This window comes from Siphonobacter sp. BAB-5385, assembly GCF_002261125.1.
Classification (GTDB): Bacteria; Bacteroidota; Bacteroidia; order Cytophagales; family Spirosomataceae; genus Siphonobacter.
On record NZ_NMPS01000041.1, the window covers coordinates 1 to 47676 of the forward strand.

Here is a 47676-nt window from a genome sequence, read left to right on the forward strand (position 1 = left end):
GTTCCCGACCAGATGCCAGAGGTGATTGAATTTATTGCGTACGCCGGGCTCTAAGGTAGCTGATGTAAGGTCCGTATGCATGAGATAAATAGATTTCAATAGAGTGTTGATGAAGTGTACTACGAAGCTATTGAAATGGGATAACTACTTTTCATTTTCGGAAGGGCTTGATAAGCCCTTCCGGATTTTACTCTTTATTTAATCAACTCCGCAAGCTTTTTGCTCAACTCTTCACCCCGAATATTTTTGGCAATGATTTTACCCTGGGGATCAAGAAGGAAGTTCTGGGGAATGGCCCGTATAGCATAGGCCTGAGCTGCCGTATTCTTCCATCCGGTCAAATCCGAAACCTGCGTCCAGGTCAGTCCGTCTTTTTCAATTGCTTTCAGCCAGGCATTTTTACCGCTGGGCTGATCAAGGGATACACCCAAAACGGTAAAGTTTTTGTCTTTATAAGCCTGGTAGTTCTTCACTACGTTTGGGTTTTCGGCCCGGCAGGGGCCGCACCAGCTAGCCCAGAAATCCACGAGCACGTACTTACCCCGAAAATCTTTTAGTGATACCGGCTTACCGTTTACATTCGGTTGGGTAACTCGGGAGCCATGGCACCAATGGCTGTTGCCTTGATGGCTTCCAGTTGATTACTAAACGTCTTTCCCAAGGCAGAATTTCGAATTTCCGGGGATAAACCCTGCATTAACTCATAATTGGATGCATAATCCGGAAAAGCTCCTGAACTTCGAATGATGGCATTTAGGCTTACAAAGCTGTTCGGGTGCTGTCTAGCAAAAGCCAGAGATATTTTCTTTTGCTTCTCAGCAAGTGTATTGTATCGCTTGATGAACGGTTTGCTATATACGCTATCTTTTTGTTGTTCAGGTGTACCTTCCTGATACTCCTGCAGCACTATAGCAATTTCTTTATTCGTTGATTCCAGTAAGTGCTGTAACGCCTGATTTTCCAGATTCGTTTTCGTGCCGGTAACCTTGATGTGCTCCAGGGAATCAGGACTTTCTATCTTGATTTTACCCGGTTCCACGTAAAATTGCTGGATTCCTGCCCGCTGAGCCTGACGTAGCGAAAGCCCTTTTTTATCAATCATCAGCATGGCATTCAAAGGTTCACTGTTTTCGAGTGTCCCTTTAAATGAAAAAGACCCTTTATGAATTTGTACCGAATCAACATTTTTTCCTGCCTCACCGTACATTAAATAAGCTTTAGCCGGAGCGTCGTAACTTTGGGCTTTACCCTCAATGGTAAACGGTTTGGATTGAGCCAGAGCCAGTACGGGGCAACAGGCCAAAATCGTCCATAAATACTTCATGACGTCAATAGTAAGTTTGAAAAAGAATAATCAATCGTTGGCGAATACCGAATTAAGGCATGAGTTCAGCCAGTTTTTTATCTAACTCGCTGTGATCACTACTGTAGCGGGCAATGATGGTACCTTCTTTATCGAGCAGAATGTAAGTCGGCAGGGAATGAATGGCAAAATGTTTCGTGAGATCTGAATCCGTCCGATAGCCTCTGAGCACGTGGTGCCAGGGCAACTGATCTTTTTCGACGGCTTTTTTCCAGGCTTCGGGTTTACTATCATCATCGGAAATGCCGACCACATCAAATCCTTTGGCCTGATACTGCTCGTAGAGTTTGCGTAAATGAGGATTGTTTTTCCGGCAGGGCACGCACCAGCTAGCCCAGAAATCCATTAACACATACTTGCCTTTCAGATCAGCTAACTTAAAGGGTTTACCCTGGATGTCTACGGCTTCAAAGGCAAAAGCCTTATCACCGGGTTGGCCCATTTTATCCAGACGGATCTTCTCGGCAGCTTCCTTGCCGTAAGCAGAGGCCTGTACCTCTGAATCTAAGCCCCTAAGCAGGTTTTCCCGTTCTTCTAGAGGTAGTGACATGGCCATTCCACTAGATAGCAGGAAGGCACTGATTACCGTGCTGGGATGATCTTTAACGAAGGCTTGTTCAATCTTGAGGTATTCTTTGTATAGGGGCTCTCTCGATTTTTGGAGTAAAGCTTCCTGAACGGTATCCTTCGCTTCGTGGGCTTTCATGTAAATCTTATTCAAAGAGTCTAAGCGGGTACGCACGGAACTTAGACTCTTCTCGTAGTTCACGTAAAGATCATGCGTAGCAGAACCCGTTACTTTCACTGTAGGTAGACTGGCAAAATCTCCCTTGACCGTGATGGGTTTATTTTCTACGAAGACCCCAAAATACTTTGTCTTACGGTAGTCTTTATCCGTAATAACGCTCATCATAAAGGGGTGCGGGGCTTTTCCCTGAATGGTGAAATGGCCCTTCTTGACCGCTACAGAATCAAGCTTTGCGTTTAAAGCTTCCGCTCCAAAAACCGGAGTTTTTCGAAAGTATACGTACGGTACATTTAGGCCTTTAATGTCCGCGGAAAGCGTGTAGCCTGTCTGGGCTTCTCCCAGCGTGGGTAGAGTCAAAAGACCCAGGGCTAAAAAGCCAAGCAAGGAATTTTTCATGCGTTTACTTATTGAGGGTTTTGTACGAGGTTAGGATTAACGGACATCTCCGTTTGCGGTAATAAAAACACAACTGTAGCATCCGTTGGCTGAACGGTAATTTTATCACCGGGCAGGTTGGTGGTGTAGCTGCGTACGAGGGGCCGATTATTGCGAAGAAGATCATCCCGGCGGTAGCCAAATTCAAAGGCTAATTCCATCCGACGTTCATCGAGTACCGCATCGAGTACGGTGGCCCGGCCCCGTAGATTACTTTCGCTGTAAAGGTCCGTCAAACCGGCCCGCTGACGGATGGCATTTACATCGCTCAGGGCTTCCGTATTCCGGCCCAGCTTAGCTAACGCTTCCGCCCGATCCAGCAGCAGGCCGGCGTAGCGGGAAAATACGGGTGAACTCAGCCGAATATTCCCGTCTTGCGTGTATTTATTAACAAAGTAACGCGTGCCCTGGGTGTTGGTCATCAGGGAAACATAATGCTGGAGACGAGCATCCGTCTTCCCTTCATTGAGCAAAGCAATCAAGGGTTCTGAAGCAGCGGCATACCGGGAATCGGTGTAATCGTAGTTGATTCCAAACGTGGCGGCAGTCTGAGCAGACGTCATCCGCATGCAGAAAATGGTCTCCTGATCCGTACTGTGATCAGTCGTAAAATAGTTGGTAAACTCCGTTCCGGTGACCAGTTTGTATTTGTTCTGACGCATAACCAGGTTTACAATTTCAACCACTTTCTCATTTTCCCCCCGTTGCAGATAAACGTTGGCCAGTAAGGCATAAGCGGCATTTTTACTGGCATAGGCATTGCCTTTGTCGAGGGTCATCAGGCTGGCGGCCTGCATCAGATCGGTTACCAGCTGATCATAGCATTCTTTGACCGTATTACGAGCAGTAAAGCGTTTACATCCGGCTTCGTCAGGAGGGTACGCCCAGGTTCTGAGCCGGATTCTGAGCATACGGAAGCCCGAAAATGCGTACCAGAGAAAAATGCATCAGAGCTCTCAGATAGAGGTTTTCGCCTTTGAGCTGGAGGTCCGCCGCTGGAGCATTGTCCGGAATGGCCTGAATTACCTGATTACTGGCATAAATTAATTTATAGGCTCCGTCCCACATCACATTCAGCCCTAGCAGGGTACTGGTATGTTGGTACGTGTAAATCCCTATGGAGGTAGTAGTGGCATTATCTCCGGCCAGTAGTACCTGTACATTGTCACTGGACAGTTCCGTAAACCGATGAAAACGGGCGACGAGAGAATTATTCAGCAGCATCGAATAATTACCGTAGGTAGCCGTTTGCAGATTAGCCGAATTCGTAAGAAAGGTAGAGGATTCGACTTGCGTTTCTGGTTTAACGTCCAGAATTTCCTGGCAACCTCCCAACAGGAGCCCTGACGTAGCGAGCAGTACAGAAAAAGAATATCGCATAGTAGAGATGTTCAAAATCATTAAAAGGACAATTGCAGACCCGCCAGGTATTTGCGGGCAAAGGGATATTTGCCGGCGTTCTCTTCGCCGAAGGAGCCATTCTCTTCCGGATCAATACCCGTAAATCGAGTGAGTGTGAGCAGGTTATCACCCGATACAAAAACAGTCAGGTTTTGCATCTTCATGCGAGACAGCACTGGGCGGGGTAGGGAATATCCCAGACGAACGTTGCGAAGCCGGGCAAAATCCCCCCTTTCTACGTAGCGACTGTTGGGAAAGTATAAATCCTGATTACCGCCAATGATGGCAATGGGAGCATCGGCAATATCGCCGGGTTTTTGCCAGCGAACTTGGCCCTTAGGTAAGGCAATATTATTTTGCGTAGCCGAAGATCCGTCAAATTCCAGGTTATTTCGGGTTCGGTTCAGGATTTTATATCCCGCACTGAAGTTGATGAGAACGCTTAGACTAAAATTTCCATAGGTAAGGGTATTGGTCAGGCCTCCCGTCCATTTGGGTTGGGCACTACCGAGCACCTGAAGCGTGGCCAGTCCGATAGTAGGCGTAGTCGTTACCCCAGTTACGCTACCATTTCCGTCCTTTTGAAGGATCTCCCAAAGCGGGTTACCCGTCTGCGGATCCACTCCTGCGTACTTGGGCATATAGTACGAACCTACCGCTTCTCCAACCCGAAGGATGGTTCCTACGTAACTATTGCGGTAGATGTCGGCGTTGTTATTGGTTAACGCCAGTATCTGATTTCGGTTGAAGGCGATATTAAAGTCCGTTTCCCAACGCAATTTGCCAGTCGTGTTCCTGCTGTTAAGGGATAACTCGATACCCTTATTGCTAATGCTTCCTATGTTTCGGGCGATGCTTGAAAATCCGCTGGTCGTCGGAAGGGGTACTGATTGCAACAAATTGAAATTTCGCTTATCGTAGAGTTCCAGGGTTACGTTAAGCCGCTTCCATAAGCTTAGATCAACGCCCAGGTTGGTCGTCTGCTGACGCTCCCATTGTAAATCTGCATTAGGAATCTGTGAAGGGATCGCTCCCAACTGGCCCAGGTATTGCGAGGCTGGAGTACTGACAAAACTGTAAAGCCCGTAGGTGGCATAGTCAGCCACGGGATTGGAGTTGCCGGTAATGCCGTGACTTAAGCGAAGTTTTAGATTCGTAAGAACGTTGCTTCCTTTAAGAAAGGCTTCGTCTGAAACCTGCCATGCTCCACTGAAAGCATAGAAATTTCCGTAGCGAGCGTTGATGCCAAACCGGGAAGAACCATCCCGGCGGAACGAACCTGTTAAAAAGTATCGGTTATGTAGACTATAACTCAGTTCAGAAAATAAGGAAGCATACCGGGTTTCGACAATACTTTCAAAAGCAGAAACCGTTTTAGCACCCAGCACGGTTAGTAAGTCGGATTGTAGCCCCAAACCCGTTGAGCTAATACTCTCCGTTCGAATGCGGTTGTATTCGGCCCCCAGAATTAATTTAAAGTCGTGTGTCCCATAGGCTTTTTCCAGAAATAAACGATTGGACGTAAGCGTATTAAGCGTCAGGGATTGCGATTTTGAAATGTAGCCCGGGTAGGTGATGGCAAAAGAGGCAGAGTCTTTGGGCGAAACGTACAAAGTACTCCCACTTTGCCCGAGTGTTAAACGGTTAGCCGTTTCAAACCTCATCCAGTCCGTAATCCGGTACCGATAGGTAAGATCGGCATTTACCTGAAAGGTTTTGGCTTTATTCCAGTTTTTTCCTACGCTGTAGAGCGGGTTAAACGAACCTCCCGAACGCCAGCCTGGGTCAGCACTGCCTCCGACTCGGTACGATCCATCGGCCCGAGTCGGGGAATCAAACGGAAGCAGGTAATAACCCGCACTGGCAATGTTGAGTACGCCGTCCGATTGCACCGTGTTGTATAAACCGTTGAGAGCCGTCGATAACACCATCCGTTTGTTGAGCGTAAACTCGGTATTGGTGCGAAAATTAAGTCGTCGGTATAAGTCCGTAATTTTTACCGGGTCTTCCGAGTAAAGGTTAAATCCGGTGTAGTTTTTGATTTTATCATTCCCGCCGGAAATACCAATTTCGTAGTTACGGGTTACACCCGTGTTATAAATAAGGTTCGTCCAGTTGGTGTTATGGGTCAGCAGGCTGGCAGGAGCCTGCTGATTAACGTAAGCCGCTACACTCTCATCGCTGGCCGTAGGATTGCTTCTACGGAAAGAGTTACCGAAAGACTGACGCATGAGATCGTACCGTTCCGCCGAATTCATCATGCGTACCTTTCCTAAGGTGGGCTCATTGATACCCATCGTTACATTGGCCGTAATGCGGGTAGGTCCGTTTTTTCCTTGCTTGGTCGTAATAACAATCACGCCATTGGCGGCTCTTGATCCGTACAGGGCGGTAGAAGCCGCATCTTTCAGAACAGTGACCGAAGCAATGTCCTGCGGAGCTAGATAAGCCAGGGCATTCTGCGTTTCAGAAGAGGCCTGAATGATGCCATCCACTACGATTAAAGGTTGATAGGCACTCCCAAAAGCACCGCCCAGCGAGCCTGCTCCGCGAATCATGATGCTCATGAAACCCGCAGGACCTCCGCCCGCATTAGCAATATTGACTCCTGCTAATTTGCCCTGTAGATTTTGCAGAAGCGTCGAACTGGTCACGTTTTGTAAATCTTCGGCCTGTATCTGTACGGCGGCTCCCGTTAATTCACGAATGCTTTTATTGCCATATCCGGTAACCACTACTTCGTCCAGCCGGGCGGCTTCAATTTGGAGCCGAATGTCAAGAATCCGCTGGCTTCTAACGATCACTTCCTGGGTTTTATAGCCCACGAAAGAAAAGACTAGCGTAGAACCATTTTCGGGCAAATCCAGGCGGAATTCGCCTTTATCGTTGGTCATCGTACCCAGGAGCGTGCCCTTAATTAAGATGCTAACTCCAGCCAGCGGTTCTCCCGTCTCGTCCGTTAAAACTTTTCCTGAAATGTTTTGAATGACTCTGCTCTCTGCCGTTGGTACTGCATTACTTGATGAAGCATTCACCGGACGGGAACTGTCTTTTTGTTTTTGCGATAAGACATAGGTCTTTGCCCGCACTTCTTTTATTTCAATTGGAAAGGGACTCAGTAAATTGCGAAGCTGTTCATCGGCCGTACGTCCTTTGGGAGCGGGTGCCCATTGATTCAATTCGGGTATTTCTTCCATGAGAATGCTTACCCCAAATCGCTGCCGAATCGCATTCAGCCGCTGGCGGAGCGTTTGCTGATTCTGAGCAGTTTGCTGACTAAAGATAGCCTCTGTGACAGGAATCCGACTACGAGCTTCCAAAGTAGGTTGGGCCAATAGGAAGCATAGCCCCGCCGTGAAGGCGAAACGTGGTACATCTACGCTCATAAATAACGTTTAGTTAAGGTACGATGAATGAAGGGGAATTAGCGGGGGGTAAGTACCAGGGAATCTGATTTTGCTACGAGTTCGGCATTAAGCATGTAGGTTAAGGTATGGATAATATCCTGAGAATGAGGAGCAACAAAATCGCCGGAAAGCTGGCGATCTTTCAAGCTGGGTTCAATACCAATCTTGGTATTGAAACGATCATTAATTTGTTCAATCACGACTGATACAGGGGTGTGATCGAATAAGAAACGCTGTTGCTGCCAGGCGGTTAAATGAGCGGGCCGTGAAACGGCTTCGATGGGGGCCAGATTACCGGGTTTTGAGGCTTTGGCTAACTGACCGGGTTTAAGGAGCACCCGGCGACTGCCCGATTCTAGTTCAACACTTCCTTCCTTTAAATAGACTTGGCTATCTTTTTTACGACTGAGTACTACAAATCGGGTCCCCAGCACGCGAATGTTCAGGTTGGTGGTGTGGACCCAGAAAGGAGCGTGGTTTTTTTGATGTTTGCGTTAAATTCTGCCTCGCCCGTCAATTGAATATTCCGCTGGTTTTTAAAACTAAAGCGGTTATAAGAAAGGGTAGAATTGCTATTGAGTATGACCTGACTGCCATCCGGAAGCTCAAGGGTACGAACTTCGCCAGGCTGGGTTTTTAAGGTTTTTATTTGCCATTGGTCTTTAAACAAATACCCAGCTATTAATACACAAGCCAACAGGCTAACAGCCAGACCATAGAGATTTAACGGAAAACGCTGACGAGGCAGAACTTGCAGGGGTGCATGAGAGGTATTCTCTAATTGATTGGTAATCGTTTCCCAGGCCTTATCTTGATTCGTTTGCATTTGAAGGCTTTGCCGCTCCCATTCATCCAGCCAGGTAAAATATTGCTCCTGATTGATCGGGTTCATTAACCATTGCCCGATCTGCTGCTTCTGATGAACCGTAGCCTGGCCGTTGAGATACGTAAAAAAAACGGATTTAGTAATGATAGTTTCCATGGTATGCAATTGAGTCGGATCGAAGGTTAAAATGCGTTAAAAAGTATCGTTAAAACCAGTAGTCCTGCTTTTTTCATGTGCTGACGAACCTGTTGTAAAGCTCTAGCTACGTATACTTCAACCGTTTTAACGGATAATCCTAGTTCAGAAGCGACAAGAGCCTGCTTTTTGCCTTCGATTCGGCAGGCAATAAAAACCCGTTGTAAGGGTAGGCTTAATTCTTCAATGGCCATTTGCAGGTGCCAACGGATTTCATCGGCCTCTAACAAAACTTGAGCGGAAGGCTGATCTTCGGGGGTATTTTGAGCCGATAGGCTGGTATCTGAAACCATGGTAACTTCATCGCGTAAATAGCGTAAAGCCAGATTTCTAACGGCCTTGTATAAATAAGATCGGTACGAGTTTTCAATCGTCTCATAAGCTTTACGGCTTTGAAACTGAATGAATACTTCTGCTACGATGTCTTCTGCGATAGCTTTGGAGGAAACATACCGAACGGCGTGGCTGCATAAGGGCGTGTAATACCTTACAAAAAGCATAGATAAGCCCTCCTGCACATCTCTTTGAAAAGCTCTTTGAATAAAAACTTCATCCGAAGTTTGATGAGTCGTCAAAGCAGGTTCTTCCGTAGAGGAGTACTCAGTGGAGAGTACTGGTTTTGCTTGACTGCTGTCTTCCGGTACGCTGCCTGCTTGCATAGGCGAATGATTGGTGTTTTAGAGTAAGTTCCTAAAAACAACATTATCCCTACAAGAATATGTGAAATTTTATTTCGCTAAATGCATATTATGCCTAATTTTATATTATAGTGAGTAAAAATCATATAATGATTGGGTAAGATTCCTCTATAACTCGTCAACATACCTTTTAAGGATTAACTGGCTTTTTTAGGATATGTGTGGTTATGAATTTATGTTATATAATCAAACCTTATATTAAACCCACTACATTTTTAATTAAATAATTATATAAAATATTACAAATAGTATAACAAAATAAAAGGAACGTCTGAGAAAGTTAACCTTAATAATGAGGTAAGGAACCGATGTCTTCAGATAAGCAGGACATATAAAGAAGGGACCTGTTTTGAAAAGTATGATAAAGTATCTTTTTAAGATACTGCTTTATTTTTGAGTTTATTGGTGCAGGTAGAATTAATACAAGGTTTGATTAGGTAAGGGAAAATGTGGGTTACTAATCACGTGGAGCTAGGAACCACAGAAAGTAAATCCACAATGATTATCCCTCCCTATTCCAAGTGGTAATCCTGACAAGCATCCCATGCATGCCGTGCGTCACTAGGAACAGTTGGAGGAAGAAGATAATTGCGGATTCTGATATTAATTATCAAAAATGGGAACAAGTAAATGCTTTAGCTGAAATTCATGTATGTACGTATAGGTACCCTGCTTTTGCGAGTAAGACACAGAGCCTAGCCGTGGATCAATAGATGGATCGTTTATATGAGTGGCTTAGCTCCGTAGAAAAGCAAGTCAATGCTAAATAAAATATGCCATTCTTTAAAGACAAGTAGCTGATTAACAGGTCTATTTTAGAGCGTACTGTCGTCTGATAACGTATTAAGCTTTTGAAGGCGATGACTTTGCGATTGCTTTTGAAACTGCTCTGGTGTTTGCCCCGTTTGTTTTTTAAAAAAGCGACTGAAGTAAGGACGGTCTGAAAACCCAAGCTGAAAGGATATTTCCTTGATCGTATAATCACTATGGATAATGAGTCGCTTGGCTTCCAGAATAATCCGATCATGAATGAGTTGCATGCCGGTCTTGTCTAACTTATCCTTGAGTATCTGATTGAGTCGTTTGGAGCTCAATCCCAATTTCCCGGCATAAAAATCGGTATTTCTAATTTGTATGTAGTTACTCTCCAGAAGCGTAAAAAAGTCAAAAACTCTTTTCTGATGAATATCGTGGTTAGTGAATTCCTGTTCTTTGACTTTGATCAGTTTTAGCAGAAAAACCCGCAAGATGGCCTTGAGGATCACCAGGTCCGCTTCTGGTTTTTGATATTCATCACGCATGAGCTGAAAAACGGCGATAAGTTCTTCGGCTACATTCTTTTCCAGCTTCAAACAAGAGAACTCGCCCTGTACATTGAAGATTTTGAAAATATCCAGTAAGAACTCTTTGTCTTCCTCTCCAATCACTTCTCTTTTAAAAGAGAGTAACTCACCATTTTTTCCAGCCTTGTTGAGTTGATGTACCCGGTACGGAGGTATTAAATACACCCAGTCACCCTTCACCTGTATATCCGTGGAGCGGGTATCATGGAGAGCATCTTCATTTCTCAACCATACAATTTCAAAAAAGTCTTTTCTATGGGGATCATCCAGGTAGCTGGGGGGGCAATGGTGCAGGTTCCTCAAATAGATCAGGGTATTCGAGAGTCGGGAATCAGGTACGTTTTTCAAGGTAGACGCTATCGTTTTTGAATAGAACATTTTGCCCATTAGGGAGGACTATTCGGAAATGTACAACTTTGTAAATCAAAAGTAGGCGGTTTTGTGACTAAATGTTCCTAATTGTCCACCAATTATGGAATAATGTATAATTCTGTGCGGATTATCTAGCTCTACCTTTGCCCTCGATAAACACCTACTACTGTATGAATATCGAGTTAGAATCTCCCAATGATTTAGGAGTACATATTCGAAATAACTACGAGCAAATTATACGGGAAAATAGCAAGCTGGCCGATCAGATTAATTTTGATGAGTTTACCCCACTCGTTGGTGAAATCAGTAAGGCCAAGGCCATCTTTTTAGTAGCTGCCGGTCGTTCCGGCTACGCCATGCGATCCATTGCCATGCGTTTGATGCACCTGGGTTTAGCGGTACATGTCGTGGGAGATACGACAACCCCGGCTATCCAGTCTGGTGATCTGCTGTGGGCTGCTTCAGGTTCTGGTACGACTGAGTCAATCGTTCGGACAGCCGAGAAAGCAAAAGCAGCAGGAGCCCGGGTCGTTGCTATAACAACGAATAATGCGTCAAAACTAGACTCAGCTGGCCCATGTTCACGTTCAGCTTCCCGCCGCTGAGAAACAGGATCACCAGGGCAATCGATCCCATCAATACGCTGGAAGTCTGTTTGAGCAAGCCCTGCTCTTATGCGGCGATGCTCTCTTTATGGGCTTGTGGAAACTTGAAGGTTCCGCCGCCGAAACCCTCTGGAAGCGTCATGCTAACCTGGAGTAATGAAATGAACATGTAATCTAATAATAAGCAGAATGGCAAAATTACAAGTAGCAATAGATTTATTAACCATTCAGGATGCTCTGGCATTAGCCGCTAAAGTAGCTCCTTATGTGGACATCATCGAGTTAGGCACACCTCTGATCAAAGCAGAAGGGTTAAAGGTGGTTACCGCTATGAAAGAGGCTCATCCTGACAAATGGGTATTTGCGGATATGAAAACGGCTGATACCGGATTTTTGGAGGCAGAAATCGCATTTCAGGCCGGAGCAGATCTCATTACCGTGATGGGAACGGTGGATGATGCCACGGTAAAAGGGGCCGTAGAAGCCGCTGAAAAGCATGGAAAAAAAGTGGTAGTAGACACCATTGGAGTAAAAAACAGAGTGGAGCGAGCGAAAGAAGTGACCGCATTGGGTGTAGCTTTCGTTGAACTTCACGCTGGACTGGATGAGCAAGCTCTGCCTGGGTACTCGATTCAGAAATTGATCAGTGAAGGTAAAGAGGCGAACGTTCCTTTCTCTGTAGCCGGGGGCGTAAACATCCATACGATTAAGGACGTAGTGGCAGCAGGGGCAGAAGTTATTGTGGCCGGTGGAGCTATCTATGGAGCTGACGATCCAGCAGCGGCAGCTAAAGCACTTAAAGAGGCAATAAACGCAGTCTAACGCTACTAAAGTAATTTAAAAAGAGTCCAGCCCTGTTTTGGGTTAGGCTCTTTTTATGTATTTAAAAATTAATAGGAGTTTGTTCAATAAGAATAGCTAAATAAGAAGTCCAGTAAAATAATAGTAACCAGTAAAATACACAGAGAGGATTGAACTCTGAACATTAAATTAAGTAGCATTACTATCAATCATTACCTTAAACCAATTACTCTCAAAAAATGGACTACAGAAAAACGATGGGATTCTTGGAATAGTAAAACGTTTACATTTTTCTCAATACCCAATGGATGAAATCATTATACATTGTCTCTTACGTAATCAAATTATAGGTAACCAAACTTGGATTGAGCTTCGTGTAAAATCTAAAGGTTTTGTCGCCAATTGGTATGCGTTAATCGAAAACTTGGGGTAGTTTTATATCACTTATTTTATATCGTAATAACCGCAACAGAACGAGCTTTTAATAAATGTAGAACTCCATTAAGATATAACTTATTTTATATCTTAAGTCTTGTGATAAACTATTATAACAGTTGAATTTATAACGTTTTACAAACGAATTTCAGGGAAAGCTTATCTAGTCCTTCTATCGCTTCTGACACAAGGATCTACTGTCAAGATAGAAACGTGCCTATCTTTTGGAGAGATCAAGGCTTGATGTAGACGTGTACGAATGCGGTGAAAATTACTGAATCTCTTTCAGGCGATCAATTAATTCACGACGGTAAGTAAGTCCAACCGGGATAACTGCCGTACCCACGAAAACCTCATTGCCGCTCATCCGGTCTATCTTGTTTAAGGGAATCAGATACGACTTATGAATTCGCATGAACTGAGTGGAAGGTAACCGACGCTCCACTTCCGTCATGGTCATGGCAACTAGATACATTTGCTGAGCTGTAAACACCTTGATGTAATTTCCCCAGCTCTGGATGTACGTCAGCTCGCTATAAGGAATACGCATCCAGTCCGTATCTACTTTTATGACTAGCGATTGAGGGGATACAACCTCGGGCGTTTCCTGCTTTGTCTCTTTTTCAGCGGACGCTACGACTTTATCGATAGCTTTCAGGAAACGGGGAAGTTCAATGGGTTTAAGTAGATAATCGACCACCCCATAGTCATAGCTTTCCAGAGCAAATTCCGAATAGGCAGTCGTCAGAATAACGCGAGGGGGATGAGCTAGCGATTGCAGCAGTTGCAAGCCCGTAATCTGGGGCATGTTAATATCCAGAAACAGCAGATCAACGGGTTGCCGGTGCAGGAAATTAATGGCTTCCAGGGCATCGTAGCAATTGCCTACGAGTTCCAACTGAGCGACCTGTGCTATGTAATGCTGGAGTACATAATGGGCGGCCGTTTCATCATCAACAATCAGACATCGCAATCGATTAAGCATGGGCTGGAGGGGCTAGTTGAATTTCTAAATGCGTGGTAAATCGATCTTTCTCCTGGCTTAAGATAAGCTGGTGTTTTTCAGGGTATAATATTTCAAGCCGTTGGCGGGTATTTTGTAAGCCTACTCCCGTCGATTCTCCCTTGGGTTTATGGGAAGAGAGCGAGTTTTCAATCAGTAAGATCAATTGATTCTGTCTTAACTGTAAGGTGATCTGGACAAAGCAGCCTTTAATGTCGCCCGTACCATGCTTGAAGGCATTTTCGACGAGTGGCATTAACAAGAGGGGAGCCAGCTGGTAACGCTGTAGCTGATGTTCTTCGGCCGGGTAATGATAGCTAATCTGACATCGTTTCCCCAGTCGTTCCTGTTCCAGGGTCACGTAGCTGGTAATGAATTCTATTTCCTGCTGCAATGAAACGAGCGAACGGCGACTGCTCTCGACCTGATACCGCATCAACTTCGATAACTGCATAATCAGATTGGGCATTCGGTCTGGCTCATGCAGGCTGATTCCGTAGAGGTTATTGAGCGTATTAAAAAAGAAATGGGGGTTCAATTGATCGTGTAAGAAGCGAATTTGTTCATCCTGCTGAAGCAATTGGTCCGTACTGCGTTGTTGCTGTTGTTGATAAAACCGCTGTAGCAGAAAGATAGCTACGAGCACCAGTAAACTGACGAAATGGGCGGCCAATAAAAAAGGGCCCGCTTCCCACCATCCTTCCTCTGGACAGAATTCCGGATAAATCCAGAAGTTAGCTCCGTAGATAATAAAGCTACCCACCACTAAACCAGAGAGGGTATAGACGATGTAGGGCTTAATTCGCTGTTTGAATAATAAAGGGAATAAAAAGAAGCGATGAAGCTGGGCCTGTCCGTATAGCAGTATGAAAAACAGCAAGGCTCGCCCCAGATCGTTCCAGGACGTAAGCTGATTCCAGGCATTCAGCGACATGAGAATGAAAAGAAACGCAAATATCAGGATTTCCTGTAGCCAGATTTTCGGTGTATTTCTATCCTGGGTTTCTGTCATCGGTAGAGTTATTTTCGAACAAAGCAACCAAAAGCATTTAGCTTTCGCAATTGAAAAGGACCAACGCAATTGATCCTTAATACAGAGGAGTTGATCATTTTTAGTCGACGTTTTCCAACGCAGCAAACCTACTTTGTGGCCAGATGACCGCTACTTTCCAGCGGAATTATAGCCATGAATAAGCATAACTTTTGGAGTATACTACCCTTCCTACTAGTGTCACTGCTCACGCAAGGACAGCAATTACCCAGCTCTTCGCTCAACCCAGGCCAGCTAACGGGGATGCTGGTGGATTCCCTGACGAGTCAACCCGTACCTTTTGCGAGTGTAGCCCTTCTGTCCGAATCCGGAACCCTGATTACGGGTCAGACCACCTCTGAATCCGGTCAATTTTCCTTTACTAAACTCATTACTGGAAGTTATGGATTGAAAATCACCTACGTCGGCTACCAGTCCCGTAGCCTGAGCGGCATACGAATCACCGATAGCCAACCCCTCCAGAATTTGGGTACTATTCGGCTAAAGGCCCTGAGCCGTCAGTTAAACGAAGTACGGATTAGCACCCGGAAGGCATTGATTGAGGAGAAAGCGGATCGGCTGGTTTATAATGCGGCCAGTGATCTGACCAATAAGGGAGGTACCGCCGTGGACGTGTTGCGGAAGGCTCCCATGCTCACTGTGGATGTCTCCGGGAAAGTTCAGATTCGGGGTAGTTCAAGTATCAAAGTATTGTTAAACGGACGCCCTTCGGGCTTGCTGGCTCGCAACCTGAGTGAGGCACTGAAGATGATTCCCGCCAATACGATTCTGGCCGTTGAAGTAATGACAAGTCCGGCCGCTCGCTACGATGCCGAAGGGGCCGGCGGCGTCATCAACATCATTACCAAGAAGCAGCTCAAAGGGTCCAACGGGAATTTAGATGTAACGGCGGGTAACTACGTGCAGTCGCTGGGCGGGAGCTACGGGTTCAAGCGGGAAAAATTTGGATTGACGTTTTCGGGAAATACCAATGCCGAGCGGGAAAAAACCATTGCGGAAATGACGCGTACCTCGCTAGCCGATGGCCAATCCACTGGGGAATTGTACCAGCGGAGTTATGCCAATAATGTGAGCCGGGGCTGGTTCGGAGATCTGAGTATGGAGTATGCCTTCGATACGCTCAATCGGGTTAACTTCTCGATGAGCAGCTGGGGCGGCACCTGGCCGGGTTCGAGTACCCTTTACAATCGTTTTCAATCCATCAATCCTCCCCTTACGCAGGAATATAATCAGGTAGTCGATCAAAAGAATCCTTTTGGCAATCTGGAATGGAATCTGGGCTATACCCGATTGTTTCGCAAGCCTAAGCAGGAACTGAGCCTGCTGGGGCAATATAGTTACACGTTCGACAACACGCGGTATGTGAGTAATCAATTTAATCTGACGAATCAGCCCCTGTACCGCGAGACGAGTACCAACCTCAGCCGTAACCCTCAATGGACCTGGCAAGTCGACTATACCCATCCCTTCTCCAGTAATGGGCGGCACGTATTCGAAGTAGGGGCGAAACTGGTGCGGCGAGAAGTAAGCAGCGTCTATGAGGTATACCATAGCCAGTCCGAAAACGTGACCCAGCTCATTCTCAGCAATGATCGCTCGAATACGTTCAAGTATAGTCAGCAAGTCATGGCTGGGTATGCTTCTGTAAAACTGACGAACCGAAAATTATGGACCCTTCAACTAGGTACGCGGCTGGAAAACACGAAAATGTACGGGCAGTTTAAAACCACAATTCCTCCTTTTCAGGTAGATTTTCAAAACCTGATTCCTAGTGTCGTACTGTCGAAAGAACTAACCCCCCAGCAATCGATCAAGGTATCCTATACCCAACGGATTTCGCGACCGATGATCTGGGATTTGAATCCCTTTATTAACGCCAGCGATCCTAAAAACTTGGTAGCTGGGAATCCCAAATTACGGCCTGAACTGGCCCATCTGGCTGAGCTAGCGTACTCGGTGACTACCGAAAACGGAACGTACGTCAATCTGAATCTGTACCGAAGACAAACGGCTAATTCGATTGAAGATGTACGAACCGTTGACAACGCCGGGGTTTCGACCACGATGCGTCAAAACGTGGCCCGCAATGAGCGTACGGGTCTAAACCTCAATGCCGCCGGAGAATTCGGACGCAACCTGAAAGTAAACGGGGGCGGGGAGTTGTACTACGCCCACTTCAATAGTCCATCGCTGGGCATTAAAAATTCGGGCTGGCTTTGGCAGGTAAACCTGAATATGGCCTATGAGTTGCCCCGGAACTATTCAATCCAGGCGAATGGCATGTACAGTACGGGCTGGATACTGCTGCAAGGCAGAAACTCCGCCTGGTATGACTATAGCCTGGCGGTCCGTAAAGAGTTCTGGGATAAAAAGGGTAGTCTGATTTTAGGCGTCAATAATCCATTTACGTACCCCTTCCGTCAAAAAGAAAACACCCAGTCAGATACGTTCCGGGCCCATACTGCCAACCAGTATTTCACTCGTTCCGTCAAATTAACCTTTAGCTGGCAGTTTGGACAGCTTCGGAACAGTTCAGAAGAGGAAGTCAGAAAAATTACCCACGACGATGCCCGCTCCAAGTAACGAGTCTGGATTCGCATCCACGATTGCCTGAAAGCTTATTTCATCCTAATACATTTTACCATGCAATTGTTCAGAACGGGGTATTCGCTCGGACTAGTCAACAGTGCCAGTCTTTGTTTACGCCTAGGTTTAGCAGTGGCCATGATCCCCCATGGCTACGAAAAATTAAGTCATTTTGCCGAGCAACAGCATTCCTTTCTGGATTTTTTGGGCCTGGGAAGCACGGTGTCGCTGGTGCTGGCAATCGGAGCGGAGCTCTTTTGCTCGATTGGTTTGATGCTGGGGTTTCTCACCCGTCTGGTGTTGATTCCGCTAGTGATTACCGCCTTGGTTATTGTCTTCGTGGCTCATCAGGGAGACATCGCAGGCGAAGGTTCCGCTGGCTTTTTACTACTCATTGGTTACGTAACCAGCCTGTTGCTGGGCCCTGGCCAATACAGTCTGGATCATCTTATCTCCAGGTACTAAAATACCAATTTAGATAGTCCTCATTACCCGTACCCCATATGCTTGAGTCGATGATAGTCAATAAGAAATGCGTTCTCTTATTCTTTGGATTTTTCTTTCTTCTTGAGACTTCCTGGGGGCAGGCTCAGGGGCCCTATGTACTCACGGGTAAGGTTACGGATGCCAAAACGGGCGAAGGGATTCCTTTTGCCACGATTGGTCTTCAAGGGAAACCTCAGGGAACACAGGCTGATTTTGAAGGGAACTACCGACTCGTAACCAAAGAGTTAGCGGATTCACTTCTCATCACGTCGATTGGCTATCGGACGAAAAGTATGCCCATAACGCGAAACCTTCAACAAACCATCCACGTGCAGCTATCGGCTACCTCCCAGCAGCTTCGGGAGGTAGTCGTTCGGGTCCGGGGTCAGGATCCCGCTTATCGAGTGATGCGGTTGGTGGATGAACATCGCAAGCAGAATGATTTTGCCCAATGGAAAGCCTATCAATGGCAGGCGTACAATCGAATCCAGATTTCGGTAAAGAATCTTTCCGAAACGTTTAAAAAGAGAAAATCATCCGGGACATCTACGAGAAGATAGCCCAGGTTGAATCGTCGCGAACGAACAAGGCGGACGTTGTCATTCCTATTTATTCTTCCGAGTCGGTTTCTACCGTTTTTTCCCGGAAAGATCCCGTTCGGATGAAAGAAGTGATTCATAAAAAATACGCCAAAGGGCTCGGAGTGGCCGACGATGATTTTATCGCCCGGTTAACGGCTTCCGGTTACAATACGATCAACTTCTATCAAAACTGGGTGGGGCTGTTTCGGAAAGAATTTATTTCGCCTGTAGCCAAAACCGGAACTGGCTTTTACACCTATTTCCTGAGTGATACCGTACGGGTAGGTTCACAAGCCTGCTATAAAATTGATTTTGACCCCAAAAACGAGCATGATCTGGCGTTTCGGGGAACGATGTGGATCGACACCACTTCCTACGCTCTGGTCCAAATTGACGCAGCCATTGGGAAGACAGCCAATATTAATTTCATCGACAACATTCTGATTCAGCAGGAATATGAATCAGTAACCCCAAACGAACACACCTGGATACCCCAGCAAACGCAGGTATCCATTGAGGCTTCGGGGCTTTTTGATCAAACCACCGGAATCGTGGTGGGGCTCACGGTCAGTACGAGCGACGCCGTAGTGAATCAGCCCAGGCCCGCTGATTTTTTGATACCCCCGTTGAGATTGCAGCTGATAGCCCTGTCGAGGATCAGGCATTCTGGCAGACCCAGCATCAGCAGCATATGACCAGGGAAGAGCAGCATTCCGTGGCCCTGATCGATACGGTAAGTCAGGTGCCCTCCTTTAAACGGCTGGCCCGCTGGGTTGATTTTGGAATGAATGGGGCTATCTGCCGCTTTCCAAAAGCCTGGAGTTCGGCTCTCTATTTTCCAGCTATGCCTATAACGCCATCGAGCACAACCGGTTCTGGGTAGGGATGCGTACCAGTCCGGGATTTAGTAAAAAGTGGCTAGCGAAAGGTTACCTGGCGTATGGAACGCGTGACCAAATCCTGAAACACGGCTTGGAGGTGACGTTCGTGCCCTCGACCGCTCCATTTACCCGTTTTGGCTTTAAAACGGATTTTGACATCGATCAAATCGGTATTCGTCAGGTAGATATTGGGGACAACCCTTTATTTCGGTTGGCTTCACGGTTCGGAAAGCTGAACGGGGCTTTCTACCAGCGAGACATCCAGTTGTTTTGGCAACGGAACTTTTTGCAGGATTTTACGGGCACGCTCACCCTTCGGCATCGGCGGTTTAATCCCATTTTTGAGTTTCGCCCGCAGGAGTTTATGAATGATCGTATTTCCATTGTAGGACCCTACGATGCCCCCGAAGCAAGCATTGCCCTTCGGTACGTACCCAACCGCCTGCCTACTCGAAACCCCAACCGGATTCGGATCCGTAAGGGAAGTACTTCGCCCAGTATTGGTCTGAACTATACGATAGGACATATCACCGACGCTGAATTAGCTCCTTTAGAGAAGAAACTCGGCGATTATCACATCTTTAAAGCGGACATATCTCATACCCTTCGCCTGGGGGTAATGGGTAAAACGGATTACACGATTGAAGCCCTGTATACGCCTTCGTTACTACCGGTTAATTTACTGAATGTGCATTTGGGCAATGAGACGTTTTTATACGCTAAAAATGCTTTCAACTTAATGAAGTATGCCGAGTTTGCCAGTGATCGGTACGTATCGCTTGCCTTTCATCATTCGTTTGAAGGATTGTTCACCAACCGGGTTCCCTTACTGAATCGATGGAATCTGCGGACGTTTGCGGTGGGTAAAGTACTGGTTGGTGGATTACGCAGGGAAAATGAAACCCTGGTATCGAAATACTTTACCAATGACGAGATTCCGTTATCGCAATTTTACTTACCTAAATCGCTGGGGAATGTGCCCTACGTTGAAGTGGGTTATGGCGTCGATAATATTTTCCGGTTCCTGCGTATCGTAGCCGTTCATCGCCTGACTCACCTGGAGGCCCCGGGAACCAGATCGTTCGGAATTCGGGCAGCGGTGCATGTATCGTTTTAAGCGTTTGATAACCGCTAAAGCAAGGGCATTTTGGGGTGAGACGATGTAATTGCCGGAGCTACTGATGAAATTGAGCTTCGACTTGTGGGAAAAATCGTTTTCAACATTCCGCATTCTATGGAGAATACAGAATGCGAAACTCCTGTTATTTTAAAATTTATCACTGCTTTTATTCCTTCATCTCCTCATGAAGTACTATGTAGAATTTTACGATTCCGTAGAAACCATTCGGCATGCAACTATACAACCTGGTTTAGGAATGATGGAAGTAGAGATAACGCACCCAGTAACAATCGGCCAAACGATAGCTATTGAGTGGACCTTAGACGCCATGCAGAAGTATAAGTGGATTAGCAAACTACCTTCAGGCCCCTATAAGGTTTATAATGTCTTATGTATTCCTGGGGTTAAAGAAATAAAAGTTGAAGTATACCCAGCTGAAAACCAGACCAACAATCACTGATTAAAAGCTACGAATCTGAGCCGCTTGCCTGGTACAATTACTTTTTTGCCATGCATGTACAGGCACTACTATCACAGTAGGAGGAATGCCAGTATTAGATAAAAATTAAGCTATCAAACCTTGCAAGAGGGGTATCAATTTTGACTCCGGATAATCCGTAAGTCTCTCACCTTTTTTCGGGATGAAACTTCAGGTGAAAAGCTCAGCGGTCGCGATTGTTGATCGCTAATAAAAATCCAGTCAGTGCGGGCCTCGTACCAGAAACTGACTAAATTCCCGCCCCTTCACTAAATCGGCCAGATCTGCTTCAAAGTAAATGTTGAAAAACGGGACGATTGTACCCGCATCCGTCCTGGACGCCTTGAGTTCGTTTTTGATCGGTGATTTTGTGTTGACAGCACAAATGTCACCGGGTATTACCGACTCGTGTACAAACCGGAACAAAACGTACCCAATCGGGAATGTACGTAGTGACTATGCATTCACTATGCATCCAATGAAGAAGCCCGCCATTGAATCTTTTTATCCGTATGATAAGGGTTCTGAGCAGGTACTGGCCCCTTGTTTTGACCAGCGGAAGGGGCAGGTTGGTTTGTTTACGGACGAGCGTTTTACGGTGATGGATACCAGCTCTACGGCCCAACCTGGGTCTGCCCGCTGGAACCATCCTAATCAGCTTCCGTTGGTGGAAATGAACTTTGTTCTGGGAGGGTATTTTGGTGGACCTTGAGTAATGCGGTCGTTCCCTACGACTTTAAAAAACAGTGGCAAACGGTTTCTATTCCGCTTTCTTATTTCAAAGCAGGTTCTACGGGTCAACCACTTACGACCGTTAGAACCTACTTACAGGATAATGCCACCGTAAACTCTGCCCTGGCATTTGTTAACTTTTATCAAAACTATCCCAGTGTTCCGCTTGTTCAGTTTCAGCTGTTAATGGCCAATCTTCGATTAGTACCCCTGACACAAACGCTCTAAACCGAGAGGAATTACTTCGGATTTCAGCTGTTACAGAATCTGAAAGCTTTGGCATACAAAAAGTTAACGGATGTTTATAACAAGCCGCAAGGGGGACCTTGCGGCTTGTCAAGCAATCTCTTTCCCAGTGAATGGAATGACTTGTGAAAGGAGAACGTCTTAAAACCATAAAGAACTCCAAGTCCCTGATGAAACATCAAATGTGGGCAATCCGGAATATTGCTGCTAGTTGGCCTGTACGGATGTACAGACTTTATCACTTACCTAAGACACGTTTTCAGTAGTACTTGCAGCAAAAGGCATTATTACCGTTTCCTGAATGGCTCATCGTTTGTAAAAGGTTAGAAAGAAGTTATCGTTGTACTACGAAATTTTGACCAAAACAGCTCATGGGTATTCAGTATTCAGACCATCAACCAGACGAATTGCTTCACCCTTTTGTTTTTACCTTCTGGAAGACCCACAATACGAGTGGTACAGATAGCCACTACACCATCATCCCTGATGCAGGAATCGAGTTGATTTTTTCCATTTTCCCTGAGCAACCCCAACAGGTGACGTTGTTTGGCTTATCAACCCATAGATTGGAGATAAGCATTCCCGATCAAGCGGTCTTCCTGGGCGTTCGGTTTAAACTATTAGCGGTTGAATACCTGCTTCGAACCCGATTGTCTACCAATTCCAGTCTGAAACTGTCCCTGGATTTTGAGTCCCTGGAGCTGAACGCCCATACGCCACTAGCTAGTTTTGCAGACGCCATAAGTGCCCTGCTTCAGCAACAACTCCGTTCTCAAATTATTGATCCCAGAAAACGAAACCTCCTGGCGTTAATAGACCAATGCAAGGGGGCTATCTCGGTTCATGAATTAGCCCTGGAAACGGGCTGGGCTGATCGACAGATAAACCGTTATTTCAAAGCCTGGTTTGGCCTGCCGCTCAAAGCATATCTCGAACAACTGGTCTTTTTCTCTGCTTTACCGCAGATCGGACAAGGTCATTTTTACCCACAGTCCTATTATTATGACCAGTCTCATTTCATCAGACAAACGAAGAAGCATACGGGAACTACACCCAAACAACTTTATCAGCAGCGAGAGGTCCGATTCGTCCAGTTGCGAGGTTTCTGCGATGAATCATTGCACTTGAAAAAGTAGAAGGGTTTTGAAATACGAAAGGCAGCAGTAAACCAGTAATGCGAAAGTACCCATACGCTTGTCAAAGAGGAGGGCCTGCGGGTGGTTGGTGAAAAGGTAAAGGGTTCATGAGTTACTGATTAGACAGAACATGTCATAATTGAAATGGAACCTGTTGAAATGGTGACCGTTCCAAGCCTGAACCTGGAACGGTGGAGTAGGTAATCATTAACGTATTGTATAGTAGTGCTTTGCGGGCGTAGCAGTCACCTCGTCTGACGTTTATTCAAAGGAGGTAGGAATCATACTGATTTCGATCATCAAATGCTCAAAATGAAAGTAAAAACCAAAGGTGTTTCTTATTTTCTTTGGTTCACTCTCAAAGGTCACTTCCAGCCCCTGCAGGCTCTCATAGACAGCTAGTACGGATTCTCGATCAGGTTGATAAAAGCCAATATGAAAATTTTCCGGGTATTGGACGGTTTGCTCCCGGTTCAGACTTGATGACCACAATACCAAGGCAAACGCATCGGTATTGGTCAAGATAGCCATCCTGTCATTTCTATTCGTAAAGCATTTAAACCCTAGCTGATTGACAAATAAGCCGATGGCTTTGGGAATATCGGTGACGACAAGATTAATGTGATTGAGTTTCATGTGATGTATATGTAGAGAAGGGCAGCAAGTTGGCCTCTTATCGGCTCTATACATTGGATAAATCAGACATTCATTCATTGACTATGAAATGAATCGCTGTTCTGTACATGGCAATCACACCAGTCTGAAGCTACGTTGACTAGGGTTCAGGGACATACCAGAATGGAATGGTCGCCAGCTGATCGGCCTCTTTTTTTCGGGGGTCTTGCAATACTACGCTGAGCCGGTTGTGACCTGTTTTAAGATTGCCTGGTACCAACACCGTTTGCCAGCCACTTTGCTCCTGACTCCCGGCTTTGGTAAAGAGTAGGTCAGGTTGGGCATAGGTCGAATCGTTCACAGTGATGCGGATCAGCTTCCTGATTTGCTGACTGCTCCAGATGGCATATTGCTGCGACGTGCCTTACTCGACAGGGTATCGCTCCAGGCTGGTTCGGATACTACCTGTTTGAGCAGGGTGTCGAGTGCTTTGGGATAGGCAATGAACAGGCGTAGGTAAGGTTCCCGAATGACGTCGGACTGGATGGAAGCTCCACCAATAAAGGCACCTTCGGCACGCTGGTTATCATAGGCCGTAGGCTCCATGTAGAGACTATCGATACTGGCCGAGTACAGATGTCGGCTGTTGAAAAGTGACATCTGTCCGCTGGTAGGATCGTTGCTGTATTCGAGCAAGAACACCATAAAAAATATTCCCATAAAAAGGGCTGCCGCCCGAATCAACTTGCTGGGCCGGATATTGCTGTAAAAGGTGTTGGTGATGTAGGAAGAGTGTTTGTATAGACCCATCAACAGGAGCTGCCCTACCTTCGTAAGCCGATAGTGAAGCTGAATGCCCCTGGGGGTCTCTTTGATCTTCTTTTGGTTCAACAAGATAATGGCTAGGTAAAAGGCAACTGCCAGAACGCCCAGAACAACTTTGATTCCAAACCAGACCGTGGCGGGTACGTTAGGCTGAACCACTAGGTAGAATAGTAACCCCAGCAAGTACAACAAGGCTATCACCACGAGCAGGAACACGAACTGAAAAGCAAGGGCAAAGACGATATTGCACCGTTTGTCGAGCCAGAGGATATAGCGGTCGAGTGGGCCCAATTCCTCAGCCATACGTTTCCGGGCATGAGGCGTAGAGAAGGAAATATGGTCGTAGCGGATGCCCGAAGGAAAAACGGCTAGCAATCCTACCAGACCTACCCAAAACGCCCGCATCACAAAATTGGCCAGAAAAGCCGCAAACAAGACATAACAAGTAGCCCGAATCATACTGTAGGCCAGGGAGGGTAAAGTGGCCGCTGGGCCACTGGTGTGAGCCATGTAATTATACCGCAGGTAATTGAACAGCGATTCGAGTAAATCGGGCAATTGCAGGATGGCAAACATGGCCACCCCGGAAATAGCTAATTCGAGGTTCCAGCTTTGGGTGGTTAGCTCACGGAGCTTGTCTTGCTCGTCGGGAGTAAGTTGCGAACCAGGCAAGGAGGAGTTATCGGACATGAATGATGGGCTTGCTGGAAATGTGAGACAAGTAGAATAATCAATCGTTAGGTTAATGTACTAGCCAATATACGGATGAAAAGCTTGTTTTCTTTTAGTCAGAGCCCGATGAAATACACCCATCTATTTGCAAAGACCTACCCGTTCAAAGCATACGAACGCCTTCTCAAACTACGAGAGAATTGCTGAGACATAGATAAGCTTTACTAGCTTCCTGGCAAGTGGGAAAAACTGTACATGACCTTTTAGGCAGAAAAATAGTCTGGTCATCGGGCAAACCGTTCCATTAATCGAATACGTATTTATCAATTGCCAGTTTACTGGTAACTTTACAGTACTGAATCGGTCAGAAGAGTGGCGGCTTTGACGACCGATGACGTCTACTAGGGCCTACCTGCGACGGTAGATAGGTCTTATTTAAGGCCCATCTGCGACGGTAGATGGGCTTTCTTAATTAAGGCCCTAGATCAGGATTTACCCACGATAATAAAAGACGAACCATGATGGAAATACTATCCCAATCAGTAACGCCAATGGCTGTTCAGGACTGCCTGAATGCCCTCATTACCGTTTATGTGGACGGGTATATTTTAGGAATCGAGCAGGCCCCCTGTGATGTTCCTTATCAGTCACGTTTTGAGAATTTAGCCAAACGGGCCGTGAAAGCTCATGAAGCAATTGTAAAGCATCCAGATCTTTTTCAGGAAATCTATGAGGACTTCACACTTGAGTTCAAGCAGTATCGACAGGAAATAGTTAACGTGATAGCCGGTCGGCAGCAGGACAGATAGTGGATTCAGCAAATAAGCTAGAATGTCTTTACTAAAAAAGCCCATGAAAGGGGCTTTTTTAGTAAAGACATTGCAGGTCCAGCCATTCCGTGTAGTACACGGTTGTATGGATCGGATTGTGTAGATTCAAAGACAGGTTTAACACGCATTAAAGTAGATGAACGTTAGTTTCCGACGGTCAAAATATCGTCTTCATCCCGAGCACTGACGGACAATCTATACTTACCTATTGTTGTGAGTGCATCGTCGTTCTAGCGTACCCGCACCAACAACGGCGGGAGTGGTGTAGCTACTGTTGTAGGTACAGTTCAATGGATTATTGGATTTAGAGGAGGTGAAATAATTGCAAATGATTGGCCTACATTTGGATCAATTGCGGTAGGTGGTGCGGTATTTCTCACGCCAGTTGGATGGTGTGTTCTTTGTACGGGTGTGTCAATAGGAATTTCAGTAGGGACGACGGCACGTCCAGAATAAATATATACATTGTGATTGTAACTTTAAAAGTAAATGTAAAATCCTGATCACATTACTATTTTCATCATGAAAACGTATATCAATTTTCTTAGAGATATAAGCGATGGAGCTTTTATAAGTAATGCAAAATATGGAACGAAAATTGGCTTAAAAAAAAGAAACAATATTCAAATTATATTTTGGCTATATCTGTATTATACAGGAATTAGTATTTTAGTATTCGGTCAATTCATACAAGATGAACAAGTAGGTCGCGATATTATGATCTATAATATATCAGGTTTTATACTTCTATATTTAATTTTGGTGTTCCCATTCGTAACGAAATCCGAAGTTCCGTTTTCTAAAATAGCGGAAAAACAACGGAAGTTAAGGATCTACTATACATTTGTTATAACTGGAGTTATTATATTTATAATAGGTATTGTATATGCAGTTTGCCTGAGCAAATGATGTATAAAATTAGATAGTACTATCCTGAATTATCAAAATAAATTTAAAGGATACTAAGTTTAGTATACCCTTCTGAATTGATTCCTTAAAGAGTTTGAATAATTCAGAATTTTATACTTAATTTTTTGATATAAAAATAGTTGTATTTCGAGCGGACAAAAAAATAACTTGTCGATATTATGTATCGAAAATTTTGAATTCAGTACGAGAGCTAGTAATTCAATATTTGCGAAGAGAAAGCCTGGTAGAGATCATGGATTGTTTTTCGATCGCCGCAGCTTGGCTTTAGGTCCATAAAGCTGCTCCCGTTTAAGTGATTCGATACGGTTAGACTCGTCACTATGGTTTTGAGGTAGAAAAATTTGGGAACTATCAGGTTTAACAGTGACTGGTCCATGCATGGTCGAATGTGTACCATCGGGATTCACAATGACTGATCCATGCACGGTTGAATGTGTACCATCAGGATTCACAATAACTGACCCATGTACAGTCGGATACGTACTCGTAAGAGTAGAAGGAGTTTTCGACTTAACAGTGACTAAAGATCCCTGAGTGATAGTAGTTACAACGGTTTTATCACTAGTGGTAGTAGTTATAACGGTTTTAACCCCATTGTGTCCACTTTGAGCCGATAAATCTAAACTAGTAGCTACTTAAAAGAGCTATTAAATTCTATCCGTCACTCAAGCGTGCCTGCTGGCTGTAACCTCTTCCAAGGGTTCATTGGTAAACGCCCTGAAATCATCTTCGTCGGTTACCTAAGTCCATCATCAATCATGCGATTGGCACGCTATGGACTATAAATGGGATCGTCTGAAATACTAAAATCAACCCTATAAAGTAGCAAACGGGAGAAGATTAACCCGCTGAGTGTGCCGGACCGGAATAGTTGGTACGCTTCAGATATCTTTTCTTCTCATGGCTAGCGATCAAAGCTTTGCCCCTTTTGATTGATAGATTTGTAATCTTTAGAATTTGACGGTCGTATTCCTATGCAATTTGAATCACTCATTCATGATTGGTTTATACGTCGTTGAGTTTGAGCAGCATGGGGAAGACCGGGCCCGCTATGGACAAAACCTGATTCCATCCATTGCTACTACGCTGAGTAAACGCGGCCATAAGGGGTTTGCCAAAAGTAACCTCTATAATTACAAGAACTTCTATTTGGCCTATCCGCAGATTTTCCAGACGCTGTCTGGAAAATTAGATTTGTCCAATCACCCTACCATTTACAGATAGGAGCTGAAAAACAGGTTGCTCATACGGATGACTTGCCGTCCGTCGATATCAATCTGATGTTAAATAGGTTAACGTTCTCTCACTTTCTGGAATTGATACGCGTAGATGACTCTTTGAAACGACGATTCTATGAAGTCGAATGCCTGAAAAACAACTGGACGGTAAGGGAGCTCACCCGGGCCATAACTACGCTACTGGCGGAACGAACCGGATTGTCTACCGATAAAGCAGCGGTAATCGGCAGGATGAAGGAAAACCAGCCGGCGGGCTTATCCGATCTGATCCGAAATCCTTACTTACTGGAATTTCTGGGGTTGGAAGAACGCGTTGAATTCTCCGAGAACGATCTGGAAACGGCCATCATCACGCATCTACAGGAATTCTTACTTGAACTGGGACGCGGATTTTGTTTTGAAGCCCGACAGAAACGCATCAGTTTCGATAACCACCATTACCGGATTGATCTGGTTTTTTATCATCGCATTCTTCGGTGTCATGTACTCATTGACCTGAAAATCGGCCGTTTCGACCACGCCGATGCGGGCCAGATGAATGTGTATTTGAACTACTATAAGGCGAATGAAATGATCGAAGGAGACAATCCTCCCGTGGGCATCATACTCTGTGCTGACAAAGATTCAACCCTGGTGGAATACGCTACCAGCGGCATGAGCAACGAGCTATTTGTCTCTACGTACCTGGCACAACTCCCCGATCGGGAAATGCTACTCAATTTTATTCGGCGTGAAACAGGACAAATGCCATCCAATTCTTAGGATCTAGTAATCATTTGTATGTATTCATGGAAGAATTTCGAAGGAAGCAACAATCTCTCTGTGATCGAAGGCTACTTTTTATTTTAAATAGAATACCCTGCGAAAATTCGCAGGGCATTCGGTCATTTATAGACGCGTAATCAAAGCTGTCCAGCCCGTTTGATGGCTCGCTCCTAAACCCCTGGAGGTATCGCCGTCAAAATGTTCATAATACAGAATCAGGTCTTTAAAATAAGGATCTTCCGCGTAGATGACATCTTTGCCGAAACAGGGTCTTAGTCCCTTTTCGTCTGGTCGAAACGCGTGCCATAACCGGGTAGTCAGGAATGCCGCCGCATCGGTTAGATTACCACAATTTTCACTGCCTGCCGGTAACGCTACCTGCACCTGATCCTGGTAATAATTTCCGAATTCTTCCAGCGATTTGACGATGAAGAAATTGAACGGATACCATACCGGACCTCTCCAGTTTGAATTTCCGCCAAACATGTTGGAGTCGGATTCGCCGGGCGTGTACCGAATCTCTTTCGGTTCACCCGCAATTTCCATGGTAAAGGGATCACGATAAGCGGCTGACAACGAGCGAATACCTCCCGGAGCCAAAAATTCGTCCTCTGAAAACAGGAATGAACTTAATTTCTCCAGTTGTTTGGCCGAAAGCAGGGCAAACAGCAGTGATTCCCGCTCGGGATTATCGTTGATAACGCAGTAACAGGGGTTGTCAGAGGCCGTATCCTGAAGATACGTTTTCACTTTCTCATAGAAAGCGGGTAACTTCTCAATCTGTTCGCGTTCAACCGTCATCACGGCAAAAAGATTAGCCAAACCGACCAGCGAACGCAGGGGGATGGTTATTTTTTCTCCGTTGGGAAGGTGCAGTATATCATACGCAAAGCCATTATCGCTGTCGGGATTATCGTCGTCGATCCACAGTTTGGCAATGTTTTCCAGAGCTTTGCTGATATGCAGGTACTGATCAAGGTAGTAACAACTAAGTTGCTCGTAAATCTCAGGTTTTTCCTGAGCCAGCTCCAATGCAATCCGCATCATTGAGAGCGTATAGGCAGCTACCCAGGCCGTAGCATCCGCCTGGTCCAGCGTACCACCGGCGGGTATATCCTCGCTCCGATCGAACAGACTAATGTTATCCAGGCCCAGAAATCCTCCCTGAAACAACCCGTCTTCCACGCCGCTGGCATGATTGATCCACCACTCATAATTGGGCCGCAGGCGATCGAACATGACGGATAAAAATTCGTAGTCTTTCCGACCCGTAAACTCCAGTTCCTGCTTGTAAAAAACCCAGCTAATGGCGGCCCGAAGTGCGGGTTATTATCCGAGAAATTCCATTCGTACGCGGGTAGACGCCCATCGGGAGCCTGGTAACGAGGGTCGGCATGCAGGTAAAGCTGTTGCTTGGCAAACTCCAGATCAATGCTTTCCATGGCGATGGACTGGAACGCCTGATCCCAGGCCGCAAACCACGGATATTCCCATTTGTCAGGCATAATCATGATGTGCTCGGCATTGAGGTGCTGCCAGTCTGAGTTGCGGCCATGCCAGCGTTCACTCGGCGGAATGGGCTGTCCGACATCCCCTTCCAGCCAGCGACGCACATCGTAGTGATAGTATTGTTTCGACCATAAAAGTCCGGCCCAGGCCTGCCGCTTGATGCGGGTATCGTCTTCGGTAAGCCCTTCCGTTAAGGGAGCATAAAAGGCATTGGCTTCCTCGGCTCGCTGATGAAAAATGTTCTCGAAGTCTTCCCCTAAATCCCCCTGTTCATGTTTACTTAGCCGCAGCCGGATTTCCCGGGACTCGCCAGCTCCTAAGGTAAGAGCATACACGGGAGCGGCCTTGGTTCCCGCAGGTTGCTCGGAAAAGGGTTCGTAGTTGCCCGTCGTAACCGCATCGTGAAAGGCGTCTTTTACGAACGGCGAAGTATTGGGCTGATTAAAAACCCGCTCGGTATTGGTTTCGTTTTCGGTGATCAATACGTGCTGAGCTGGCTCAAAGGTCAGATGATACGTACCCAGACGGTGATGCGAAGCCCGAAGCTGCTGGTCATTCACCCGCTCAATCACTGGTTTTTCAGCTTCCACATGAAAAGCCCAGCGATTGCGGAACCAGAGCGTTGGTAACACCTGCAGGGTAGCTTCCTCCGTACCCCGATTATGCACGACGACCCGGATGAGGATGTCCTGAGTCTCATGTTTAGCATAGAAAACCTCTACATCAAAGTAAGACTGGTTCTGGAAAATACCCGTGTCCAGTAACTCAAACTCAGGATCATGCGGACTCCGACTGGCGTTTTCCTGTACTAACGCTTCGTAGGGAAAGGCCGCTTGGGGATATTTATACAGCATCCGCATGTGACTGTGCGTCGGTGTATTGTCCAGGTAATAATACAGTTCCTTGACATCCTCCCCGTGATTACCCTGCTCATTGGAAAGGCCAAACAAACGTTCTTTTAAATACGGATCTTTCCCATTCCAGAGCGACAAAGCAAAACATAACGTCTGAGTTTCGTCAGAAATGCCCGCCAGTCCATCCTCACCCCAGCGGTACACCCGCATTCGGGCGTGATCATGGGGAAAAGAGTCCCAGGCCTCGCCATCGGCCGAGTAGTCTTCCCGAACTGTTCCCCATTGACGCTCACTTAAATAAGGGCCCCATTCATACCAGTTTTCTTCATTGGACCATTGCTTGGATAGCCGGTCCTGTTCAACATTTTGATTCATTAACGAACGTATTAGGAGTGTGGATAATTTATTTGGGTGAGAGATTCTAGTCTGTATAACCGTTTTCTGACTTCAGAAGCATGAAATCATTTCCCACGGCAGTAGTAAAAAGAGGCATTTCTTGCCCTCCTGCCAATCACAATCAGTAGGATAGACGGAATGGTCTTCCACCAAATCTGGCAATAGCTCTTTTTTAGAAGCTGATACTAAGGTATTTACAGGATGCTTTTCCTCAAGACTCAATGTCTGATCGATTGGGATGTTTACAATCAGACCAGTAGCGAACGACCGAATCAAGCTGACGGCCAAATTCTGCTAAATCCGGACTTTTTTCGAAAAAACCCTGAATCGTTAAGTGATACGCTTCTTCCAGTTCTCTTTTAAAGATGGGGTGAGAAAAGAAAACGAAAGGAATCGCTTTGGTCCTAATCGACTGATCTTCATCAAGCTTTTTTCTAAGCTCCATGCCCGTCATGCCACTTAAGTGCACTTCCGAGATAATTAAAAAGGGTTGCAGACTTTTGCTTTGTAAAGCGGCTAATAAGTCTTCGCCGCTTATAAAGAACCGAAGCTGAAGATGTGGAGCAATTTCGCGTAAAAGGTTTTCATAAATGTGACGATCATCTTCGTCATCTTCCAGGATGACCAAAGGGTGGGTGTCAAAAGAAAAGGATTGAGCCATTATAGGCAATAATTTATAGTAGATAGTCTGGTTATCCCTATAAAAACTATGCAAGCCCCCGGTAAAGCGTACGTTTGGGCAGGTGAGGTAACGCGTGTTTAGGTACTAAAACGCAATACTGATCTATCGTATCGTCTCGATTCAGAACATCAGAAATCAGTAAACGCAGCTTCTTAGATTAAAAGTCAAGTAACTAACCAGGGCCGGTCACTACAAGAGCGGCCCTGGTTAGTTACTGACAATTGTCCGTGCGAAGTAGGTTGATCTTTAACGGATAGGGCTCGCTTTTGGAAGAATCCGTTGGTCTGACAGGTAGATAAAGCAAACGATCCGGATTATTGCTGAGAATGGATGATAGAACTAGAACTACAGGCCAATCTTTAGCAACAAACAAGGCATCAAGAGAAGGATACTTACTATGGGGCATCGTATGCATGATCGAATGGTAACGATTACACAGAAAGGCATACGGATGGACATAGCTGTATTTCTTCTATTTAACGTACAGATACTTATAGACAGTGTTTCCAACGAAATAGCTTACGATGGGGTCTTCTTCCATAAAATACCAACGTTCCGTATAGACTATGAAAAGATTCATTTGGGTAAGCTTGGTGATGGCAATGGGTTGCCGTGATCAATCAGACATCATTCGTACACCCAATCAATTGATAGGTACCTGGAGAGCCACCTCTCCTGAAGGCAGGTCCTGGAACCGTTGGACCTTCCACGAGACAGATCTGTATGTCTCTAATGATTCCCTGGCGAATTGCCAACCCGTTCAACAGGGACACGCCATTCTTTGGACGTACACTGCCGAGAGAAGAGCTATTGTAACCACATTTGCCGGACCATCCGCTAGCTGGACACCCACTCAAATCCGGTGGTCCGTTCTCTCATTCAATGCTACTCATTTAATCCTTACTAGTTCGCGGAGAGAAAGACTGGAGCTTGAAAAATGTGAATAGGAACAATCAATCGATACCAGACTTTAGAATTACAGGGTCTTTTTCAGCAAACGCAAACACGTGCCAAAGCTTAGGAAAGGTTCCAGGATGTGTTAGGCACATCCTACGGAATCATTAATTTCGTTTATCTGACACTGATAGTACTTTGAGTAAGGTCTCAACATCAATCGGCTTGGTTAGATGGCCATCTAATCAAACTTCTGTCTATCTTTTCCTGTTCATAGTCCGACGCGGCAACAGTAAACAGTTCTTTTTCCAAGGCTGCTGCCAAACCTCCCGGCAGGTTTCGTAACTTCCAGCTCCGGCCTACTAATGTCTAAAAGAATGACGTCAGGTTTCAATTTTTCAGGGGTTTTTAAACCGGTCTTCCCGCTGGTTTTGCTGTACTAACGTTTGTATGGATTCCGTGGTCTGGCGGGTAAGCTCTACCCGGTTGACGCTCGCCTTTCGAAGTTCGATTTTACCCTGCTGACAGCCAACAGGTCATCCACCATCCGTACCAGGTGCTCGGTCTGGCGAGACATCATTTCTAACACAGACGTAGCCTGGGCATTTGTAGAAGCCGTTAGCGAAAGAGTTTGTAAATCGTTGCGAAGCGTGGTCATGGGGCTACGATCCGCTTCCCTGAGTTCTTCTTCAGCCCGTTTTTAAGCCCATAAAAGTGACATTAACGCCGCAGGAGGCATCCGGGCTTGCTAGTGCAGAAAGGCTCTTTGCTGAAAATCCCTACCTGAAGCCTTTACCCTGGCTGGACGATTATCGATTACCCTTTACGTATGGAGAGCGATTGTTCCATTTTGATTTGCTCCAGAGAACGCTTACAGAAATTGATCAGAGTTAACGTTAAGCAAAGACCTTCTTCCCAGAACCTGAGTGCTGAAAAAGAAGGCCTTTGCATTGGACGGGTGGGTGTGGGTACTGAAGACGGATAATCCCAGGAGAAAACGCGTCTTTGGGTAAGGAATTCGAGGTGGGTTAATTCTTAATAATTCGGAATACCTGCTGCTGCGATCCCTGATTCCAGGAAAGGTATACCAGATAAATACCCGGTTGCAGGGCTTTCAGAGTAACCGGAATCTGGCTGGTGCCTTTGGCCGCTTGCAGACGTTCGCTTTTCAAGAGTAAGCCCTGAGCCGTATACACCCGCAGGTCCAGATCGCTGGCCGCCGTTAATGAACTTTCAAGGGTCAGGATGTCGGTTACGGGATTCGGATAAACATAGACCTGATCCTGCGTAAGCGTACAGGAAGCGTACTGAGCCCGGAAGGATTGCTGCCTTCCATCGACATCCACGGATACTAAACGGTAATAGCCCATGGCGAGTCCTGCTTTGGAAAAGGAATATTGGTGAACATCTTTTTGAAACGGTACGCGGCCCACGTTTTCCCAACTTTTGGAGTCAGAACTATACTGAAGATCGAAATGGCTCACCTGCTGCTCAGCAGCCGTACGCCAGTCAAGCTGAATCTGCTGATTTCGGCATCGGGCGTCGAAACGGACCAGCGTAACGGGTAATGCTTTGGCACTGAAATCGGTTGAGAAGATCGAAAACTCCTGCTGCGTAGCCATCGTCCGGGCAATTGGGTTGAAAACGGTACCTTCCTGAAGTGATCCCTTGTGCGTGACCTGCAAATAGTAGGTTCCTTCGGGCAGGTTATCGACGTAAATCTGCTCAACGTTGTCGACTACATTATCACCACGGGTTGCCGCCGCCGTCGGAGCATCCGGGTTCAATTTCCAGGGAAAAACACCCACCACTGAATGATCGGCTGCGTTGATCAGACGAAGGTCAAGGTCATTGACGAGCATCGGCGTCCGGTTATCCCGCTGAACGGGGGCAACGGGCGTACCCGCGGGGTCCGTCCAGCATAGGGTTGCCTTAAACGGTCCGCCTCCGGTTTTGATTTCTTTTCGGTAAGTTGCTCCATTGCCCAGTACGGCCTCTTCCATGACGCTTTTCAGGTCCGGATTATTAATCACCTGGATCGCTCTTTCCATATTAATCAGGCCCCAGCCGAAGGAGTAGTCGGGGCCCGCAGCGGAACCCGTTTCGTCGGCGGTGTGGATGCCTAACCCTTTGAGTGTGGCCGCTTTCATAAACACACCACCTTTGACATTTTTGTGATGTTGCTGGAGTAGGAACAGGGAGGCCGCCGCACCCGGACTAGCCATGGATGTACCGCTGGAAACTTTGTACAAATTGTCTCCCTGCGAGGAAGCCGAGTTGATACTCACGCCCGGAGCTACCAGATCGGGTTTTACCCGGCCGTCATCGGTAGGTCCGAAACTACTGAAATCAGCGATTTCGACACTGGAAGAATCTTTGTAGCCGTTCGCCAGAATCTTTACCGCCCCGATGGCGACGATGTTTTTGGCATTGGCACTGCCAATCAGAATATCATATTTGATGCCCTCGCTTTCGTCCCGGTCATTACCAGCGGCGTGAAACTGAAGGTAGTATTTGTTGCCATAAGCAATCTGATCGAACTCCCGGCATTCGCTCGTGTACACGCCGAGGGCAATGGAATCTTTGGCGAATTTGGGGCCGTAGGAGTGATTGGAAACTAGCATGCCTGCGGCGGCGGCCGTATTCATTTCCACCTTTTCATCGCTTTGAACTTCGTAGCAGTCAATCCGGGCCTGATGAGCCATCCCTTTCGCATCCGCATTGATGCCCGCGGCAACCATCGTTGCGGCTACGTGAGCGGCGTGATCGGTACCCCCGTTCGCATCGGGCTGGCTAAATAACGGCGTGTCACGCGTGACGGCCCGACCGCCGAATTCCTGATGCGAGGTGCGAACCGGATTGGGTTCCCATACGCCCAATCGCGAACGTTCGGAGCTGACTTCCATGCCCTGACCCTGTAAGTCGAGGCCCAGTCCACCCCCATTCCAGAGTTTATCGGTTTTGATGGATTTCGCCAATCCAATGTTGCTGCGGGTCTTGTAATACAGTGGGTTTCCCGCCGCATCGACAGAATGAAGGTACACGTAAGCCCCCGTAGCATCTACGTACGACTGACGAACATGGGGATGACTTCGCAAATAGGTCTTGATTTCCAGAATCCGGCGATCTTCCGCCGTTCTGAATTCTTTACTTAGTTCCAGCACTCGCAGCTTATCCGATTGAGTAAGCTGCTGGCCCATACTACTCACACTCAGGCCCAGAAAAGTCAGACCAAAAAAGTACAGATGTTTCATCAAAGAAAGGGGATGTAAAAGGTAGGAATTGTTAGGATGAGGATGTGTGAGCGGTAAGCCGGAGCTGGTCCGGACTGGTATCGTTTTAATCTTTATGGTACAAACCTACAGCAGCTCTTTTCTCAAAAACATACCTGCTAACAGGTAGAAACTTACTTTTTCTATCAAAAGTCAAGTTTCTTTGTTTCGGGCTTCTACCTGCTGGCAGGTATGGCCGGGCGTTTTCGTTTATGTAATCTTTGCCACAGCATGTACGCCTGTCAATCCGCTTTTACTAAAGCAATCCTGAGTCGAGTCGCCTGGCTGATCCTGGCGATCGGGCTGATTCATACGGCCTGGGGGCAGGCCTTCCCTTTGCCTGAACCGCTAGTGGTCGACCGTCCATTGACTACCCTGCTGGCTCAGGAGCGAATGGTGGTATATACAGGTACTATCACTACTCCCTACGCTTTTTTGGCAGCGTTGAAGGCTCCATCAGGCGAAATAAAAACGGGCGAAGCGATGAGTGAACCCGCCTATCGTTGCCCGGAGGCCTGGATCTGCATACCGCTGGTGAATACGACGGATGAACTCCAGAAAATGGTGATGAATCTGGATCACAATCGCTGCGATACCCTCGAAGCCTGGGTAGGGCGAAAGGACTCGCTTTCGCTGCGATACGTGGGGAAACTGGACCGGGGTATGCCGCTCGGACAGCGAGCCATTCCGCTCCGGGATTTTGCCCTGCCTTTCGAACTGGCTCCCCACGATAGTCTACTATTGCTCTTGCGGAGCCGGCGTACCACCGGCGTCCATGAATTGAATCCGGTCGTTTCCACGGAAAAAGCGTTTATGATCAACCATGAAAAAGAGGAAGTTATCCGGCTCCTGGCCCTGGCGAGTGTTTTCTTTTTCATGTTTACCGTTTTTTCGCTCGGCGTGATTTTCAGGCATCGGTTGCTGATTTGCTTCGGTGTATACATGTTTCCCATTGCCCTGGGCCAGCTGAATTATAACTATTTCTTTGATGCCTTTCCGTTCCCCGCACGGCTAAGCCTGACGGCCAATTCAATTGGACTTTTTATTATTTTCATGGCAAACGCCCTGTTTCATAGCTTCGGTACGGAATACATCCGAAGTCTGGGAATCTATCAGACCGGGCATCGCTACGCAATACGTACGCTGGTGGTGGCTAATCTGATTCCCATGGGGCTGCTTCTAGTTCCCCTTAGGCCACCGCTTCAGGCATTCGTTACGGCGGCCAGTTTACTACTTACTACCCTGAATATTCTCTGGCTCTTTTACATCTCAGTACTGGGTTTTATCGAAAAGCGGGAAAAATATCTGTTCATTACTTCCACGCTGATTTTTGTTCCGGTGCTTTACAAAACCTATCTCGCAACACGCCGATCCTGAATTACAGCGTTGTTCAGCCCATCTACTACCTGTTTTTATTTGGGTATTTAATTCTGGCTCTGTTTCGTAGAGAACTCGTGAGCCGTCAGATGACCAATCAACAAATCCAGTCCGTCCACCAGGCTTTGGAAACCCTGCGGAAAACGGAAATTGAGCAGATTGGACGTAACCTGCACGACCAGTTAGGCAACACGCTGGCTTCCGCTCTAGGGTATCTGAATCTCAGGGAGCCTAACGTAACTACTGCTCAGGAGCTGATCCGAGAGGCCATCGGCGAAACCCGCGTGCTCAGCCATAATCTAGTCAGGGATGATCTTCGGCCCCTGGATGAAAAGCTGGAAGATCTCATCGAGCGGTTTAATGATTTCTCGGCTATTGCCTTCGTGTATAACGATTTCACGGAAGGTCAACTCGGGCAGTTGTCAACCCTGAAACAGGAAGGGATCTACCGGATTATACAGGAGGTGTTAACGAACATAGTCAAGCATTCCCAGGCTACGGAGGCAGTCGTACAGGTCTTTCTGAACAAAAAACTCGTACGGATTACAGTCGAAGATGACGGAATTGGATATACGTTAAATGAAAAAACGAACGGGATCGGTATCCGCAATATGTATAAACGAGCCGAACTGGCCGGGTTAATACTGACGCTGGATGGGGGCTCGGGAGGTACGCTGGTTAGTCTGGAAACGGCGATGAAAGATTAACTTACGGAAATCGTCCTTACGAATCGGGAACCTAGAATCCAAACCTGCACAAGCCATGAATATACGAACAATAATTGTAGACGATCACCACCTGTTCAACGATGGACTGGCCCTGATTTTGAAAGAATCGGGACTATTTGAAGTCATTGGGCAAGTATATGATAGTCGGCAGGCCCTGCATACCTGTCAGGCCCTGGTGCCCGATTTAGTACTCGTTGATTACAACATGCCCCAACTGAACGGGCTGGAGGTCGTGGTCCAGCTAAAATCCTTACTCCCTAAGCCGCGTATTGTCATCATCAGTATGTACGCTCAGAAAAGGGAAATCAATCGCTTTGCGGCGGCCCAGGTCGATGGCTACTTAACCAAGACAACACCCGCTGCCGAATTGATTTTCAGTCTGCAAAAAATTATGGCGGGCGACCGCATCCTTCGGGTCGATCAGCCCGGTAAGGAAGGTTCAGTGAAAGACTTTTTTGCCCTCCGGCACCAACTTACCAAACGGGAGTATGAAATTGTACTGGCTCTGAAAGCCGGAAATACAACGGAGCAAATTGCTCAGGAGTTGGGTCTGAGCTATTTGACGGTAGAAACGCACCGCAAAAACATTAACGCGAAGCTGAAGCTGGGAAATAAGCAGGAATTTTACGATTTTCTGCAAAGCTTGTAGGCAATCGTAGGGCATCCTGGCTGATCCTGAGCGAGTGATACCGGAACCAGATTAACCGGCAATTCAGAAGGAGCCAACCCGGAATTCGATTTTCGGGGCTTCCTCTGGTGTGGTTCAGGTCGCATTGAGTATAGTGGATGAAGGGATACGCAAGCAACATGGATGGAATCAAAATGTCTACGTAATCGGATGTTGATGCTAGTCATTAGAACGGCTGTTTTTTGACTTTCCTGCTTCTTCCGGGCTATATTGCCTGTAAAAGTACGATAATGCCCCCTATTCAAACCCTGATTGCCAGTCTGTTACTGGTATCCTTTTCCTGGGCTGCCCAGGCTCAGCAACTTTACGTAAAAACGTATGGCAACCAAACGGATCCTTCCGTAGTATTTGTGCACGGTGGGCCACGGGGCAATGCCACCCTTTTCGAAGCAACCACTGCACAGGTACTGGCGGATGCGGGTTTTTACGTGGTTGTGTATGACCGGCGTGGGGAAGGGCGATCCATTGATACTGGGGCAAAATTTACGTTTGACGAAGCCATTGAAGACCTGAATAATCTGGCCAATCAGCTGTCATTACGAAAATTTAGCATCATTGGTCATAGTTTTGGTGGAATCGTATCTACGCTATATACGCAAGCTTTCCCGGAGCGGGTAGAACGTCTTATTCTGGTGGGTGCTCTCGTCGACCAGCAACGGACCTATGACCATATTCTGAGCAGTGTGGCAAAGCAGGCGGAAAAGAAGCATGATACGGCTACGCTCGAGAAAATAAAGGAGGTAAAAACGCTCGATAAAAAAAGTGCGGTTTATAGAGGAAAGACGTATGAACTAGCTTCTGCGTACGGGTATTTCCGAATGCCTGCTCCGACGGAAGAGTCCGAAATCGTAAACAACCGATATACGAAAAGTGAGTTTTTTAAAGACAATATTCGTAATGACCAGGCCCCTGTAACGTTCTACAAAAACGAGAAACGCGTTACTATGGATACGACTCCTATTCTGAATAGCCTTAAAAAACGTGGCCGTAAACTCTATGCATTGTATGGCAAACAGGACGGAATTTTTTCAAAAGCACAACTACAGGATGTACAAAAGCTGATGGGGAAGCACAATTTTTATCTCATCGACAATTGTTCGCATTATCCATTTGTGGATCAAAACATAACTTTTGTGAACATCATACACAGTTATGGGAAATGAAAAGGAATGACTTTCGACACAACTAACGAGAACCTTGTCGTGCCACTCAGGTACAGTTGTGAAGAGTCAATGCCTTCGCTTCGCTTCTGGAATTGGTAACGGAATTCCGCAAAACTGGTTTTCAGACTAATAAATTCACGATAGAAAGTAGCTGATTTTCGATCCTGCAAAAGCATTGAAAGAACCGTTTCTTCATCAAAAGCTGATTGAAAGGACTTCTGGTTAACGATCCTGTTCTTCTTTTTTGGCAACTATGGTCCTGGCCAGGATTTCGGGCAAGGTGGTGTAATCAATGGGCTTGAGCAGGTGTCCATCAAACCCGCCCAGCTTCGCTACTGACCAAGCTTATAATAAGTACCAACCGATTCACCAACCGTAGTCATGATGTCAGCCGAAGCGGTTAAGGACCGGGTAGCGTCGGCCAGCTTGAAGAGAAAGGCCTGCCGCTTGCGTTCGGTAGTATTGCTAAATAGCACCGCCACCCGCCGGTTAGCCGACGTACCTAACGCAAAGACGTACACATCGAACCAGCGACTGAGCACGGGCGAATAAGCCTCAAAGCAAAGGGTCTCACCCGTGTCGGCACGTAAACTGAAGCGAGTGAATCAGGTGATAAGTTTTGTTGTAAATCCGTTCGTGCCATGCCTGAGGGAAAAGTACACCAAACCCGTTAGGTGAGTTAAACAGTAGAAAGATGGAAAGGCTTACTATGGTTCAGATTGACCCAGTTAAAAACAGAAATTCACTGAATTTTGAATCTAATCTGGTAGATAATACGCCAAAAATTTACAAAGCAATCGTTGAAGTGAAATGAGTAACAAAGCTAAAAATAGCTTTAATTACGGCAACGGACCAATCTATAAACGACGTACTGTAAAAGAATTTTAAATCAAAATTCGCTTTTTCATAATTGTTTTCAAACGCCTAACTAGTTGATTTTTCTGGTAAAAGTGCTCTTTGGAGCGGTTGATAGAAAGGTAATCTATATCTGATATGATTTACCAATGGGTCTTTTGTATTTCCTATAAAACGATCTAAAAAGTAAACATCATGTTTGTAAATGGTCGTCATTTCAGTCGCTATTGCTTATCTTGGGCATCAAGCTTACAGAATTGCAACACTAATTTTATCCCGTCCCGATGGCCAGGCAGATCCATTATGATCAGCTTTAGATTTGCTCAACTACCATCGTTAGCTTCGTTTATAGTATGGAAAAACCTCGTAATAACCCAATCCTAAGAAATTCTTTATTGATTGCCAGCTTATTGGGCTTAATCCTGACCAGTATCTTTCTCAGTCGACGTAGTGTTAATCAGATTCAGCAAGCCTCGGTCTCCATTTATAAAGATCGCCTGGTTCCAACGGCTATTATTGCTAAACTAACCTCACAGGTGTATAGCAAGCGGCTCCTGCTCGAGTCCTATATGCTTGGCAAAACCAAGCCGGAACCCAACGCCGTAACCTATGCTCTGGATCGTTCCAATCGCCAGATCGATTCACTAATGACAGAGTTCGTTGCAACCAATCTGACCCATAAAGAGGCCGAGCAGTTTGACTTACTCAAGCAACGGCTGGAAGTTTACAACCAATTAGAGGGAGACCTGACCAGGAACCTGACGGACTCGCCGCAAGCCCAACAGATTCTCTTCGTCGGAAGGGGCAATACGGCCTTCAGTCAGGTCATCCAGACACTGACGGATTTATCGGCTTTACAAGTGAAAGTTGGTCAGGAATTGCTGAACCAATCCAATGGTCAGTCGAACTACATTTATGTCTTAACCGCCCTGCAAATTGGCCTGGTGCTGTTAATTTCACTGGCTCTTTTCTGGAAGCTTTAGTGAAAAATAGAACTTTTGGCTAATCGTAAGTTCGTAATAATACGGAACTAAGCGAGTTTTTTTGCAATCAGTCTGTTAGGTAAGCTATACATTGCTAAAATCACCCCGTCTTCACGTTCCGAACCTGGGGTGATTTTTGTTTGTTTTTGATGAAAGCGTTTTCTTGCATGATTTTTTAGCAGGCACCAGTTCTGGTGCCTTTTTATTCGTATCCGTTATGCCAAACCCTACCGTTTTAATTGTTGAAGATAATCCTGATTATCAGGAGTTGCTGAAAATAGGTACGAGCGAAGTCAGGCAGCCTTTCAGTTTGAAGTGTGTTCTTCTGCGGAACAGGCCCAGCAATACTTGCAACAACCGATCTACCGGCCTTTGTTGATTTTACTGGATTACGACCTGCCCGGAATTAATGGTCTTGAGTTGCTCACTGAACTGAAAGAATCGCCCCGGTATCATCATGTACCCGTGTTGATGTTTTCTATGTTTACTTCTGAAGAGCTGAAAAATCAGGCCTACGAGCGGGGCGTGAATGCCTATTTAAGCAAACCCGAGGATCTGAGTGAGATGCTTCACTTCTGGTCTTCACTGACGATGTTTTGGTCCCGCGGTGCTCAAATACCAACTGTTAATGACTAACCCAGTTTGAGTGATCTCCTTGTTATTTGATAATCGTTGATTATTCTCCTACCTTTGACTGGTTCTAAGGGTAAATGGAATGTCCGTAGTCAAATCCATGAGTTATTTGCGATAGTTTTAATGAGAGACGATTCGTTGAATTACTGCGTTTAGCAACACATTCCCTGTTCACCGCCCTTTCTATACGAAAGCAGACCTTTGTTTTTCGCCTGAAAAAAGGAACAGCTTACCCTTTTCTGCTTCGTTCACAAAAAGCAGCTTCGGAGAGAGAGTCTGAGCGTTCCCCGGTGTATACCGTGCAACTAACTATGATCTTGAAAAAGCTTTTGATTGAACGAGTTAAGCTTTTTCGAGTAAAACAATTTCGTATAAAATTCATCAGCAGATACTAAGGGTCTCGACAGCCCCGCTCCATAAGTTCCTAATTGCTTTAGTATATGGCAGAAACATCATTTTTAATAGTATCCGCGGAAGATGACGAAGATGATCGTTTCTTACTTAGGGAATCTTTTAATGAAGCTCCCCGAAACTTTGTTTTGGAATTTGTGAATAACGGCGAAGAAGCCTGGCAACTCCTGACGCAGGCGGGTACCTGGCCTTCTTTGTTGCTGCTCGACATTAACATGCCCGGTTTGACGGGTTTGTCCTTACTGGAGCGAATTAGAAAAGATGAACAGCTGAAAACCTTACCCGTTTTAATTCTGACGACTTCTGAGGATTCAAAAGTGATTCAGACCGCTTACCGACTCGGCGTAAACGGATATGTAGTGAAACCCAGTCATTACGTAGAGTTGAAAGATTTTTGGGATAGTGTACAAAAGTTCTGGTTACAAACCACTCACTTGCCACAAAAACCTAGTTAAGTAAAACACGATGTGTCAATAAAGGCTCTTCAGACACGACCTGAAGAGCCTTTTCATTGGCTGGTAAGCGTAAATAGGTTGATTGAAGCAGCGTGGGTTCAGGCCTAAGCGAAAACCCTTGAGTTCTGGATTTACGGGCTTCCATGCCGGGTCCGCGATCGTAGACGAGTTCACTCTGGCAGCAATCTCCAGTGTATACGCTTGCCTGACGGGCAACGTAGATTAGGATGAGTATAAAGAAGCTAGTTCATACGAGCCGATACTTGTTCGGGCAATACAAAAACGGCCTACTGTTTCCAGTAAACCGTTCTGCTACCTGGCCAGGCCCCCCTGGGCCGGTAGTAATGCTCTTCATAAACTGAATACAGCTATACGGATACTTTGCTCAACCAGAGTAAACCCAGGGTAAGGATTATAAAAGTTTTAAGTTGAAATTCAAGCTAAACACTACCTCGCATCACAAACGATGGACTGTTTGGAAAGTATCAATAAGAAAAGGAAGATTAATGGATTACAAACCCGCCATTAGGCTGTATCTCAACCGTTAATTCACCATTCTGCTTGATCTGAACTTCTTTTGTGTAGGTTTCTTTAGAGGCGTTGTCATTGCATAGCTGAGCCTTTTTTCCCGCCAACATGGGTAGCTGGATTTTCAGGGTCAAAGGGTCGTTTTGGGCATTGACGCCCGCGATGTACCACTGGTTTCTGTGGCGGCGGGCAATCACGGCGTATTGGCCCGGATAACCATCTACGTAAACCGTCTCGTCCCAAACGGTAGGTACTTTCTTCAGGAAGTCCAGTTCAAAGGCAGGTACATCGGTTAAGTTATTGGGCGTAAGTCCAAACATCTGAACCGGGTTCTGGAAAAGCACAGCCGTGGCCAATTGGAAAGCGTCCGTCGTTAAACGCTTGTTACGCTCTTTGTTACTCTTGGTGAGGTATTTATTAAGCAATACACCTCCAAATTCCATACTGCCCACGGTATTCCGAATGAAAGGATGCAGAGAAGCGTAGATAGCCTCATTGTTGCGAGTATCCTGCGAGAAAATCAGCATCTCCGAAGCCAGTACTGCTTCGCTACCCACATAGTTTGGGTACATGCGTTCCCAGCCTCGGGGCAAGGTAGTACCGTGAAAATCAACCATGATGTGATAATCATTCGCATCGGAAAGAATGTCCTCGTACAAACGCATGGTTTCCTGCTTATCTCCGCCAAAAAATCTACTTTGATCCCTTTTACCCCTACCTGTTGCAGCCACTTCATTTCTTTTTTTCGTTCAATGGCCGTACTCATTTTATTGTGGGGTCCTTGGGGTGCATCATTAGCGGATCCGTTGGAATTGTACCATAAAAAGGCTTCAACGTTCTTGGAGCGAGCATAGTCGAGCAGTTGAGCCATGCGTTCTTTGCCAATCTTCGTGTCCCATAGGGCATCCATCAGGATATACTCGTAGCCAAGCGTACTGGCCAGATCGATAAATTTTACCTGATCCTCGTAGTTCATACTGGCATCCTGCCACACAATCCAGCTCCAGGTTGCTTTTCCGTATTTGTAAGGCTTGGAAGCCTGATACAGGGGTTCTACCAGATCAAAAGGAATCGTGGTTTCTACAATCGGTTGCAGGTTCTGACCCACGGTAATGGTTCGCCAGGGGGTAGCACCGGGCAGGGCGACGGCCGCCCCGGAACTACCAAAACCGTTGTTCTGGGCCATACTCGGATACGCAATGGTGTATAGTCCATCCTGATACTGACTCAAATGCGAAGCACAAAACTGACTGCTTACTCCGGTTTCAGACAACAATACCCAGCCCTTGGTTCCCATGCGAAACAAACCAGGAAACACATATCCTTCGGGCCGTGAAGGCTGACCGGTCATGGTTGCGTCGATACTGTATCCACTTTCGTAACTAGGGGTAGTACGGGCAAAACCCGCCATGGGCTTCATGTTGGGAGAAAGAAAGGTGGTTGTGACCGATGGAAACCGGTAGCCCGTTAGTTCTTTCTCAACGACACAAACCGTACGGTCCTTCCAGCGTGGCAGTTCATACCGAAAAGCCACATCGTGGTCACTGACCTGAAAAACGATGCTGATTTTATTTTTCTGGGCATTCTCGAAGTGACAAACGAGTTTATTCGCCGTGTAATGAATGGCTGACTTCTTAATTCGATCCTGCGTATACTGCTTGTCTACGTTGGATTCCTCTTTGCTCAGAAACGTTAGCCCAGTGGAGAAATCGGCTTCATTCGTTACTAGCCCCAACGGAGATTCTTCAAGCATTGGCGTGCCTTTGTATGTCACTTTATACGTGAGCTTTTCCGCCTGTAAAGAGAGGCTGACTACAAGGGACTTGTCAGGACTTTCAGCTGTAATGACTTGAGCGAATAGACCCTGAAAACTAAGGATCAGGCTTAAAGCAAGGGTAGCAAACCAGAATTTCATTGAACGAATTTTCAGAAGGGTTTGAAGAAATAACCAGGACCCTCAGTACTGAATCATGGCAAATACATTCGACCACCTACGATAGAATGGTGCCGTTTCACGCAATTAGCGAAACGTTTCGTATGCTGAAGATTCAACTACCAGAGAGGCTTTATTCAGGGCAATCGTGTGAAATAGATGCCTGCAAAGTACCTGGTTTCAGGGTAACAGGGCCAGCGGTGTATTGACGAATAGTGACTATATTTTGATAATTTATTAGCTTTTACTCTGTTTTTTGGTAAAAATTATAGAATAGTACCTGAACATTGTTCAAAGATTACAATCGTTACCAAACAGTAATCTCATTCAATACTCTTTTATTGCTTAGATGCATTAGTTCTCAGTCAACTGGCTAATTAGATCAGCGATTTGATTATGTAATTGTTCATAATCAACCGTACGTTTCTTTCGTTTTAGCGGCGAAAACGATGTACAAACGAGCGTTTCGCTCCCGTTCTTTGACCTGACCGTTTCTGACGCGTCGTTTTACTTTCCTGGTAATTCGTTTGGAGGCCTCGAGTGTAAAGTATCCCTTTTTGCCTCGATGCAATTTTAACTCATCAGTTTTAATCGGTTGCTCGAAATCAATGTAATACAGGTCAGGAGTACTCCAGCTACCGTAGATTTTCATTTGTTCACTGACGTAGAGTTTGAGGCCCTGGGTGGCATTGACATGCGTATCATACCTGAAGCCCATGACTCCCCCGGTAAAGAAGGCATGTTCTTTGATCAGTCGTGCAAGTATGAGGGCGTTAGCCGAACGGGAGCCAGACACGTCCGTGGACTGGTACTGGGCCGAAGCGTTCGAAATAGAGCAGAACGCCATTAGTAAACCAAAGAAAAGGCAAGAAGCAGGGTGTGGGTATTTCATACAGATAGGGTTAGAGGTAGAAATGGATCACTGGCCGATCAGAACACTATTTTGGGGCTTAATCTACTGTTGATAGGGAGTAAATCGTGGGCTTTAAGAATCTGCTGTGGTATGGACAAATCTTTCTACGAAGAAACTAATTTCTGTCATTGAATCTATAGGGAAAAGGTTATTTGTTTGGGTTCGAACCGTAATAAGCTCTTAACTTAAAAATCCGCCCCTCCTTCTCAAGGATTCAATGACTAGTGTTGTAACAATCGATGTAATTCGAATTTTAGTAACGATTTGAAACAACAAGTACGATTTGCAATCGATTACAGCTTGGACAAATTTTAACTTACTTATTGGCTTTAAAACGTTTTTATTACGTTATTAAATCGGAATACTATATTTTATAGTCTCTTTCCTGTACTATCTTGAAACTCATACATTGAAATCATAACTATTTTATTATCTGGATTAATCTAATTGAATCACTGAAAAAATTGCAACGGAAGAATATCAACTTTTAAACCGCTTCTAATTCAGGCCTGTTACTTATCCTTAGCCCAGCTTGTCCAGTCCCAAACTCTTGGCCAGGTATTTGGTGCGATTCTTGGGGCCTTTCCCCTTGGCCGTT

General features: G+C 46.0%; 42 protein-coding genes and 2 pseudogenes. 21 read left to right on the plus strand and 23 right to left on the minus strand.

Translation table 11 applies throughout. The features are described 5' to 3' along the window. Positions 1-194 precede the first annotated feature (194 nt). From BWI93_RS28480 to BWI93_RS03780, 10 genes are all read right to left on the minus strand, one after another. The gene (locus tag BWI93_RS28480) at positions 195-533 is read right to left on the minus strand and encodes a peroxiredoxin (RefSeq protein ID WP_255157705.1); all 339 of its coding nucleotides are present in this window, start codon (positions 531-533) and stop codon (positions 195-197) included. A gap of 41 nt (positions 534-574) precedes the next feature. Next, positions 575-1324 carry a DUF4369 domain-containing protein gene (locus tag BWI93_RS03740; RefSeq protein ID WP_255157706.1) on the minus strand — a complete coding sequence of 250 codons (750 nt, stop codon included), beginning with the start codon at positions 1322-1324 and terminating at the stop codon, positions 575-577. Between the two features lie 52 nt (positions 1325-1376). Next, complete coding sequence (locus BWI93_RS03745) at positions 1377-2507, minus strand: AhpC/TSA family protein (RefSeq protein WP_094808821.1); 1131 nt, start codon at positions 2505-2507, stop codon at positions 1377-1379. A gap of 8 nt (positions 2508-2515) precedes the next feature. Then, on the minus strand, positions 2516-3457 hold the full coding sequence (locus BWI93_RS03750) for a RagB/SusD family nutrient uptake outer membrane protein (protein ID WP_094808822.1): 942 nt from the start codon (positions 3455-3457) through the stop codon (positions 2516-2518). Then, positions 3417-3926 (minus strand): RagB/SusD family nutrient uptake outer membrane protein, encoded by a 510-nt coding sequence (locus BWI93_RS03755; RefSeq protein WP_176454121.1) that lies wholly within the window; start codon positions 3924-3926, stop codon positions 3417-3419. Before BWI93_RS03755 ends, BWI93_RS03750 begins: the two co-directional genes overlap by 41 nt. 20 nt (positions 3927-3946) lie before the next feature. Beyond that, positions 3947-7333: a TonB-dependent receptor gene (locus tag BWI93_RS03760; protein WP_094808824.1), complete on the minus strand. Its 3387-nt coding sequence runs from the start codon at positions 7331-7333 to the stop codon at positions 3947-3949. 38 nt (positions 7334-7371) lie between these two features. After that, the gene (locus BWI93_RS03765) at positions 7372-7788 is read right to left on the minus strand and encodes a FecR family protein (protein WP_255157707.1); all 417 of its coding nucleotides are present in this window, start codon (positions 7786-7788) and stop codon (positions 7372-7374) included. Between the two features lie 8 nt (positions 7789-7796). Next, entirely contained in the window at positions 7797-8246 is a 450-nt protein-coding gene (locus tag BWI93_RS03770) for a FecR domain-containing protein (protein WP_176454122.1), read from the minus strand. Positions 8247-8362: 116 nt separating this feature from the next. Then, the gene (locus BWI93_RS03775; protein WP_176454123.1) at positions 8363-8875 is read right to left on the minus strand and encodes a sigma-70 family RNA polymerase sigma factor; all 513 of its coding nucleotides are present in this window, start codon (positions 8873-8875) and stop codon (positions 8363-8365) included. Positions 8876-9888: 1013 nt separating this feature from the next. Then, the gene (locus BWI93_RS03780) at positions 9889-10764 is read right to left on the minus strand and encodes an AraC family transcriptional regulator (RefSeq protein WP_255157708.1); all 876 of its coding nucleotides are present in this window, start codon (positions 10762-10764) and stop codon (positions 9889-9891) included. Positions 10765-10958: 194 nt separating this feature from the next. Here BWI93_RS03780 and BWI93_RS03785 point away from each other — a divergent pair, with 194 nt between their 5' ends. Both BWI93_RS03785 and hxlA read left to right on the plus strand, forming a co-directional pair. Next, positions 10959-11393, plus strand: coding sequence for an SIS domain-containing protein (locus BWI93_RS03785; RefSeq protein WP_217902229.1), 435 nt, complete (start codon positions 10959-10961; stop codon positions 11391-11393). A 189-nt stretch (positions 11394-11582) separates the two neighbouring features. Then, positions 11583-12215, plus strand: coding sequence for a 3-hexulose-6-phosphate synthase (gene hxlA, locus BWI93_RS03790; protein ID WP_094808828.1), 633 nt, complete (start codon positions 11583-11585; stop codon positions 12213-12215). A 685-nt stretch (positions 12216-12900) separates the two neighbouring features. Here hxlA and BWI93_RS03795 read toward each other — a convergent pair. Both BWI93_RS03795 and BWI93_RS03800 read right to left on the minus strand, forming a co-directional pair. Continuing rightward, positions 12901-13614: a LytTR family DNA-binding domain-containing protein gene (locus BWI93_RS03795; RefSeq protein ID WP_094808829.1), complete on the minus strand. Its 714-nt coding sequence runs from the start codon at positions 13612-13614 to the stop codon at positions 12901-12903. Continuing rightward, on the minus strand, positions 13607-14644 hold the full coding sequence (locus BWI93_RS03800) for a sensor histidine kinase (protein ID WP_094808830.1): 1038 nt from the start codon (positions 14642-14644) through the stop codon (positions 13607-13609). The genes BWI93_RS03795 and BWI93_RS03800 overlap by 8 nt, the downstream gene beginning before the upstream one ends. Positions 14645-14860: 216 nt before the next feature. Here BWI93_RS03800 and BWI93_RS03805 point away from each other — a divergent pair, with 216 nt between their 5' ends. The 9 genes from BWI93_RS03805 to BWI93_RS03850 all read left to right on the plus strand — a co-directional run bounded on the left by BWI93_RS03805 (position 14861) and on the right by BWI93_RS03850 (position 22929). Next, positions 14861-17266, plus strand: a complete 2406-nt coding sequence (locus BWI93_RS03805; RefSeq protein ID WP_255157709.1) for a TonB-dependent receptor — start codon at positions 14861-14863, stop codon at positions 17264-17266. A 60-nt stretch (positions 17267-17326) separates the two neighbouring features. Next, the gene (locus BWI93_RS03810; RefSeq protein ID WP_094808832.1) at positions 17327-17734 is read left to right on the plus strand and encodes a DoxX family protein; all 408 of its coding nucleotides are present in this window, start codon (positions 17327-17329) and stop codon (positions 17732-17734) included. Positions 17735-17772: 38 nt separating this feature from the next. Then, positions 17773-18315: a carboxypeptidase-like regulatory domain-containing protein gene (locus BWI93_RS03815; protein WP_094808833.1), complete on the plus strand. Its 543-nt coding sequence runs from the start codon at positions 17773-17775 to the stop codon at positions 18313-18315. A 47-nt stretch (positions 18316-18362) separates the two neighbouring features. Then, complete coding sequence (locus BWI93_RS03820) at positions 18363-19031, plus strand: DUF5686 family protein (RefSeq protein WP_369679094.1); 669 nt, start codon at positions 18363-18365, stop codon at positions 19029-19031. Positions 19032-19152: 121 nt separating this feature from the next. Continuing rightward, entirely contained in the window at positions 19153-20334 is a 1182-nt protein-coding gene (locus BWI93_RS03830; RefSeq protein WP_255157716.1) for a DUF5686 family protein, read from the plus strand. 187 nt (positions 20335-20521) lie between these two features. Next, a complete protein-coding gene (locus tag BWI93_RS03835) occupies positions 20522-20797 on the plus strand; it encodes a hypothetical protein (RefSeq protein ID WP_094808837.1) in 276 nt (91 codons plus the stop codon). A 496-nt stretch (positions 20798-21293) separates the two neighbouring features. Continuing rightward, the gene (locus BWI93_RS27390; protein ID WP_141217343.1) at positions 21294-21527 is read left to right on the plus strand and encodes a hypothetical protein; all 234 of its coding nucleotides are present in this window, start codon (positions 21294-21296) and stop codon (positions 21525-21527) included. Further along, complete coding sequence (locus tag BWI93_RS29385; protein WP_094808839.1) at positions 21524-21775, plus strand: glycan-binding surface protein; 252 nt, start codon at positions 21524-21526, stop codon at positions 21773-21775. Before BWI93_RS27390 ends, BWI93_RS29385 begins: the two co-directional genes overlap by 4 nt. Positions 21776-22164: 389 nt before the next feature. Then, positions 22165-22929: an AraC family transcriptional regulator gene (locus BWI93_RS03850; protein ID WP_094808840.1), complete on the plus strand. Its 765-nt coding sequence runs from the start codon at positions 22165-22167 to the stop codon at positions 22927-22929. A gap of 261 nt (positions 22930-23190) precedes the next feature. Here BWI93_RS03850 and BWI93_RS03855 read toward each other — a convergent pair whose 3' ends face one another. The 3 genes from BWI93_RS03855 to BWI93_RS03860 form a co-directional block, all read right to left on the minus strand. Continuing rightward, the gene (locus BWI93_RS03855; protein ID WP_158242890.1) at positions 23191-23565 is read right to left on the minus strand and encodes a VOC family protein; all 375 of its coding nucleotides are present in this window, start codon (positions 23563-23565) and stop codon (positions 23191-23193) included. A 139-nt stretch (positions 23566-23704) separates the two neighbouring features. Next, a complete protein-coding gene (locus BWI93_RS28485; protein WP_255157710.1) occupies positions 23705-23905 on the minus strand; it encodes a hypothetical protein in 201 nt (66 codons plus the stop codon). An 11-nt stretch (positions 23906-23916) separates the two neighbouring features. Further along, the gene (locus BWI93_RS03860) at positions 23917-25059 is read right to left on the minus strand and encodes a hypothetical protein (protein ID WP_255157711.1); all 1143 of its coding nucleotides are present in this window, start codon (positions 25057-25059) and stop codon (positions 23917-23919) included. Between the two features lie 500 nt (positions 25060-25559). Here BWI93_RS03860 and BWI93_RS03865 point away from each other — a divergent pair, with 500 nt between their 5' ends. The 3 genes from BWI93_RS03865 to BWI93_RS03880 all read left to right on the plus strand — a co-directional run bounded on the left by BWI93_RS03865 (position 25560) and on the right by BWI93_RS03880 (position 28801). Continuing rightward, positions 25560-25850: a hypothetical protein gene (locus BWI93_RS03865; protein ID WP_094808842.1), complete on the plus strand. Its 291-nt coding sequence runs from the start codon at positions 25560-25562 to the stop codon at positions 25848-25850. Positions 25851-27797: 1947 nt separating this feature from the next. After that, positions 27798-28025, plus strand: a complete 228-nt coding sequence (locus BWI93_RS03875; protein ID WP_094808844.1) for a DUF1016 N-terminal domain-containing protein — start codon at positions 27798-27800, stop codon at positions 28023-28025. A 113-nt stretch (positions 28026-28138) separates the two neighbouring features. Beyond that, positions 28139-28801, plus strand: coding sequence for a YhcG family protein (locus tag BWI93_RS03880; protein WP_255157712.1), 663 nt, complete (start codon positions 28139-28141; stop codon positions 28799-28801). Positions 28802-29868: 1067 nt separating this feature from the next. On the opposite strand, the gene BWI93_RS28490 is transcribed toward BWI93_RS03880, so the two are convergent. The 4 genes from BWI93_RS28490 to BWI93_RS03900 all read right to left on the minus strand — a co-directional run bounded on the left by BWI93_RS28490 (position 29869) and on the right by BWI93_RS03900 (position 36393). Further along, the gene (locus BWI93_RS28490; RefSeq protein ID WP_255157713.1) at positions 29869-31542 is read right to left on the minus strand and encodes a hypothetical protein; all 1674 of its coding nucleotides are present in this window, start codon (positions 31540-31542) and stop codon (positions 29869-29871) included. Between the two features lie 232 nt (positions 31543-31774). Then, entirely contained in the window at positions 31775-32278 is a 504-nt protein-coding gene (locus BWI93_RS03890; protein WP_141217345.1) for a PleD family two-component system response regulator, read from the minus strand. Between the two features lie 1339 nt (positions 32279-33617). Then, entirely contained in the window at positions 33618-33797 is a 180-nt protein-coding gene (locus BWI93_RS27395) for a hypothetical protein (protein ID WP_141217346.1), read from the minus strand. 370 nt (positions 33798-34167) lie between these two features. After that, on the minus strand, positions 34168-36393 hold the full coding sequence (locus BWI93_RS03900) for a S8 family serine peptidase (protein ID WP_094808848.1): 2226 nt from the start codon (positions 36391-36393) through the stop codon (positions 34168-34170). A 249-nt stretch (positions 36394-36642) separates the two neighbouring features. On the opposite strand from BWI93_RS03900, the gene BWI93_RS03905 reads away from it, so the two are divergent. The 4 genes from BWI93_RS03905 (at position 36643) to BWI93_RS03920 (ending at position 40367) form a co-directional block, all read left to right on the plus strand. Then, positions 36643-37788, plus strand: coding sequence for a hypothetical protein (locus tag BWI93_RS03905; protein WP_094808849.1), 1146 nt, complete (start codon positions 36643-36645; stop codon positions 37786-37788). Positions 37789-37877: 89 nt separating this feature from the next. After that, complete coding sequence (locus tag BWI93_RS03910; RefSeq protein ID WP_094808850.1) at positions 37878-38495, plus strand: sensor histidine kinase; 618 nt, start codon at positions 37878-37880, stop codon at positions 38493-38495. 55 nt (positions 38496-38550) lie between these two features. Continuing rightward, entirely contained in the window at positions 38551-39165 is a 615-nt protein-coding gene (locus BWI93_RS03915) for a response regulator transcription factor (RefSeq protein ID WP_094808851.1), read from the plus strand. A gap of 269 nt (positions 39166-39434) precedes the next feature. Next, positions 39435-40367 (plus strand): alpha/beta fold hydrolase, encoded by a 933-nt coding sequence (locus tag BWI93_RS03920; protein WP_094808852.1) that lies wholly within the window; start codon positions 39435-39437, stop codon positions 40365-40367. A gap of 332 nt (positions 40368-40699) precedes the next feature. Here the strand turns inward: BWI93_RS03920 and BWI93_RS03925 are convergent, their stop codons facing one another. After that, positions 40700-40909, minus strand: coding sequence for a hypothetical protein (locus tag BWI93_RS03925; protein WP_094808853.1), 210 nt, complete (start codon positions 40907-40909; stop codon positions 40700-40702). Between the two features lie 666 nt (positions 40910-41575). Between BWI93_RS03925 and BWI93_RS03930 the strand changes: the two genes are divergently transcribed. The 3 genes and pseudogenes from BWI93_RS03930 to BWI93_RS03940 all read left to right on the plus strand — a co-directional run bounded on the left by BWI93_RS03930 (position 41576) and on the right by BWI93_RS03940 (position 43704). Further along, on the plus strand, positions 41576-42205 hold the full coding sequence (locus BWI93_RS03930; RefSeq protein WP_094808854.1) for an MCP four helix bundle domain-containing protein: 630 nt from the start codon (positions 41576-41578) through the stop codon (positions 42203-42205). A gap of 309 nt (positions 42206-42514) precedes the next feature. Beyond that, positions 42515-42841 (plus strand): annotated as a pseudogene (locus tag BWI93_RS03935) (response regulator); the annotation flags it as partial. A gap of 437 nt (positions 42842-43278) precedes the next feature. Continuing rightward, positions 43279-43704 carry a response regulator gene (locus BWI93_RS03940; protein ID WP_094808856.1) on the plus strand — a complete coding sequence of 142 codons (426 nt, stop codon included), beginning with the start codon at positions 43279-43281 and terminating at the stop codon, positions 43702-43704. 503 nt (positions 43705-44207) lie between these two features. Here BWI93_RS03940 and BWI93_RS28495 read toward each other — a convergent pair. The 3 genes and pseudogenes from BWI93_RS28495 to BWI93_RS27400 all read right to left on the minus strand — a co-directional run bounded on the left by BWI93_RS28495 (position 44208) and on the right by BWI93_RS27400 (position 47057). Further along, positions 44208-44552, minus strand: coding sequence for a glycoside hydrolase family 97 C-terminal domain-containing protein (locus tag BWI93_RS28495; protein ID WP_255157717.1), 345 nt, complete (start codon positions 44550-44552; stop codon positions 44208-44210). After that, positions 44541-46147 (minus strand): annotated as a pseudogene (locus tag BWI93_RS03945) (glycoside hydrolase family 97 catalytic domain-containing protein); the annotation flags it as partial. The gene BWI93_RS28495 and the pseudogene BWI93_RS03945, both read right to left, overlap by 12 nt. Before the next feature lie 430 nt (positions 46148-46577). Continuing rightward, a complete protein-coding gene (locus tag BWI93_RS27400; RefSeq protein ID WP_141217348.1) occupies positions 46578-47057 on the minus strand; it encodes a hypothetical protein in 480 nt (159 codons plus the stop codon). Between the last annotated feature and the right edge of the window lie 619 nt (positions 47058-47676).

What these genes read in the sequence shown, in the direction of transcription:
- BWI93_RS03740 (WP_255157706.1), bottom strand. Translation starts at nt 1,324, where the DNA reads ATGAAGTATTTATGGACGATTTTGGCCTGTTGCCCCGTACTGGCTCTG.
- BWI93_RS03745 (WP_094808821.1), bottom strand. Translation starts at nt 2,507, where the DNA reads ATGAAAAATTCCTTGCTTGGCTTTTTAGCCCTGGGTCTTTTGACTCTA.
- BWI93_RS03750 (WP_094808822.1), bottom strand. Translation starts at nt 3,457, where the DNA reads ATGCTCAGAATCCGGCTCAGAACCTGGGCGTACCCTCCTGACGAAGCC.
- BWI93_RS03755 (WP_176454121.1), bottom strand. Translation starts at nt 3,926, where the DNA reads ATGCGATATTCTTTTTCTGTACTGCTCGCTACGTCAGGGCTCCTGTTG.
- BWI93_RS03760 (WP_094808824.1), bottom strand. Translation starts at nt 7,333, where the DNA reads ATGAGCGTAGATGTACCACGTTTCGCCTTCACGGCGGGGCTATGCTTC.
- BWI93_RS03770 (WP_176454122.1), bottom strand. Translation starts at nt 8,246, where the DNA reads ATGAACCCGATCAATCAGGAGCAATATTTTACCTGGCTGGATGAATGG.
- BWI93_RS03775 (WP_176454123.1), bottom strand. Translation starts at nt 8,875, where the DNA reads ATGCTTTTTGTAAGGTATTACACGCCCTTATGCAGCCACGCCGTTCGG.
- BWI93_RS03785 (WP_217902229.1), top strand. Translation starts at nt 10,959, where the DNA reads ATGAATATCGAGTTAGAATCTCCCAATGATTTAGGAGTACATATTCGA.
- hxlA (WP_094808828.1), top strand. Translation starts at nt 11,583, where the DNA reads ATGGCAAAATTACAAGTAGCAATAGATTTATTAACCATTCAGGATGCT.
- BWI93_RS03795 (WP_094808829.1), bottom strand. Translation starts at nt 13,614, where the DNA reads ATGCTTAATCGATTGCGATGTCTGATTGTTGATGATGAAACGGCCGCC.
- BWI93_RS03800 (WP_094808830.1), bottom strand. Translation starts at nt 14,644, where the DNA reads ATGACAGAAACCCAGGATAGAAATACACCGAAAATCTGGCTACAGGAA.
- BWI93_RS03810 (WP_094808832.1), top strand. Translation starts at nt 17,327, where the DNA reads ATGCAATTGTTCAGAACGGGGTATTCGCTCGGACTAGTCAACAGTGCC.
- BWI93_RS03815 (WP_094808833.1), top strand. Translation starts at nt 17,773, where the DNA reads ATGCTTGAGTCGATGATAGTCAATAAGAAATGCGTTCTCTTATTCTTT.
- BWI93_RS03835 (WP_094808837.1), top strand. Translation starts at nt 20,522, where the DNA reads ATGAAGTACTATGTAGAATTTTACGATTCCGTAGAAACCATTCGGCAT.
- BWI93_RS27390 (WP_141217343.1), top strand. Translation starts at nt 21,294, where the DNA reads ATGAAGAAGCCCGCCATTGAATCTTTTTATCCGTATGATAAGGGTTCT.
- BWI93_RS03850 (WP_094808840.1), top strand. Translation starts at nt 22,165, where the DNA reads ATGGGTATTCAGTATTCAGACCATCAACCAGACGAATTGCTTCACCCT.
- BWI93_RS03855 (WP_158242890.1), bottom strand. Translation starts at nt 23,565, where the DNA reads ATGAAACTCAATCACATTAATCTTGTCGTCACCGATATTCCCAAAGCC.
- BWI93_RS03860 (WP_255157711.1), bottom strand. Translation starts at nt 25,059, where the DNA reads ATGTCCGATAACTCCTCCTTGCCTGGTTCGCAACTTACTCCCGACGAG.
- BWI93_RS03865 (WP_094808842.1), top strand. Translation starts at nt 25,560, where the DNA reads ATGATGGAAATACTATCCCAATCAGTAACGCCAATGGCTGTTCAGGAC.
- BWI93_RS03875 (WP_094808844.1), top strand. Translation starts at nt 27,798, where the DNA reads ATGATTGGTTTATACGTCGTTGAGTTTGAGCAGCATGGGGAAGACCGG.
- BWI93_RS28490 (WP_255157713.1), bottom strand. Translation starts at nt 31,542, where the DNA reads ATGAATCAAAATGTTGAACAGGACCGGCTATCCAAGCAATGGTCCAAT.
- BWI93_RS27395 (WP_141217346.1), bottom strand. Translation starts at nt 33,797, where the DNA reads ATGACCACGCTTCGCAACGATTTACAAACTCTTTCGCTAACGGCTTCT.
- BWI93_RS03900 (WP_094808848.1), bottom strand. Translation starts at nt 36,393, where the DNA reads ATGAAACATCTGTACTTTTTTGGTCTGACTTTTCTGGGCCTGAGTGTG.
- BWI93_RS03905 (WP_094808849.1), top strand. Translation starts at nt 36,643, where the DNA reads ATGTACGCCTGTCAATCCGCTTTTACTAAAGCAATCCTGAGTCGAGTC.
- BWI93_RS03910 (WP_094808850.1), top strand. Translation starts at nt 37,878, where the DNA reads ATGACCAATCAACAAATCCAGTCCGTCCACCAGGCTTTGGAAACCCTG.
- BWI93_RS03915 (WP_094808851.1), top strand. Translation starts at nt 38,551, where the DNA reads ATGAATATACGAACAATAATTGTAGACGATCACCACCTGTTCAACGAT.
- BWI93_RS03920 (WP_094808852.1), top strand. Translation starts at nt 39,435, where the DNA reads ATGCCCCCTATTCAAACCCTGATTGCCAGTCTGTTACTGGTATCCTTT.
- BWI93_RS03930 (WP_094808854.1), top strand. Translation starts at nt 41,576, where the DNA reads ATGGAAAAACCTCGTAATAACCCAATCCTAAGAAATTCTTTATTGATT.
- BWI93_RS03940 (WP_094808856.1), top strand. Translation starts at nt 43,279, where the DNA reads ATGGCAGAAACATCATTTTTAATAGTATCCGCGGAAGATGACGAAGAT.
- BWI93_RS28495 (WP_255157717.1), bottom strand. Translation starts at nt 44,552, where the DNA reads ATGTTTGGACTTACGCCCAATAACTTAACCGATGTACCTGCCTTTGAA.
- BWI93_RS27400 (WP_141217348.1), bottom strand. Translation starts at nt 47,057, where the DNA reads ATGAAATACCCACACCCTGCTTCTTGCCTTTTCTTTGGTTTACTAATG.